At 73.8% G+C, this 57,671-nt stretch carries 47 protein-coding genes (1 of these 47 running past the window's edge); 23 read left to right on the top strand and 24 right to left on the bottom strand.

The window, feature by feature from the left end; genetic code table 11:
* The 4 genes in view from POF43_RS23180 to POF43_RS23165 are tightly spaced (each overlapping or abutting the next) and all read left to right on the top strand, a layout consistent with a single transcriptional unit that may run on beyond the window.
* Nucleotides 1–1,567 carry the 3' portion of an NAD(P)-binding domain-containing protein gene (locus POF43_RS23180; protein ID WP_271325325.1) on the top strand. Its footprint begins 5 nt before the window's first position, so only the last 1,567 of its 1,572 coding nucleotides appear in the window; its start codon lies beyond the left edge, outside the window; its stop codon occupies nt 1,565–1,567.
* Nucleotides 1,564–2,697, top strand: a complete 1,134-nt coding sequence (locus POF43_RS23175; protein WP_282704730.1) for an alpha-hydroxy acid oxidase — start codon at nt 1,564–1,566, stop codon at nt 2,695–2,697. Before POF43_RS23180 ends, POF43_RS23175 begins: the two co-directional genes overlap by 4 nt.
* The gene (locus tag POF43_RS23170) at nt 2,694–4,064 is read left to right on the top strand and encodes a cytochrome P450 (protein WP_271324940.1); all 1,371 of its coding nucleotides are present in this window, start codon (nt 2,694–2,696) and stop codon (nt 4,062–4,064) included. The genes POF43_RS23175 and POF43_RS23170 overlap by 4 nt, the downstream gene beginning before the upstream one ends.
* Nucleotides 4,061–5,338, top strand: coding sequence for a cation:proton antiporter (locus POF43_RS23165; protein ID WP_271324939.1), 1,278 nt, complete (start codon nt 4,061–4,063; stop codon nt 5,336–5,338). Before POF43_RS23170 ends, POF43_RS23165 begins: the two co-directional genes overlap by 4 nt.
* 56 nt (nt 5,339–5,394) lie before the next feature.
* Here the strand turns inward: POF43_RS23165 and POF43_RS23160 are convergent, their stop codons facing one another.
* From POF43_RS23160 to POF43_RS23125, 9 genes are all read right to left on the bottom strand, one after another.
* The gene (locus tag POF43_RS23160) at nt 5,395–6,261 is read right to left on the bottom strand and encodes a lipase family alpha/beta hydrolase (protein WP_271315600.1); all 867 of its coding nucleotides are present in this window, start codon (nt 6,259–6,261) and stop codon (nt 5,395–5,397) included.
* A gap of 208 nt (nt 6,262–6,469) precedes the next feature.
* Complete coding sequence (locus tag POF43_RS23155) at nt 6,470–8,419, bottom strand: dipeptide ABC transporter ATP-binding protein (protein WP_308217759.1); 1,950 nt, start codon at nt 8,417–8,419, stop codon at nt 6,470–6,472.
* Nucleotides 8,416–9,405, bottom strand: coding sequence for an ABC transporter permease (locus tag POF43_RS23150; protein WP_271325090.1), 990 nt, complete (start codon nt 9,403–9,405; stop codon nt 8,416–8,418). The genes POF43_RS23155 and POF43_RS23150 overlap by 4 nt, the downstream gene beginning before the upstream one ends.
* Nucleotides 9,402–10,400, bottom strand: coding sequence for an ABC transporter permease (locus POF43_RS23145; RefSeq protein ID WP_271317356.1), 999 nt, complete (start codon nt 10,398–10,400; stop codon nt 9,402–9,404). Before POF43_RS23145 ends, POF43_RS23150 begins: the two co-directional genes overlap by 4 nt.
* 30 nt (nt 10,401–10,430) lie before the next feature.
* Nucleotides 10,431–12,140 (bottom strand): ABC transporter substrate-binding protein, encoded by a 1,710-nt coding sequence (locus POF43_RS23140; protein WP_271317355.1) that lies wholly within the window; start codon nt 12,138–12,140, stop codon nt 10,431–10,433.
* 150 nt (nt 12,141–12,290) lie between these two features.
* Nucleotides 12,291–12,383 carry an Ms4533A family Cys-rich leader peptide gene (locus POF43_RS35185; RefSeq protein WP_336621908.1) on the bottom strand — a complete coding sequence of 31 codons (93 nt, stop codon included), beginning with the start codon at nt 12,381–12,383 and terminating at the stop codon, nt 12,291–12,293.
* A gap of 239 nt (nt 12,384–12,622) precedes the next feature.
* On the bottom strand, nt 12,623–13,669 hold the full coding sequence (locus POF43_RS23135) for an ABC transporter substrate-binding protein (RefSeq protein ID WP_271317946.1): 1,047 nt from the start codon (nt 13,667–13,669) through the stop codon (nt 12,623–12,625).
* A gap of 70 nt (nt 13,670–13,739) precedes the next feature.
* Nucleotides 13,740–14,618, bottom strand: a complete 879-nt coding sequence (locus tag POF43_RS23130; RefSeq protein ID WP_271325423.1) for an ABC transporter permease — start codon at nt 14,616–14,618, stop codon at nt 13,740–13,742.
* Nucleotides 14,618–15,523: an ABC transporter ATP-binding protein gene (locus POF43_RS23125; protein ID WP_271317947.1), complete on the bottom strand. Its 906-nt coding sequence runs from the start codon at nt 15,521–15,523 to the stop codon at nt 14,618–14,620. The genes POF43_RS23130 and POF43_RS23125 overlap by 1 nt, the downstream gene beginning before the upstream one ends.
* A gap of 286 nt (nt 15,524–15,809) precedes the next feature.
* Between POF43_RS23125 and POF43_RS23120 the strand changes: the two genes are divergently transcribed.
* The 4 genes from POF43_RS23120 (at nt 15,810) to POF43_RS23105 (ending at nt 19,995) form a co-directional block, all read left to right on the top strand.
* Nucleotides 15,810–17,465, top strand: a complete 1,656-nt coding sequence (locus tag POF43_RS23120; protein ID WP_271324321.1) for an ATP-binding protein — start codon at nt 15,810–15,812, stop codon at nt 17,463–17,465.
* Nucleotides 17,462–18,151, top strand: coding sequence for a response regulator (locus POF43_RS23115; RefSeq protein ID WP_271316061.1), 690 nt, complete (start codon nt 17,462–17,464; stop codon nt 18,149–18,151). The genes POF43_RS23120 and POF43_RS23115 overlap by 4 nt, the downstream gene beginning before the upstream one ends.
* 438 nt (nt 18,152–18,589) lie before the next feature.
* Entirely contained in the window at nt 18,590–19,405 is an 816-nt protein-coding gene (locus POF43_RS23110) for a trans-aconitate 2-methyltransferase (protein ID WP_271316060.1), read from the top strand.
* Nucleotides 19,405–19,995, top strand: a complete 591-nt coding sequence (locus tag POF43_RS23105) for a class I SAM-dependent methyltransferase (RefSeq protein ID WP_271316059.1) — start codon at nt 19,405–19,407, stop codon at nt 19,993–19,995. The genes POF43_RS23110 and POF43_RS23105 overlap by 1 nt, the downstream gene beginning before the upstream one ends.
* A 177-nt stretch (nt 19,996–20,172) precedes the next feature.
* Here the strand turns inward: POF43_RS23105 and POF43_RS23100 are convergent, their stop codons facing one another.
* Together POF43_RS23100 and POF43_RS23095 are read right to left on the bottom strand one after the other, a co-directional pair.
* Nucleotides 20,173–21,060, bottom strand: a complete 888-nt coding sequence (locus tag POF43_RS23100) for an ABC transporter substrate-binding protein (RefSeq protein ID WP_271324322.1) — start codon at nt 21,058–21,060, stop codon at nt 20,173–20,175.
* Between the two features lie 174 nt (nt 21,061–21,234).
* Nucleotides 21,235–21,597, bottom strand: coding sequence for a winged helix-turn-helix transcriptional regulator (locus POF43_RS23095; RefSeq protein WP_271316057.1), 363 nt, complete (start codon nt 21,595–21,597; stop codon nt 21,235–21,237).
* Between the two features lie 77 nt (nt 21,598–21,674).
* Here POF43_RS23095 and POF43_RS23090 point away from each other — a divergent pair, with 77 nt between their 5' ends.
* Together POF43_RS23090 and POF43_RS23085 are read left to right on the top strand one after the other, a co-directional pair.
* Complete coding sequence (locus POF43_RS23090; RefSeq protein ID WP_271316056.1) at nt 21,675–22,298, top strand: malonic semialdehyde reductase; 624 nt, start codon at nt 21,675–21,677, stop codon at nt 22,296–22,298.
* Nucleotides 22,299–22,511: 213 nt separating this feature from the next.
* On the top strand, nt 22,512–23,381 hold the full coding sequence (locus POF43_RS23085; RefSeq protein WP_271316055.1) for a class II glutamine amidotransferase: 870 nt from the start codon (nt 22,512–22,514) through the stop codon (nt 23,379–23,381).
* Nucleotides 23,382–23,398: 17 nt separating this feature from the next.
* Here the strand turns inward: POF43_RS23085 and POF43_RS23080 are convergent, their stop codons facing one another.
* Nucleotides 23,399–23,824: a hypothetical protein gene (locus POF43_RS23080; RefSeq protein ID WP_271324323.1), complete on the bottom strand. Its 426-nt coding sequence runs from the start codon at nt 23,822–23,824 to the stop codon at nt 23,399–23,401.
* A gap of 780 nt (nt 23,825–24,604) precedes the next feature.
* Between POF43_RS23080 and POF43_RS23075 the strand changes: the two genes are divergently transcribed.
* Entirely contained in the window at nt 24,605–27,037 is a 2,433-nt protein-coding gene (locus POF43_RS23075; protein WP_271324097.1) for an RICIN domain-containing protein, read from the top strand.
* Nucleotides 27,038–27,107: 70 nt separating this feature from the next.
* On the opposite strand, the gene POF43_RS23070 is transcribed toward POF43_RS23075, so the two are convergent.
* On the bottom strand, nt 27,108–27,791 hold the full coding sequence (locus POF43_RS23070) for a G1 family glutamic endopeptidase (RefSeq protein WP_271324098.1): 684 nt from the start codon (nt 27,789–27,791) through the stop codon (nt 27,108–27,110).
* A gap of 141 nt (nt 27,792–27,932) precedes the next feature.
* Nucleotides 27,933–29,780 (bottom strand): glycoside hydrolase family 76 protein, encoded by a 1,848-nt coding sequence (locus POF43_RS23065; protein WP_308217758.1) that lies wholly within the window; start codon nt 29,778–29,780, stop codon nt 27,933–27,935.
* A 518-nt stretch (nt 29,781–30,298) separates the two neighbouring features.
* On the opposite strand from POF43_RS23065, the gene POF43_RS23060 reads away from it, so the two are divergent.
* The 3 genes from POF43_RS23060 (at nt 30,299) to POF43_RS23050 (ending at nt 36,125) form a co-directional block, all read left to right on the top strand.
* Complete coding sequence (locus POF43_RS23060; RefSeq protein WP_271324099.1) at nt 30,299–31,966, top strand: glycoside hydrolase family 27 protein; 1,668 nt, start codon at nt 30,299–30,301, stop codon at nt 31,964–31,966.
* Nucleotides 31,967–32,517: 551 nt separating this feature from the next.
* Nucleotides 32,518–34,524 carry an ATP-binding protein gene (locus POF43_RS23055; RefSeq protein WP_282704729.1) on the top strand — a complete coding sequence of 669 codons (2,007 nt, stop codon included), beginning with the start codon at nt 32,518–32,520 and terminating at the stop codon, nt 34,522–34,524.
* A 2-nt stretch (nt 34,525–34,526) separates the two neighbouring features.
* Complete coding sequence (locus POF43_RS23050; RefSeq protein ID WP_271323988.1) at nt 34,527–36,125, top strand: ABC transporter substrate-binding protein; 1,599 nt, start codon at nt 34,527–34,529, stop codon at nt 36,123–36,125.
* 29 nt (nt 36,126–36,154) lie between these two features.
* Here POF43_RS23050 and POF43_RS23045 read toward each other — a convergent pair whose 3' ends face one another.
* On the bottom strand, nt 36,155–37,012 hold the full coding sequence (locus POF43_RS23045) for an SGNH/GDSL hydrolase family protein (RefSeq protein ID WP_271323987.1): 858 nt from the start codon (nt 37,010–37,012) through the stop codon (nt 36,155–36,157).
* A gap of 142 nt (nt 37,013–37,154) precedes the next feature.
* Nucleotides 37,155–37,898 carry an SDR family oxidoreductase gene (locus POF43_RS23040; protein WP_271323986.1) on the bottom strand — a complete coding sequence of 248 codons (744 nt, stop codon included), beginning with the start codon at nt 37,896–37,898 and terminating at the stop codon, nt 37,155–37,157.
* A 227-nt stretch (nt 37,899–38,125) separates the two neighbouring features.
* Here POF43_RS23040 and POF43_RS23035 point away from each other — a divergent pair, with 227 nt between their 5' ends.
* Nucleotides 38,126–38,965 (top strand): helix-turn-helix transcriptional regulator, encoded by an 840-nt coding sequence (locus POF43_RS23035; protein WP_271323985.1) that lies wholly within the window; start codon nt 38,126–38,128, stop codon nt 38,963–38,965.
* 94 nt (nt 38,966–39,059) lie between these two features.
* Here POF43_RS23035 and POF43_RS23030 read toward each other — a convergent pair whose 3' ends face one another.
* Nucleotides 39,060–39,710, bottom strand: coding sequence for a TetR/AcrR family transcriptional regulator (locus POF43_RS23030; RefSeq protein ID WP_271323984.1), 651 nt, complete (start codon nt 39,708–39,710; stop codon nt 39,060–39,062).
* 163 nt (nt 39,711–39,873) lie between these two features.
* On the opposite strand from POF43_RS23030, the gene POF43_RS23025 reads away from it, so the two are divergent.
* Nucleotides 39,874–40,698, top strand: a complete 825-nt coding sequence (locus tag POF43_RS23025; RefSeq protein ID WP_271323983.1) for an NAD(P)H-binding protein — start codon at nt 39,874–39,876, stop codon at nt 40,696–40,698.
* A gap of 602 nt (nt 40,699–41,300) precedes the next feature.
* On the opposite strand, the gene POF43_RS23020 is transcribed toward POF43_RS23025, so the two are convergent.
* The 6 genes from POF43_RS23020 to POF43_RS22995 form a co-directional block, all read right to left on the bottom strand.
* Nucleotides 41,301–41,750: a roadblock/LC7 domain-containing protein gene (locus POF43_RS23020; protein ID WP_303658599.1), complete on the bottom strand. Its 450-nt coding sequence runs from the start codon at nt 41,748–41,750 to the stop codon at nt 41,301–41,303.
* Between the two features lie 13 nt (nt 41,751–41,763).
* Entirely contained in the window at nt 41,764–42,543 is a 780-nt protein-coding gene (locus POF43_RS23015) for a transcriptional regulator (RefSeq protein WP_271317978.1), read from the bottom strand.
* Nucleotides 42,540–42,896 (bottom strand): hypothetical protein, encoded by a 357-nt coding sequence (locus POF43_RS23010; protein WP_303658604.1) that lies wholly within the window; start codon nt 42,894–42,896, stop codon nt 42,540–42,542. Before POF43_RS23010 ends, POF43_RS23015 begins: the two co-directional genes overlap by 4 nt.
* A 759-nt stretch (nt 42,897–43,655) precedes the next feature.
* On the bottom strand, nt 43,656–45,803 hold the full coding sequence (locus tag POF43_RS23005; protein WP_271323943.1) for a xanthine dehydrogenase family protein molybdopterin-binding subunit: 2,148 nt from the start codon (nt 45,801–45,803) through the stop codon (nt 43,656–43,658).
* Nucleotides 45,800–46,792 (bottom strand): FAD binding domain-containing protein, encoded by a 993-nt coding sequence (locus POF43_RS23000; protein WP_271323942.1) that lies wholly within the window; start codon nt 46,790–46,792, stop codon nt 45,800–45,802. Before POF43_RS23000 ends, POF43_RS23005 begins: the two co-directional genes overlap by 4 nt.
* Nucleotides 46,789–47,346: a (2Fe-2S)-binding protein gene (locus POF43_RS22995; protein WP_271323941.1), complete on the bottom strand. Its 558-nt coding sequence runs from the start codon at nt 47,344–47,346 to the stop codon at nt 46,789–46,791. The genes POF43_RS23000 and POF43_RS22995 overlap by 4 nt, the downstream gene beginning before the upstream one ends.
* Nucleotides 47,347–47,733: 387 nt before the next feature.
* On the opposite strand from POF43_RS22995, the gene POF43_RS34955 reads away from it, so the two are divergent.
* The 3 genes from POF43_RS34955 to POF43_RS22980 all read left to right on the top strand — a co-directional run bounded on the left by POF43_RS34955 (nt 47,734) and on the right by POF43_RS22980 (nt 50,769).
* A complete protein-coding gene (locus tag POF43_RS34955) occupies nt 47,734–48,207 on the top strand; it encodes a CGNR zinc finger domain-containing protein (protein WP_271323940.1) in 474 nt (157 codons plus the stop codon).
* A 167-nt stretch (nt 48,208–48,374) separates the two neighbouring features.
* A complete protein-coding gene (locus POF43_RS22985) occupies nt 48,375–48,962 on the top strand; it encodes a PadR family transcriptional regulator (RefSeq protein WP_271315481.1) in 588 nt (195 codons plus the stop codon).
* A gap of 250 nt (nt 48,963–49,212) precedes the next feature.
* Nucleotides 49,213–50,769, top strand: a complete 1,557-nt coding sequence (locus tag POF43_RS22980; RefSeq protein ID WP_271323939.1) for an FAD-dependent monooxygenase — start codon at nt 49,213–49,215, stop codon at nt 50,767–50,769.
* A gap of 247 nt (nt 50,770–51,016) precedes the next feature.
* On the opposite strand, the gene POF43_RS22975 is transcribed toward POF43_RS22980, so the two are convergent.
* On the bottom strand, nt 51,017–51,694 hold the full coding sequence (locus tag POF43_RS22975) for a TetR/AcrR family transcriptional regulator (RefSeq protein WP_271323938.1): 678 nt from the start codon (nt 51,692–51,694) through the stop codon (nt 51,017–51,019).
* Nucleotides 51,695–52,109: 415 nt separating this feature from the next.
* Between POF43_RS22975 and POF43_RS22970 the strand changes: the two genes are divergently transcribed.
* The 4 genes from POF43_RS22970 to POF43_RS22955 all read left to right on the top strand — a co-directional run bounded on the left by POF43_RS22970 (nt 52,110) and on the right by POF43_RS22955 (nt 57,604).
* A complete protein-coding gene (locus tag POF43_RS22970; RefSeq protein ID WP_282704728.1) occupies nt 52,110–53,708 on the top strand; it encodes an acyl-CoA carboxylase subunit beta in 1,599 nt (532 codons plus the stop codon).
* Nucleotides 53,705–53,962: an acyl-CoA carboxylase subunit epsilon gene (locus tag POF43_RS22965; RefSeq protein ID WP_271326135.1), complete on the top strand. Its 258-nt coding sequence runs from the start codon at nt 53,705–53,707 to the stop codon at nt 53,960–53,962. The genes POF43_RS22970 and POF43_RS22965 overlap by 4 nt, the downstream gene beginning before the upstream one ends.
* A 110-nt stretch (nt 53,963–54,072) precedes the next feature.
* Nucleotides 54,073–55,842, top strand: coding sequence for an acetyl/propionyl/methylcrotonyl-CoA carboxylase subunit alpha (locus tag POF43_RS22960; RefSeq protein WP_282704732.1), 1,770 nt, complete (start codon nt 54,073–54,075; stop codon nt 55,840–55,842).
* A 262-nt stretch (nt 55,843–56,104) separates the two neighbouring features.
* Nucleotides 56,105–57,604 (top strand): carbohydrate binding domain-containing protein, encoded by a 1,500-nt coding sequence (locus POF43_RS22955; RefSeq protein WP_271324771.1) that lies wholly within the window; start codon nt 56,105–56,107, stop codon nt 57,602–57,604.
* Nucleotides 57,605–57,671 lie beyond the last annotated feature (67 nt).

Genomic DNA, 57,671 nt, shown 5'->3' with positions numbered 1-57,671 from the left:
GCACCCCGTCCACGACCACCTGATCGTGGGAGCCGGCCCCGCCGGCCTCCAGCTCGCCGCCGAACTCCAGCGCGACGGCCGCGACTACCTGGTCCTGGAAGGCGGTGAGCGGCCCGGCGGCTTCTTCGAGGTCTTCCCCCGGCACCGCAAGCTGATCTCCATCAACAAGCCGCACACCGGCAGCACCGACCCCGAGTTCAACCTGCGCATGGACTGGAACTCGCTGCTGAGCGACGACCCCTCGCTGCTGTTCACCCGCTACAGCGAACGCTACTTCCCGTCCGCCGACGACCTGGTGCGCTACCTCGCCGACTTCGCCGAGACCCTCGGCCTGAACATCCGCTACGGCGCCCGCGTCGAACGCGTCGAGCGCGACGGCGCCCTCTTCCAGGTCACCGACGGCACCGGAGCCGTGCACCGCGGCCGCCGCCTGATCATGGCCACCGGCGTCAGCAAGCCGTACGTCCCCGACGTGCCCGGCATCGAGACCGCCGAGTACTACACCGACGTCAGCGTCGACCCGGCGGACTTCACCGACCAGCGGGTGCTGATCCTCGGCAAGGCCAACTCCGCGCTGGAGACGGCCGACAACCTCATCGAGACCGCCACCGTCATCCACCTCGCCGGCCCCGGATCGCTGCGGCTGGCCTGGCAGAGCCACTTCGTCGGCCACGTGCGCGCCGTCAACAACAACTTCCTCGACACCTACCAGCTCAAGTCGCAGAACGCGATCCTCGACGGCGAGGCGGCCTCCGTCGAGCGCCGCGACGACGGCTACGCGGTCCGCTTCCGCTTCAGCCGCGCCGACGACTTCATCAAGGAGATCCACTACGACCGCGTCATCGTCGCCACCGGATTCCGCTTCGACGCCTCGGTGTTCGCCGACGACTGCCGCCCGCGGCTGGTCATCAAGGACCGCTTCCCCGAGATGACCTCCGCCTACGAGTCGGTCAACGTCCCCGGCCTGTACTTCGCCGGCACCCTCATGCAGCAGCGGGACTTCAAGAAGTCCACCGGCGGCTTCATCCACGGATTCCGTTACGCCGTACGGGCGTTGGGCCGCATCCTCGGCGAACGCCACCACGACACGGCCTGGCCGGGCCGCGAGGTGCCCGCCGAACCGGCCGCCCTCGCCGCCGAACTGCTGGCCCGGCTCAACCGCACCTCCGCGCTGTGGCAGCAGTTCGGCCAGCTGGCCGACCTGGTGGCCACCGCCGGCGCCGGCCTGCGGCACTACGAGGAGGTCCCGGTCGACTACGCGCACGACACCGGGTTCGCCGACGCGGAGAACCTCTTCGTCATCACCCTCGAATACGGCCCCGACCACGACAAGATCGACCCGTTCGACGTCACGGTCCGCCGGGTGCGCCAGGACGACGCCGAGGACGCGCACGACGCCGCCTACCTCCACCCCGTCGTCCGGCACTACCGGCGCGGGCAGTTCACCGCGGCCCACCACGTCGCGGAGAACCTGGAGAACGAGTGGGACCGCCCGGCCGCCCACCACGAACCGCTGACCGCCTTCCTGGCCAAGGCCCTCGCCGACGCTCCCGAGGCCGTGCGATGACCGCCCCCGCCCTGCCCCGGCTGCCCGAGGCGCCCGCCGCCCACACCGTGCTGAACCTGCGCGAGTACGAGACGATCGCCCGCGGCCTGCTCGACCCGATCTTCTACGACTACGTGGCCGGCGGCGCCCGCGACGAGGTCACCGTCCGCGCCAACGAGCACGGCTTCGCCCGCCTCGGCCTGCTGCCGCGCATGCTGCGCGGCAGCGACACCCGCGACCTGGGCGTCACCTTGTTCGGCACCCCCAGCAGCCTGCCGGTCTTCCTGTCGCCCACCGCCTTCCACCGGCTCGCCCACCCCGACGGCGAACTGGCCACCGCCCGGGCCGCCGCCAAGGCCGGCGTCATCATGACCGTCGGCATGGCCAGCACCACCTCGGTCGCCGACGTCGCCGCCGCCGCCCGGCAGGCCGTCCCCGACCGGGCGCCCGCCCTGTGGTTCCAGCTCTACCTGCAACCCGACATGGCGGTCACCCGGGCCCTGGTCCGCCGCGCCGAGGCGGCCGGCTGCACCGCCCTGCTGGTCACCGTCGACTCGCCCGTGCTGGGCATCCACGAACGCAACAAGCGCAACGGCTTCAACGACCTGCCGCCCGGCGTGGTCTGCGAGAACCTGCGCGACCTCACCGGCTCCGAACCCGGCCACATCCGGCAGATCGCCATGTCCGCCGACCTCGGCTGGGACCACCTCGACCGGCTCCGCGAGATGACCTCGCTGCCCGTGGTGCTCAAGGGCGTCCTGCACCCCGAGGACGGCCGGATCGCCGTCGCCCACGGCGTCGACGGCCTGCTGCTGTCCAACCACGGCGGCCGCCAGCTCGACACCGCCCCCGCCACCGTCGACCTGCTGCCCGACATGCTCGCCGCGGTCGCCGGCCGCGTCCCGGTCCTGCTCGACGGCGGCGTGCGGCGCGGCACCGACGTGGTCAAGGCCCTCGCCCTCGGCGCCACCGCCGTCGGCATCGGCCGCCCGGTCGTCTACGGCCTGGCCGCCGGCGGCGAGGACGGCGTGCGGCACGTGGTGGACCTGCTGCGCGAGGAGATCGACCACACCCTCGCCCTGTGCGGCGCCACCGCGCCGCGCGACCTCACCCCGGATCTGGTCCGGACCGTCCCGGCGGTCCCGCGATGACGCCCGCGCTCTGGGCGGTCGCCGTGGCCGCCCTCGCGGTCGCCGCCACCCTGCCGTACTGGCTGCCGACCGCCGTCGTCGCGCTGCGGGTGCGCATCTTCGACCTCGTCAACGGCGAGGAGGGCATCGCGGTGCCCGGCCGGCTGGTCGGCACCGAGTCGTTCACCCGCCTGTACGGCCACCCGGCCGCCAACGGCCGCAGCAAGGGCGCCGCGCTGTCGGACCTGTTCTGGTACTGGCTGGCCCCCGGACCCGAGGTCCACCAGGAACACCTCGAACCCGGACCGCGCTACGACCAGGTCGCCCGGGTCACCCGGCGGCTGCTCACCGGCGCCCGCAAGGACGAGTGGAGCGAACTGGTCGCCCGCTGCACCGGCCACGTCCTGGACGAACGGCCCGCCACCGCCACCGGCGCGGTCCGGCTGCGCGACCTGATGATGCCGGTCTGGGCCGAGGTCTACTACGAACTCGTCTTCGGCGAACCGTGCCCGCGCGCCGCCCGCGACCTCATCGTCGGCAACGCCGACGACGTGGTCAGCGCCCTGAAGTGCACCGGCCTGCGGCACATGGACCGCCGCGACCGGCTCACCGAGTACCTGCTGGACCGCATCCGCCGCGGCGACGCCCCGGCCGGGCTGCCCGACACCCTCACCGAGCGCGAACAGGCCTACTACCTCCAGGGCACCTTCTTCAACACCGCCGTCGTGCAGATGTCCGAGGCCATGGCCCACCTGCTGCTGGTCATCGCCGAACACCCCGGCGTACGCCACCGGTTGACCCAGGACCCGCCCGGCACCGGCTACCTCGACCGGGTCGTGGAGGAGACGCTGCGGGTCTGGCCGCTGTTCGGCATCGCCCACCGCGTCACCTCCGCGGACATCGTGCTGGACGGCGCGGCAGCCATCCCGGCCGGCTCCGTGCTGCTGTTCAACTACGCCGACTACCAGCACGACGTGCCGGACGGCGACCGCTTCGACCCGGACCGCTGGCTGCGCGCCACCGCCCGCGACATCCCGCACATCCCGTTCGGGGTCAGCGCCAACCGGCCCTGCCCGGCGCGCGGCATCGCCCCGCTGACCATGCGGGTCGCCGCCGAGGAGGTGCTGCGCCGCTTCGAGCCCATGTCGTCGGCCGGACACGCCCGTTCGCTGCCCAACCGCGCCCCCTGCCTGCTGGTGCCCCGCCCGGCCGCCGGTGCCCGCGGCGGCCGGCCGGTGCTGCGGCTGGCGCTGATGCGCGTCCGGGACCGCTGGGAGGACGTCTGGCGCAGCCTGGTGCAACTCGCCCTCGGCAGCTACATGGTGTGGGACGCCCGCCGGCAGGCCCTGTGCCGCCGCTACTTCGAGACGGCGGAGGCCGCCCGATGACCGCCACCCAACTGGCCCCCGCCTTCTTCGCCGCCGCCGTGGTCATCCTCGTGGTGTGCCGGCTGGTCGCCCGGCTGCTGTCGTTCGCCGCGCAGCCGCCGGTGGTCGGCGAGATGGTGGCCGGCGTCCTGCTCGGCCCGTCGCTGCTCGGCCTGGTCGCCCCCGGCGCCGAACACGCGCTGTTCCCCGACAGCCTGCGCCCGGTGCTCTACGTCGTCGGGCAGATCGGCCTGGTCGCCTTCATGTTCCAGGCCGGCCACGAGTTCCGCTCCTACGTCAACGGCAAACTGGCCGGCACCGCCGCCGCGCTGTCGGCGGCCGGCATCGTGGTCCCGCTGGTCCTGGGCGCGGGGCTGACGGTGCTGGCCCACGGCCACGTCGGGGTGTTCGCCCCCGGTGTCCCGCTGGGGGTGTCGGCCGGCTTCGTCGGGGTGGCGCTGGCCATCACCGCCTTCCCGATGCTGGCCCGCATCATCACCGAACGCGGCCTGTCCGGCAGCCGCTACGGCTCACTGGCGCTGGCCGGCGGCGCGCTGGACGACGTGGTGGCCTGGTGCCTGCTGGCGGCGGTGCTGAGCGTCGCCGCCGGCCGGCTGCGCCCGCTGCTCGAAGCGGTCGGCGGTGCCGCGGTGTTCGCGCTGGTCACCTACTACGTCCTGCGGCCGCTGCTGGCCCGGGTCATGGACCACCCGCGCCTCAACGACGAGGTCCGGCTGCTGGTCGCCGCCGCCGCGCTGTTCGGCGCCGCGTGGTTCACCGACACCATCGGGCTGTTCGCGGTCTTCGGCGCGTTCTGCGTCGGCATGGTGATGCCGCGCGGTCCGGCCGCCGAACGCGTGGTGGCCACCGCCTCCACCAGCGCCCGGGTGCTGTTCCTGCCGATGTTCTTCGTCTACTCCGGCCTCAACACCCGCTTCGCGCTGCTCGGCGACCCCGCCCTGCTGGTCTTCTCGCTGCTCGCGGTGATCGCCGCCGTGGCCGGCAAGTTCGGCGGCTGCTGGGCGGCGGCCCGGCTGCGCGGTGAACCGCAGGCGGTCGCGGTGCGGCTCGGCGCGCTGATGAACGCCCGCGGCCTGATGCAGCTGATCGCCCTCAACGTCGGACTCCAGGCCGGCATCGTCAACCACGCATTGTTCACCGCGCTGGTGCTGGTCGCGCTGGTCACCACCATCATGACCACCCCGGTCCTGGCCTGGCTCGACCGGCGCTTCCCGGCGCCCCCCGACCCGGACCCGCTGCCCCGGGCGGTCGCCGTGGCGGTACCGGAGCACTGAAGGCCCCCGCCGCCCCCGGCGCGCCGCGGACGCGGGCACGCCGGGGGCGGGGCGGGTCAGAACGCGTCGGCGCAGGTGGTCTGCGTGGCGTGCGCCGGGTCGAGGGCGTTGGCGACCTCGTGGAAGGCGATGAGGTCGGTGGTGCCGATCAGCACGTGCTCCGACAGGTCGACCGAACACAGGTTCTGCAACAGGACGTTGTGCACGTCGGGGCCGGTGAGGAACTCCGACTGGTACGGCGTGACGACCTCGTCGTACTTGGTGGCGATCACCGTGTAGTGCACGCCGGGGACCGTGTCGCCGCCCGCGTTGAGCTTGGTCAGGAACGCCGAGCCGGCCAGCTGGTCGGTCAGCCCCGGGGTCACCGCGCCGATGAAGTCCTCCGCGCCGGGGAAGTACGGGATGATCGACTCCAGGCCGTCCAGCGTGGTGCCGTGGTTGTCGGGGGCGATGCCCACCATGGCGTTGGTCTTGGCGGCGCCGCCGAGGAACTTCAGGTAGTAGCGCGGCATCATGCCGCCCTGCGAGTGGCCGACGATGTCCACCTTGGCCGCGCCGGTGGCCGCCAGCACCTTGTCGACCTCGGTCGACAACTGCTGGGCGGAGTCCGCGATCGGGCCGAGCCCGTCGATCAGGCCGACCGGCGTCAACTGCCCGTAGTCGAAGGAGAAGACGCAGTAGCCGCGCGACTCCAGGTAGGGCGCCAGGACCAGCCAGTTGTCGGTCCCGTTGGCGAACGTGCCGTGCACCAGCACCACCGGGTTCGGGTGCGCGGCCGACGGCTTGCAGGAGTAGTCGTTCCAGCCGGACGTGGGAGTGGCGGCACTGGCCGACGCGGGCGTGGCCAGCAGGGCCCCCGCGGCGAGGGCGAGTGCGGGAAGCAGCGCCAGCGCGCGGCGTCGTCGTCCGGAAGGCAGCTTCATCTGATCTCCTCGCAGGCCAAAGAGGGCACGCACGACGGCTACCGTGGTGACGCGGGTCACAACTCCGTCGGCACCTGTGAAGTTACGGGCCAGTAGCAAACGTTCGCCAGAGCCGCGTCGGTAAAATCTCGCGCCCCGGCCCACCGCCGGTGAGGCGGTGGACCGGGGCGGGCGGACGCGTACGCGCCGGGGCGCCGGCCCCGCACGGCTACCGGGCCGCCGCGGTCGCCGCCGCCTCGCGCCGGGCGGCGCGCCGGTCGGCCGCCCCCGCCGGGTCCAGCACCGGCACGGCGTCCAGGAGCTGGCGGGTGTACGGGTGCTGGGGGGAGCGGTAGACGCGTTCGGCCGGTCCCTCCTCCACGATCCGCCCGGCCCGCATGACGGCCACCCGGTCGCTGACCTGGCGCACCACGGCCAGGTCGTGCGCGATGAAGACCAGCGACAGGCCCAGATCGCGGCGCAACTCGTCCAGCAGCTCCACCACATGGGCCTGCGTGGTGACGTCGAGCGCGGAGACCGGCTCGTCGCACACCACCAGCCGCGGCTTCGGCGCCAACGCCCGCGCGATGCCGACCCGTTGGCGCTGCCCACCGCTGAACTCGTGCGGATAGCGGTGGTACCACTGCGGGTCGAGCCCGACCCGGTCCAGCAACGACTCCACCCGGGACCGCACCTGACGGTCCGTCATCGAACGGTTCAGCGCCCGCAGCGGATCGGCGATCGACTCCCCGATGCTGCGGCGCGGGTTGAGCGAGGAGACCGGGTCCTGGAAGACCATCTGCAACGCGCCCCGCAGCGGCCGAAGTTCACGCTCGCGCAGCCCGCCGATGTCGCGGCCCTCGAACCGCAGCACGCCCGAGGTCGGCTCCAGCAGCCGCACCAGCATCCGCCCGAGCGTGGTCTTGCCGCTGCCGGACTCCCCGACCACCCCCAGCGTCTCCCCGCGGCCGACGGTCAGCGACACCCCGTCCACCGCGTGCACCACAGCCCCGCGCCGCCCGAACTCCCGCCGCAGGTCGACGACTTCGAGCAACGGCTCACCGCCCCCGCCCGGTCCCGTCCCCCCGTCCCGCGCCGCCGGCACCCGTTCCGCGCCGGAGCCGGAGACCGCACCGCCGGAGCCGGAGCCGGAGCCGGAGACCGCACCGCCCGGTGCGATCGCACCGTCCTGCTCGACCGCACCGCCTGGTGCCACCGCACCGCCGGCCACCTGAGCGCCCGGCGCGACCGCACCGCCCGGCGCGACCTCCCCGTCCGGCTCGACCGCGCCGCCTGGCGCCACCGCACCGTCCGGCGCCACCGCACCGCCGGCCACCTGAGCGCCCGGCGCGACCGCACCGCCCGGCGCGACCTCTCCGTCCAGCCGCGGTACCGCCGACAGCAGAGCCTTCGCGTAGTCGCCGCGCGGTGCGGTCAGCACCTGGGTGACCGGGCCGCGTTCGACCGCACGGCCGTCCTTCATCACCAGGACGTGGTCCACGCTGCCGGCCACCACGCCGAGGTCGTGGGTGACCAGCAGCAGGCCGGCGCCGGTGTCGGCGCGCACCTCGTGCAGCAGGTCGAGGATCTGCGCCTGCACGGTGACGTCGAGGGCCGTCGTCGGCTCGTCGGCCACGATCAGCCGCGGCTCGCAGGCCAGCGCCATCGCGATGAGGGCGCGCTGCCGCATGCCGCCGGAGAACTCGTGCGGCCGCGACCGGGAGCGCCGGGCGGCGTCCGGGATGCGCACCCGGTCCAGCACCTCGACCGCGCGGGCCCGCGCCGCCCGCCGCGACACGCGCCGGTGCGCCCGCACGACCTCCGCGATCTGGTCGCCGATGGCGAAGTACGGGTCCAGCGCGGACAGCGGGTCCTGGAAGACCATTGCCGCCAGTTCCCCGCGCAGCCGCCGCAGGTCGTCGCCGCCGGCCCGCAGCGCGTCGACGCCGGCCACGGTGGCCGTACCGCCGGTACGCGCCCCGGTGCCGCTGTGCAGGCCCAGCAGCGCGTACGCCACCGTGCTCTTGCCTGAGCCGGACTCGCCGACGATGCCGAGTGCCTCGCCGGCGCCCAGCGTGAAGTCCAGTCCGTCGACGGCCCGGACGACGCCGTCGCCCACCGGGAAGTCGACGGTCAGGCCCTCGACGCGGACCAGCGGACCGTTGCCGGTCGTGCTCACGACAGGACCACCCTTCGGTCGGCCACCGCGTACAGCACGTCGGCGGCGGCATTGGCGAGGACGACGCAGAAACCGGTGACCATCACGACGCCGACCACCACCGGCAGGTCCACCACGGCCACCGAGGAGACCAGCATCTTGCCCAGTCCCGGCAGGCCGAACAGCGACTCGGTGAGCACCGCGGAGCCGAACATGGTGCCCAGGTCCAGCGCGCTGAGCGCGATCACCGGCGTCAGCGCGGCGCGCAGCGCGTGCCGGGTCACCAGCCGCCGTTCGCTCACCCCGTAGGCGCGGAAGGTGCGGATGTGGTCCTCGGCCAGCGTCTCCAGCATCGACGAGCGGGTCAGCCGGGCGTACTTGGCCGACTCCACCACCGCCAGCGACACCCACGGCAGCAGCAGCCCCCAGAACCACGCCTGCGGATCGCTGGTGAGCGGCACGTAGCTGGGGAACGGCAGCCACTGGAGCGTGGAGCAGAAGACGATGAGCAGCATCAGGCCGATGACGAAGACCGGGACCGCGTTGCCGGCCATCGTCAGGCCGGTCAGCGCCCGTTCGGTTGGCCGGCCGCGGCGCAGCGCGGACAGCAGGCCGGTGCCCACCCCCAGCAGCAGCCACAGCACCATGCCGCCGAGCGCCAGCGAGCCGGTGACCGGCAGCCGCTGGAGGATCATCGAGGTGACCTGCTCGCCGCTGCGGTAGGAGATGCCCAGGCACGGCGCGTGGCAGTGCATGACCGCGGTGCCGGTGCTGAAGTCGCGGCCGGCGACGATGCCGCCCAGGAAATGGGCGTACTGCACGTACACCGGGTCGGCCAGGCCCAGTTGCTCGCGCACCTGCGCGACCTGCGCGGGGCTGCACTTGAGGCCGCAGGCGATCTGCGCCGGGTCGCCGGGCGCGATGTAGAACGCCGCGTAGATCACCACCGACAGCACCAGCAGCACCGCGACCATGCCGGCCAGCCGCCGCAGTACGTACCCGCTCACGCGGTCTCCTCCTTCGTGCGGCGCCGCCGGACGCCCACCCGCAGCCGGGAGGCGGCCCGCGGGTCCAGCGCGGTGCGCAGCGCGTCGCCGAAGACGGTGAACGCCAGCGTGGTGACGAACAGCAGCGCGGCCGGCAGCAGGACGTACATCGGGTCGGCCTGGAACCAGGTGGTGGCCGACGACAGCATCTGCCCCCACGACGACGTCGGCGGCCGCACCCCGACGCCCAGGAAGGACAGGCCGGCCTCGGAGACCACGTTGGACGGCAGCAGCAGCGCCGCGTACGTGATGACCGGCGCGGCCAGCGGCGGCAGCAGTTCGCGGCGGGCGATCCGCCAGGGTGAGGAGCCGCCGAGCCGGGCGGCCGCCACGTAGTCCAGTTCCTTCAGCGACAGCGTCTGGGCCCGCACCACGCGGGCGGTGCCGCCCCAGCCGAGCAGGCCGATGACGAGCATCAGCAGCAGCGGGCGCGGGAAGGAGTTGGGCACCACCGCCATCAGGGCGATCGCGAAGACCAGGCCGGGCAGCGCGATCATCACATCGGTGGTGTGGCCGAGGAACTGGTCGAGCAGCCGGCTGCCGAGCCCGGCGGCCAGCCCCACGGCGATGCCGACCGCCACCTGCACCACGGTGGCGCCGACGGCCACCAGCAGCGAGATCTGCGAGCCGTAGACGAGCCGGGCGAACAGGTCGCGGCCGGTGCCGGGCTCCACGCCCAGCCAGTGGACGCCGCTGATCCCGCCCAGCGAGCCGTGCGGCACCCCGCCGGAGGCGGAGTTGACCAGCGCGTCGTGGTAGGTGGTGGGGTCCTGGCCCTCGATCGCGCTCAGCACCGGGGCCAGCACGGCGATCAGGATCAGCAGGACGAGGACGGTTGCGGCGGTGACGGCGGCGCGCTGTGAGCGCAGCCGCCGCCAGACCTGCCGGGCCCCGGAGGCCGGGACCACACCGATCGGTGCGGTCCCGGCCTGCGGGGCGGGTGCGGCGGTTGCCATGGGGCGGGCTCTCCGGGGGAGTCGGCGGCGTTACTTGACGGCGACCTGCGAGACGTCCAGCACGCCGGTCCAGTCGCTGATCACCACGTTGCGCACGTTCTTGCCGTACAGCCGCTTGTAGACCGGGTGGAACAGCGGCACGGTCAGCGCCTTCGTCCCGATCCGCTGGTCCAGCTTCCCCCACAGCTTCGCGGCGGCCGCGTGGTCGGTGATCTTGTTGATCCGGTCGATCTCGGCGTTCACCGACGGGTCGTTCAGCTGGGCGGAGTTGAAGTTGTAGCCGTCCTTGACGATCTGCCGGCCGTCGAAGATCGGCGCGAGGAAGGGACCGCCGGACGGCCAGTCCGCACCCCAGCCGGACAGGAACATCCCCGGCTCGCTGGCCACCGAGTAGATGTCCTGCTGGTACTTGTCGTCCTCCAGGCCGACCAGCTTGACGGTGATGCCGGCCGCCTTCAGCCCGTCCTGCACGGCCGCCGCGACCGCCGGGCCGTCCTGGTTGGCGTCGGAGGTGGAGGCGGTCAGCGTGACGGTCAGCCCGTGCGGGTAGCCGGCCTGCGCCAGCAGCGCCTTGGCCTTCGCCGCGTTACCGCTCCTGCCGGCCGGGAACGGGTCGTAGGGCGTGTAGCCGAACGTGGCCTGGTTGGGCAGGAAGGTGGTGGCCGGCTCGGCGAGCGAGGAGCCGCCGGCCGCGTTGACCACCGAGGTGCGGTTGATCGCGTAGGCGATCGCCTCGCGCACCTTCTGGTTGTCGAACGGCTTGACCTTCGGGTTGAACGCCAGGTAGTTGGTGAAGCCGAAGTGGCCGGTGCCGACCCGGGAGGCGAGTTCCTTGTCGCCGTTGACCTTGGCCAGCTCCGCCGGGCCGAGGTTGGTGTCGGTGGTGACCGCGTCCGCGTCGGCGCCGCTGCCGGTCGCCAGCCGCTGGTCGATGACGGCCGGGTCCAGACCGGAGTCCACCACGATCCGGTCGGGGTAGGCGTGCCGCTGGGCGTCGGACTTCTGCGACCAGTACGGGTTGCGCTTCAAGGTCAGCGTGGTGCCGTCGTTCTGGTTGCTGACCACCTCGTACGGGCCGGAGGAGACCGGGTGGTCCTGGTACTTCGTGCCGGTGTCCTTCGCCTTGGGCACCGGGGTGAACTGGGTCTGCGTCGCCAGGTAGGGGAAGTCGCCCTCGGGCTTGTTCAGGTGGAACACCACGGTCCGCGCGTCCGGCGTGGTGATCGCCGACAGCCCCTTGGGGTCCTTGTACGGGCCCTGGTAGCCGGACGCGCCGGTCAGCCAGTCGCGCAGGTAGGGCGCGCCGCCGGACAGCTGCGGCGCGAAGGAGCGCTCGACGCCGTACTTGATGTCGGCACTGGTGATCGGCGTGCCGTCCTCGAACTTCAGGCCCGCCTTGAGGTGGTACGTCCACACCGTGGCGCCCTGCGACGGCTCGCCGATGTCGGTGGCCAGGTCCGGTACGACCGCGGTGCCCGCCGCGCCCGCCTTGCGCGCCCGGGTGGTCAGGCTGCGGAAGACCAGCCCGGGGATGTTGCCGCCGCCGGTGGTGTACTCGCGCGCCGGGTCGAACTTGGTCTGCGGGGTCTGGTTGAGGATGGTCAGCGTTCCGCCCTGGTGCGGGGTGGCGTCCGCGCCCGCGTCCTCGCTCTTGGGTCCGCACGCCGCGGCGCCGGCCGCTATCGCCGTCAGGGCGGCCAGCGCGGCCAGCCGGCGTGGGGCGAGGGGGTGTGATGACATCGGGGAACGGCCTTTCACTACCGGGGAACGGGCGGGGTTCGCGCACGGGGTGGCGGGCTGTGACGGCCGGGGCTCCACGCCCGCGCGGGGCGGTTCCGGGGCGGGCGCACGCGGGCGGGGCCGGTGGGCGGGGTCCGGAACGGGTCGGGGTCAGCGACAGTGGATGTCGGCCACGCTGTGTCCGGTCACGCCGATGAGCGCCAGCTCGATGGCGGCGCTGTCGGGGGCGAGAGGTCCGGGCACGCCCAGAAGACTGAACTATTACTTGTGGGAAGTCAAAGGGGTGCCTATGGCCGGGGCGGATGCCGCGCCACCCCCGGCGAACCGCCAACGGCCTTGCCGCACAAGCGCGTTGACCGTCACCGGCGGCCGGGACCGCCGGCCGCGGGGAGATGCGGATCACGTGGCGGCGGCCCCTCCCGGAGTCCGGAAGGGGCCGCGTCATCACCGTGGGGGGAGTTTTACCGTGGGGGGAGCCTTTTTCAGTACGCCTTCTGGACGTACTGGTTGGTGAAGGTCTTCGACAGGTCGACCTTGTGGCCCTTGACGGTCGGGTCGAAGGCGGACAGCACCTTCAGCACGGTCGAGGGGCCGTCGGAGGGCATCAGGCCGTCGGGGGAGAACATCGCCTTCTCGTTGGCCAGCGCCGTGGTGTAGACGCCCTTGCCGACACCCGCGTAGTACGACGCCGGCATCTTGGCGGTGATCTGCGCCGCGCTGTGGGTGCCGATCCAGTGCAGCGTCTGCACGAAGGCGTTGACCATCTTCTGCACGACCTGCGGGTTCTTCTGGATGTAGGCGGTCGTCATGTACAGGCAGGAGGCCGGGTAGGTGCCGCCGAGCGCGGCCTTGGTGCCGGCCACCGTGCGCATGTCGATCATCGGCTTGGCCAGGTGCTGGGCCTGGAGCACCGAGATGGTCGGCTCGGTGGTCATGCCCGCGTCGATCTGCTTGTTCTTGATCGCCGCCACGAACGTCGAACCGGCGCCGACCGACACCGAGGTGGCGTCGGAGTTCTTCAGCCCGCCGCGCGACTCCAGGTACTCGGTCAGGAAGTTGGTCGACGAGCCCAGGCCCGTCACACCGAGCTTCTTGCCCTTGAACGCGGCCGGCGAGGTGATCGACGACGCCTCGTCGGAGCGCACCATCTCCACCTCACCGGGCGCCTGGAGCAGCTGCACCACGGACTCGGTCGACTTGCCCTTGGACTGCAGGTCGATGTTGTGGTCGTAGAAGCCGACGACCGCGTCCTGCTGCCCGGCGAGCATGTCGGTCTCGGCGTCCACCCCGGCCGGCTCGTCGGAGATGACCGCGTTGATGCCCTGCGCCTTGAAGTAGCCGAGGTTCTTGGCCAGCATCACCGGCAGGTAGATCTGCTTGTCCAGCCCGCCGACCATCAGGCGCACGGTCGAGTCGCCGGCCGCGTTCTTCGGCGCGGTCTTCGCCGAGCCGCCGGAGCAGGAACTGAGCGACAGTGCCAGCGCGGTACAGGCGGCGACGGCGAGCAACGACTTCTTGACCTGCTTCATCGCGGGTCTCCTTAACGGTGGTGTCACAGGGAGGGTATTGCTGGGCAGTACGGGGGGATCGCCCGGGTGGTCACAGCCCGGCGGCGTCGCCGGACAGCTCGCTGGGCCGCCAGCGCAGCACCCGCATCTCGAACCGGGTGATCAGGAACTCCGCGATCAGCGCCAGGGCGGCGATGATGATGATGCCCGCGTACACACCGTTGGCGTTGAAGTTCTCCTGGGCCTGTTCGATCAGCTGGCCCAGGCCGGCCTGGGCACCCAGCACCTCGCCGACGATCGCGCCGATCAGCGCGAAGCCGAACGCGGCGTGCAGCGAGGCGACGATCCAGGTCATCGCGGACGGCAGCACCACCTGGGTGGTCACCCGCCACTCGGAGGCGCCGAGGATGCGGGCATTGGCGATGAAGTTGCGATCGACCTCGCGGGTGCCCTGGAAGGCGTTGAAGAAGACGGAGAAGAACACCAGCACCACGGCCAGCGCGACCTTGCCGGACGGGCCCAGGCCGAACCACATGATGAAGATCGAGCCCAGCACCACGCGCGGGATGGAGTTGCCCGCCTTGATGAACGGCGCCGCCACGTCCGCCAGCGCCCGGAACCGGCCGAGCAGGATGCCCAGCACCACGCCGGCCACGGTGCCGATCAGGAAGCCCAGCACGGTCTCCTGCATGGTGACCGCGATGTTGTGCCAGATCGAGCCGGTGGCGGTGCCCTGGGAGAACCAGGTCTTCAGCTGCGAGACCACTCCGGAGGGCGAGCCGTAGGTGAACTTGTCCAGCCAGCCCCGCTCCGCGCCGAGCTGCCAGCCGCCGATGACGACGACCACGATCAGCACCTGCGCGCCCAGGATGAGCAGCCGCCGGTTGCGGCGGCGCGAGCGGGCGGCGCGGGCCGCCGTGGCCTCGTCGGTGTCGGCGGGCCCGGGCCGGGTGAGGGTCTCGGCGGCCATCAGTGCTGTCCTTCCCCGGCCGGCCCGGAGGCCGAGCCAGCCTTCTCCAGTGCCACGCCGCCGTCGGCGGGGGCCGTGCCCGCGCTGCGGGCGTAGGCGAGTTCCACCTCGTCGCGCAGACACGTCCAGATCCGCTCGTACAGCTGCACGAACCGCGGCTGCATGCGGATCTCCTGCACCCGGCGCGGCCGGGGCAGGTCGACCGTGAAGGTGTCCTTGACGGTCCCGGGGCCGACGGTCAGTACGACGACCTTGTCGGCCAGCGCGATGGCCTCCTCCAGGTCGTGCGTGACGAACACGACCGCCGGACGCGTCATCTCCCACAGGCCCAGCAGCTCGTTCTGCACGATCTGCCGGGTCTGCACGTCCAGCGCGGAGAACGGCTCGTCCATCATCAGGATCTCGGGCTCGTTGATCAGCGTCTGCGCCAGCGCCACCCGCTTGCGCATACCGCCCGACAGCTGGTGCGGCAGCCGGTCCTCGAACCCCGACAGGCCCACCCGGCGCAGCCAGTCGCGCGCCTTGTCGATCGCCTCGCGCTTGCCCATGCCGCGAAAGCGCGGACCGGCCGCGACGTTGTCCAGCACCGAGCGCCACGGGAAGACCGCGTCCGTCTGGAACATGAACCCGACCCGCGGGTCGATGCCGGTCACCGGCTTGCCGTGGATCAGCGCCTGGCCGGCGGTGGGGGCCTCCAGGCCGGACACCAGGGACAAGGTGGTCGACTTGCCGCAGCCGGTCGGGCCGACGACGGCGCAGAACTCGCCCGGCTCCACCCGCAGGTCCAGGTCGCGCAGGGCGGTGTACACCCCGCCCGACGGCGTACGGAACCGCTTGGTCGCCGCGGCCAGTTCGATCGCCGGGACGCCGTCCGGCGGGGGAGTCCCGCCGCCCGCGTCGCGCACGGTGTCGTTCACTTCGGTCAGCACCACCTTCGGCCGGACGGGCCCGGCCGGTGCGTGTCCGCACCGGCCGCGGGCCCGGTCCGCCTTGTCGCGTGTGTCGGCCGCCGGTGCCGCGGATGTCGCCGGCACCTGACGCATGACGAATGACGGTGACCGTAGAAGCGGGCGGCGGCGCTGACGAGTCTTGCGCGCGTTTTCTGGCTTTTCCGCGTTGAAACAGCTTCAGCGCATTCTGCTCACGGTGCGGGGGTGGGCAGGGCGGGGCGACACCGTGCAGAATCGGCCAATGCGCACCTTGAGCCGTCTCACCGGCCGGCGAGGCCGGAACCGGCGGTTGTCGGCCCGCATCCTCACCAGCCAGCTGGCCATCCTCGCCCTGACCGGCATCGTCGGATTCGTCCTGCTGGCCTTCTCGCAGCGCGCGCAACTGGACCGCCAGTACGAGCAGGAGGCGGTCGCCATCGCCTCCACCACGGCCGCCGAACCGCAGATCCGCGACAGCATGGAGTACGGCGGCGGCGGGGACGTGGTGCAGGACATCGCCGAACGCATCCGGCACACCTCCGGCGCCTCCTACGTCGTCGTCACCGACCTGCGCGGCATCCGCTACTCCCACCCCAACCCGGCGCTCATCGGCAAGTCCGTCGGCCTGCCGCTGGTCATCACCGACGGCCGCGCGCACGCTGGCATCGACCACGGCACGCTGGGCCGCGCCGCCAACGGCAAGGTCCCGCTGTACGGCCCCACCGGGGAACTCGTCGGCGAGGTCTCCGTCGGCATCGAGGAGACCCAGGTCCTCACCCGGCTGTGGCAGCAACTGCCGTCCTTCGCCTTCTACGTCGGCATCGCGCTGACCGTCGGCGTCGTCACCTCCTACCTGCTGGCCCGGCGGCTGAAGCGCTCGACGTTCGGCCTGGAGCTGGAGGAGATCACCGGCCTGCTCCAGGACCGCGAGGCGATGCTGCACGGCATCCGCGAGGGCGTCATCGCCTTCGGCCCGGACGGCAGGATCACCGTCGCCAACGACGAGGCCCGCCGGCTGCTCGCCCTGGGCACCGCGCTGGGCGCCCGGCTGGAGGACCTGATGCCCGACGGGCGGCTGCGGCGCGCCCTGACCGGCGTGCTGGAGGGCCAGGACCTGACCGTGCTGACCGACAGCCACTTCCTGCTGATCAACCGCAGGCCGGTCGCGCTGCGCGGCCGCGAACTCGGCGCCGTCGTCACCGTCCGCGACCGCACCGAACTCGTCGGGCTGCTGCGCGAACTCGACTCCGTCCGCGGCCTGACCGACGCGTTGCGCTCCCAGCAGCACGAGTTCTCCAACCGCATGCACGTGCTGGCCGGGCTGCTCGAACTCGGCGAACACGAGGCCGCGTTGGAGTACGCCATGGAACTGGGCTGCGCCGAGGCGTCCCTCGCCGACCACGTGCGCGAACGCATCGGGTCCCCGCTGCTGGTCGGACTGGTCATGGCCAAGACCACGGTGGCCGCCGAACGCGGCGTGCGGCTGACGCTGAGCGACGACTCGGTCCTGGGCGAGCAGCCCGCCCACCTCGACCGGCTGCTGACCATCGTCGGCAACCTGCTGGACAACGCCGTGGACGCCGCGGCCTCCGGCGGCAGCGCACCGCCGCTGGTGCGGCTGACGCTGATCGAGTGCGCCGAACGGATCACCGTGCGCGTCGCCGACTCCGGCCCCGGGGTGCCGGAGGCCGTCCGGGCCCGGATCTTCGAGGACGGCTGGTCCACCCGCCCGGACCGCGGCACCGCCCGGCGGGGCCTGGGGCTCGCCCTGGTCCACCGGCTGGCCCAGCGGCACGGCGGCTCGGTGCACGTCAGCACCGGGCCCGGCGCGGTCTTCACCGTGACGCTGCCCACCGCCGACCCCCGCCCGGCCGGCAGCACCTCGGCCGTCCTGATCGGAAAGGGGACCGGCGCGTGATACGCACCCTCGTGGTGGAGGACGACTTCCGCGTCGGCCAGATCCACGCCGTCTGCATCGAACGCCTCGACGGCTTCGAGGTCGTCGGCCAGAGCCCCACCGTCGCCGACGCGCTGACCGCGGTCGGCGAGACCCGGGCGGACCTGCTGCTGCTGGACATCTACCTGCCCGACGGCACCGGCCTGGACGTGCTGCGCCGGCTGACCCGGGATCGCGCCGAGGCCCGGCCCGACGCCATCATGACCACCGCCGCCCGCGACGTCGCCTCGATCCGCGCGGCGATGAAACTCGGCGCCGTCGGCTACCTGGTCAAGCCCTTCACCCTGGCCGCACTCGGTGAACGCCTCACCGCCTACCGGGAGTTGAGGCAGCGGATGACCGCGATGGACGGCAGCGGCCAGCCCGACCAGTCCGACGTCGACGCGCTGTTCAGCGCCGCCCGCCCGGCGGCCCTGCCCCCGGTGCTGGCCAAGGGGCACTCCGCACCCACCCTCGCCCTGGTCCGCGACACCGTGCGCTCCGCACGCCGCGACCTGTCCGCCGCCGAGGTCGCCGAGAGCACCGGCGTCTCCCGGGCCACCGCCCAGCGCTACCTGTCGTACCTGGTCCGCGAGGGCCTGGCCAGCCTGGAACTGCGCTACGGCTCCACCGGCCGCCCGGAACACCGCTACCGCGCGGTGACGTGACGCCGCGCTGAGCTGCGCCGGGCCGGGCCGGCCGGGCTGAGCCGATCCGGGGGTGATTCCGGGGCGTTCGGAGCCGACCCGGGCCGGGCCGGGCCGATCCGGGCCGTCGGGGAGCTGACCCGATCCGGGCGGTTCGCGGTGATCCGGGCCGTCGGGGAGCTGACCCGATCCTGGCGGTCCGGGGTTGATCCGCGTCGTTCGGGGCCGACCGCCGACCGCCGACCGCCGGCCGCCGACCGCCGACCGCCGGCCCACTGACCTACCGACCGCCGACCGTCGATCCACTGACCCCGCCGGACCGCCGACCGCCGACCCGCCGGAGGCTGTATCTCGGCGTGGAGAAACTTGACGTCAAGAGATGCTGGGGTGGAGGGTGAGGGCGGCGGTACGCCGTGTCGTCGTCGGCCGCCGCGGACACCACCCGGCGAAGGGACTCTCATGACGCAGGCCAGTTGGGACCCCGGTCAGTACCTCCGCCACGAGGGCCATCGCAGCCGTCCGTTCCAGGACCTCCTGCACCGCGTCCCGCGGCTGCCGGGCCCCGCCCCGCGCATCGCCGACCTCGGCTGCGGCGCCGGCAACGTCACCGCGCTGCTCGCCGAACGCTGGCCCGCCGCCCGGATCACCGGGTTCGACACCTCCGCCGACATGCTGCACGCCGCCCGGCGGTACGCCGGCCCCACCGCCGGCGGCGGCGCCATCGACTTCCGCGAGGGCGACGCCGCCCGCTGGCTCCCGGACGAGCCGTACGACCTCGTCGTCTCCAACGCCGCCCTCCAGTGGGTGCCCAACCACCGCGAGATGATCCCGCGCTGGATCGACGGCCTCGCCCCCGGCGGCGTCCTCGCCTTCCAGGTCCCCGGCCAGGCCGGTGCCCGCAGCCACGTCCTGCTCGGCGAACTGTGCGACGGCGCCGAGTGGGCGGACCGGCTCGGCGGCCTCGGCCTGCGGCGGTCCGGCGTCAGCGACCCGGCCGGCTACCTCGACCTGCTCGCCGGCCCCGGCCGCCGCGTCGATGCCTGGGAGACCACCTACGCCCAGCTGCTCACCGGTGACAACCCGGTCCTGGACTGGGTCAAGGGCAGCGCGCTGCGCCCGGTGCTCACCGCGCTCGCCGCCGACCCGGCCGCCGCCGACCGGTTCCTCGCCCGGTACGCCGCCGCGCTCCGCGAGGCCTACCCGCCCGGCCCGCACGGCACCGTCTACCCCTTCCGGCGGGTCTTCGCCGTCGTCGCCACCGACCAGGAGAAGTGATGGACCCCGCCACCCTCGGCGCCTACGACCGCGACGCCGCCGCCTTCGCCGACGACTGGCACGGCCAGCCCGCCCCCGCTGACCTCCAGGCCGCGGTGCGCCGGTTCTTCCGCCCGGGTCCCACCGCCGACATCGGCTGCGGCGCCGGCCGCGACACCGCCTGGCTGCACGCGAACGGCTACGACCCCACCGGTTACGACGCCTCGGCCGGACTGCTCGCCGAGGCCCGCCGCCGCCACCCCGGCGTCCGGTTCGCCCCGGCCGCGCTGCCCGCGCTCGACGGCCTGCCGACCGCCGCGTTCGCCAACGTGCTGTGCGAGACGGTCATCATGCACCTGCCGCAGCCGGACCTGGCCCCCGCCCTGCTGCGCGTCATGTCGCTGCTGGTGCCCGGCGGCACCCTCTACCTGACCTGGCGCGTCACCGAAGGCGCCGACCGCCGCGACGAGCACGGCCGGCTGTACGCCGCCGTCGACGAACGCGCCGTCCGCCAGGCCCTCACCCCGGGCGTGCCGCTGCTTGACGAGGAGGTCGTCAGCGCCTCCTCCGGCAGGACCGTGCGGCGCGTGGTGGTCCGCAAGGACGGCTGACGGTCGCTCCGCCGCTCCGCCGTCGTCGCGCCGGCGCCGGGCCGCTGTCGCCCCGCCGCCCCTCCGGCACCGGGCCGACGTCACTCCGCCGCGCTGCCGCCGTCCCGCCGCCGCGCCGGTACGTACCGGGCCCCGTCACTCCGCCACCGCCGTCCGTGCCGCCCGGTCCAACGCCGCCTAGTCCAGGGCCACTTCGGGCTGCGGCACCCCGGGTGCCGGCGGCGGCAGCGCGCCGGAGCGGCGCAGGATCGCGGCGGTGCCGTGCAGTGCGGCCGGCGACATGCGCAGGTCGCGCGAGACCAGGCCGCGGTCCGCCATCGCCCGCAGCGCGGAGCGCGCGTACTCCTGCGGGACGCCCATCATCCCGGCCGCGAGCGCGGTCCAGCGTTCCGGATCACGGTGGAAGGCCGCCGCGCCGCGCAGCAGCGCCCGCAGGAAGCCGGCCGACACCTCCGGTTCCCGGCCCAGGAAGCCGGCGTGGCCGCAGACCGCGACGAACGCGAAGTCCGGCACGTGGCGGTCGACCGGTCCGAGGTCGCTGAACCCGGCGTCGCGGGCCATCTGCGGGAACGGGATCGGCTGCAACGCCGCCGTCAGCTCCCCCGAGCGCAGCATCCGCCAGCGTTCGGTGTGGTTGCCGGTGAGCACGAAACGGTAGTCCGCGGGCTGCGCGAGGCCGTGCGCCGCCAGCATCGCCTCCGCCAGATGCCGGGTGCCCTCGGCCAGTGACGTGGTGCCGACGGTGCCGCCGCGCAGGTCCGCGACCGCGCGCACCGACGGCTGCGCGACCAGGTTCAGCGGCGGCCGGTCGCACACCCCGGCCACCACCCGCAGCGGCCCGCCCGCCACCGCGTCGGCGATCGCACCCTCCGGGGTGGTCAGCGCGAACGCCACCTCACCGTCGCGCAGCGCCGCGGTGACCCGGTCGGTGACCTGGAGAACCCGGTGCTCCGTCGCGATCGCCTCGGCCGCGAGATACCCCTCGCTCTCCGCGATCCACAACGGCACGCACATGGCGGCCTGCGAGACCAGTCCGATCACCAGCCGGTACGCCGTGCCGCTCATCCGCGAGATGTCCCTTCGTCCGCCGTCCGGATCCGCGGCCAGCCTTCAGCCCCGGCGCGGCGGCGTCAAGCGGGCCCGGCACGCCGTGATCCCGAGCGCCATCCGTGGTTCCGAGCGCCGTCAGGGGCGGGAACGCGGGCGGCGCGGGTGTCGGGCCGGGGAGCTGCCGGGCCGTCAGACCTTGCCCGCGCAGGGGCCGTCGTCCATCAGGTTGCGTTCCGCCCAGCTGGTGAGCGCCTCCAGGGCCGGGAACAGCTCCTGGCCGACGGGCGTGAGCGCGTAGCTGACCGCGACCGGCGGGCCCTCGATGACCGAACGCACCAGCAGGCCGGCCGCGGCCAGCTCGCTCAGCCGTTCCGACAGCACCGAGTCGTTGATCCCGGCCAGCGCCCGCTTGATCTCGGAGAAGCTGGCCGGCCCGGCCATCAAGGTGCCCAGCAGCACCCCGTTCCACCGCTTGCCGAGGAACCGGAACGCGCGCGAGAGCGCCGCGTCGCACTTGCGGGGCTCGTGGGCTGTACCTCGTCCGGTCGGCATGGCCTCCACTCTAGCAAGGTGCTACGTTCTCTGCTGTAGCTTGTTTTTTCCAAGCAACACGGAATTAGGGAGCAGTAATGACTGTGGAAGCCACCGACGTGCCCGTGACGCGCGCACCGCTGGACGAAAAGGGCCGCTCGATCCTCTTCTACGAGGCCCGCACCGCCAACAGCTTCGCCGACACCCCGGTCACCGACGCCGAGCTGTCGCAGATCTGGGACCTGGCCAAGTGGCCGCCGACCGCCGCCAACACCCAGCCGCTGCGCGTGCTCTACGTGCGCACCCCGGAGGGCAAGGAACGCCTGGTCAAGCACATGGCCGACGGCAACAAGGCGAAGACGGCCTCCGCGCCGGCGGTCGCGGTGCTCTCCATCGACCCCGACTACCACGAGCACATCCCCACCCTCTTCCCGATGCGTCCGCAGATGAAGGACGTCTTCGCCGCGAACCCGGAGATGCGGGACGCCTCCGGCCGGTTCAGCGGTGCCCTCCAGGCCGGCTACTTCATCCTCGCCGTCCGCGCCGCCGGGCTGGTCGCCGGCCCCATGGCGGGCTACGACGCCGCCGGCATCGAGGGCGAGTTCTTCCCCGAGGGCGACCGCAAGGTCCAGCTCGTGGTCAACATCGGCCACCCGGGCGAGAACCCCTGGTTCGACCGCCTGCCGCGCCTCGACGACGAGGTCGCCCTCGACTGGGCCTGACGACTCGGGGCGGTCCCCGGCGCCCGGGGACCGCAGCCGTACGCCCGGCACCGGCTGCCACCGCGCCGGTGCGCACCGGGTGCCGCCGGGCGGGCGACCCGGACCCCGGCGGGGTGTGACGAACCGCCCGCGGTGGGCAGGCGTGAGCCGGACGGCGCCGCCGCGCGGCGCGGTCCGGCAAGGCTGTTCCGCCCGCCAGGAAGGACCCCCGCGATGTGCCGTCTGTTCGGACTGACCAGCGCCCCCGAGCGAACGCGTGCCACGTTCTGGCTGCTCGACGCGCCGGACAGCCTCAGCACGCAGAGCCACCGCGAGCCGGACGGCACCGGCCTGGGCTTCTTCGCCGCCGACGGCACCCCGCAACTGCACAAGGCGCCGATCGCCGCCTACCGGGACCGCTCCTTCGCCCAGGAGGCGCGCGACGTCACCTCCTCGACCTTCGTCGCCCACGTGCGCTTCGCCTCCACCGGCGCGCTGGAGCAGCGCAACACCCACCCTTTCTGCCAGGACGGCCGGCTCTTCGCCCACAACGGCGTCATCGAGGGCCTGGACGACCTCGACGCCGAACTCGGCGAGGACCGCGCCCGCGTCAGCGGCGACACCGACTCCGAGCGCTTCTTCGCCCTCATCAGCCGCGAGACCGCCCGGCACGGCGGCGACGTCACGGCCGGCCTCACCGCCGCCGCCCGCTGGGTCGCCCGCCACCTGCCCGTCTTCGCGCTCAACCTGGTCCTGACCACCCCGGACGGCCTGTGGGCCCTGCGCTACCCCGACACCCACGGGCTGTACGTGCTGCGCCGCGACGCCGGCGGCCACCACGGCGACCGGCACCTGGAGCACAGCGGCACCGACGGCCACCTGCGCGTGCACTCCGGCGACCTGGCCACCACCCGGTCCGTGGCCGTCGCCAGCGAGCGCATGGACGACGACCCGGGCTGGCGCTCGATGCTCCCCGGGGAACTCCTGCACGTGCCGGCCGGCCAGGACCCCGTCAGCCGGGTCGTTCTCGACGAGGAGCCGGCCCACCGCCTCACCGTGAAGGACCTGCGTCCCGAGGCCGCCGCCTCCCAGGGCGCCGCCTGACCCCGCTGGTCCGGGCGTTACTCCGCGCCGGGGCCGTCCGGGCCGCCCGCCGTGTCCGCCACGTCGGGGTCCGCGGCCGGGGTGACGTCCTCGGCGCGGAAGTCGCCCGCGGCCGGCTCCGCGCCCTCCCGGTGCGTCCCCGCCGCGTCACGGGCCGCGGCGTCCGCCGGCTCCGCCCCGGTCGCATCGGCGTCCGCCGCTTCCGCCTCCGCCGACCGGGCCGCCTTGAGCCGCAGCTCCTCGACCCGCCGGGTCAGCCGGTCCGGCGCGGTGCTGGCCCGTACCGCGATGGCCTCCGGCAGCAGCCGTCCACCGCCCGGCGACGCCGCGCCGCGCTCGTCCAGCGCACGCGTGATCGCCGCCGCCTGCACCTCACGCGCCCGTTCCGCGTCGGCAGCGGCGCGTCGCAGATCCTCGTCGTTGACCAGACGCAGCACACCCACGCCGGAGATCATCTCACGCGCCCCCGGCGGACCGGCGGACGACCGGACGCCGACCCCGGGCGCCGCCCGCGCGGAGCGTGCCGGAGCAGGCCGTCGGGCCCGCCGGCCATGGAGGCGGATCACCCCCGGGCCGCAGCGAGGCCGACAACGCCGCCTCCCCGGGCCACCCCGCCGGTGTCGCAGGCGCGGCACCACCCCACCGCCGCGCCGGGCACCCCGGCCCTGCGCCGCGCCGACGTCCCCCGACTTCCCGCCGGTCCGCCAACTCCCTTGCCCCCGAGCCCGTTCCGCCTCTCACCGCGACGGTGCCCGGTTCGCCCAGGTCGAGCCGGCGGACGAACTCGGTGATCAGCCGCTCGCAGGCCCGTTCCGCCAACAGCCGTGCCAAAGGGGCGAGTTCCTCGTTCTCCTTGGTCGTCATCGGCTCATGGTGGCTGCCGCCGGGCCCGGCCGCCAGGGAAGTCCGCGCCGCGCACCCGCCCTCGGGCCGCCGGACCGCGTCCCGGCCGTCCGCGTGCCGGCCGGCACCGCCGGCCCGGCCGGGTCCGTCGGGCCGTCGGTCGGGCCGCCCGTTCCGGGCGGTGTTTCCAACGATGTAAAGCGGGCCGCCCAACGCCTTGACCCTGTGCGGCTGGCGGTGCCTCAATAGGGGCGTTGCAACGTTGTCACGCGGTGGTCCCGGACGGGCCGGTCCCGGGGACGGACGCCCCGGTCGCGCCGGTCCGGACCGCCGCAGCCGTGCCCCCACCCCACCCCGCCTCGCCGCATGGGAGCTTCACCGTGACGCTGTCCCGCCGCAGGTTCGTCACCTCCTCCGTCCTGAGCGCCGCCGCCGTCGCGGCCGCCGCCCGGTCCGCCACCCCGGCCGCGGCCGCCACCCGCGCGGCCACCGGCGGCCTCTACCTCCAGAACGCCGCACCGCTGGCCCCGGCCGCCTTCCTGCGGCTGCCGCCCGGCGCCGTCACCGCGCAGGGCTGGCTGTCCGGACAGCTCCAGCTCCAGCTGAACGGGCTGTGCGGCCGCTACCAGGACACCTCGCACTTCCTCGACTACGGCACCACCGGCTGGGTCACCCCGGCCAACGTCGGCTGGGAGGAGGTGCCGTACTGGCTGCGCGGCTACGGCGACCTGGCCTACGTCACCGGCGACGCCACCGCGCTCAGTTCGACCGAGCGCTGGGTCACCGGCATCCTGGGCACCGCCCAGTCCGACGGCTTCTTCGGCCCCACCAGCCTGCGCACCTCGCTCAACTCCGGCCCCGACTTCTGGCCGTACCTGCCGCTGATCCAGGCGCTGCGCACCTTCCAGGAGTACAGCGGCGACAGCCGGATCGTGCCCGCGCTGACCAAGTTCTTCCAGTACATGAACGCCCAGGCCGGCTCGGTCTTCGCCTCCAGCTGGGTCTCCTACCGGCTCGCCGACGCGCTCGACAGCGTCTACTGGCTGTTCAACCGCACCGGCGACAGCTACCTGCTCACCCTCGCCGACCGCATGCACGCCAACGGCGCCAACTGGGCCGGCGGCATCCCCACCCCGCACAACGTCAACATCGCCCAGGGCTTCCGGGAGCCGGCGCTGTACGCGGTCCGGTCCGGCGACAGCTCGCTCACCCAGGCGACCTACCACAACTACACCACGGTGATGGGCACTTACGGGCAGTTCCCCGGCGGCGGGTTCGCCGGCGACGAGAACTACCGCGCCGGGTACACCGACCCCCGGCAGGGCTTCGAGACCTGCGGCATCGTGGAGTACATGGCCAGCCACGAACTGCTCACCCGGGTGACCGGCGACCCGCTGTGGGCCGACCGGTGCGAGGAGCTGGCCTTCAACTCCCTGCCGGCCGCGCTCGATCCGCAGGGCCAGGGCTGCCACTACATCACCAGCGCCAACAGCGTCGACCTCAACAACGTGGCCAAGACGCAGGGGCAGTTCGACAACACCTTCGCCATGCAGGCGTACATGGCCGGCGTCGACCAGTACCGCTGCTGCCCGCACAACTACGGCATGGGCTGGCCGTACTTCACCGAGGAGCTGTGGCTCGCCACCCCCGACAACGGTCTGGCCGCCGCGATGTACGCGCCCTGCAAGGTCACCGCCAAGGTCGCCGACGGCACCGCCGTCACCATCACCGAGACCACCAACTACCCGTTCGCCGACACCATCACGCTGAGCATCTCCACCCCGCGCGCCCTGGCCTTCCCGCTGCGGCTGCGCATCCCCGGCTGGTGCTCCGCGCCGGTCCTGCAGGTCAACGGCACCGGCGTCGCCGCCACCGCGGGCCCGGCGTTCACCGTGGTCAACCGCACCTGGAACAACGGCGACACGGTGACGCTGAAGCTGCCGCAGCAGACGTCGATCCGAACCTGGAGCACCCAGCACAACGCGGTGAGCGTCGATCACGGGCCGCTCACCTACTCGTTGAAGATCGGGGAGAACCACGTGGTCACCGGCGGGACCTCGGAGTTCCCGCAGACCGAGGTGCACGCCACCACCGCGTGGAACTACGGCCTGTCGCTGCCCGCGTCCAACCCGGCCGGCGCGCTGGCGTTCACCGCGGCCTCCGGCACGCTGCCGGCCAACCCGTTCACCCCCGACACCGCGCCGGTCTCCATCAGCGCCCCCGCCCGTGAGATCACCGCCTGGGTCGCCGACGGCGAACGCGTGGTGACCACCTTGCAGACCTCGCCCGCCCAGGCCACCGGCGCCGACCAGAAGGTCACCCTGATCCCGATGGGCGCCGCCCGGCTGCGGATCACCGCGTTCCCGACGGTGACCTCCGGCGGCACGCAGTGGACCACCGCCTGGTTCCGGATCCGCAACGTCAACAGCGGCAAGGTCCTCGGCGTCGACCAGATGTCGACGGCCGACAGCGCCAACGTGGTGCAGTTCGACGACAACGGCACCGCCGACCACCTGTGGCAGCTGGTGGACGACGGCGCCGGGCACTTCCGGGTCCGCAACAGCAACAGCGGCAAGGTCCTCGGCGTCGACCAGATGTCCACCGCCGACAGTGCCCGCGTCGTGCAGTTCGACGACAGCGGCACCGCCGACCACCTGTGGACCATGGTCGACAACGGCGACGGCAGCGTCCGCATCCGCAACGTCAACAGCGGCAAGGTGCTGGGCGTCGACCAGATGTCGACGGCGAACAGCGCGCAGGTCGTGCAGTTCGACGACAGCGGCACTGCCGACCACCTGTGGCAGCTGCTCTGACCGCACCGGTGCCCGGTCCCCGTAAGCAGGCGGGGACCGGGCACCGCCGTGTCGCGGGCCGGCCGGGGCGTCAGCCGCGGCTGACGGTGAACGCCTCGCCGCCGGTCAGCGGCGAGACCACGGTGCCGGGCGCCTCGACGGCCGTCGGCGACGAGGCGCCCAGCGGCTGGCCGTCGACCGTCGCACCGGTGAAGGACACCAGCACCGAGCCGCCCGGCGCGGTGCCGCCGCCGGTCCCGGAGGCCGGCACGTCGGTCATCACCTCGGCGCTGGACAGCTGCGCGCCGGGCAGCGATCGGTTCGCCGACTGCGACCAGCCCTTCGTGACGTCGGTGACCTTCAGCGTGAAGGTGCCGGTGCCGCCGGTGGACACCGACGCGCTGAGCCGGTCGCCGGCCGACACCGGGTTCGCGAAGTACACCGGCGCCGCCGGGTACAGCTCGTACCACGCCGACATGGATGCCACCCCGCCGGAGCACTCGGTGGAGGTGCCGGCCTGCTCAGCCGTGGCGTCCGTCATGCCGTCCAGCCCCACCCAGTACGACGCGCCGGTGCCGCCGCCCGCGCAGCTGAACGCCGGCTGGGTCCAGCTCGCGGCGACCGAGGTGTACCGGCCGCCCTGCGCGACGTAGCCGGAGCTGCCCCCGGCGGGGGCCGGCCCGCGAGCGGCGGCGTCGGCGGGCGCCACGGCGGCGGCGGCGAGCAGCGAGCAGCCGAGGACGGCGGCCGCGGTGATGCGGCGTGAACGGGACATGGGTGACTCCTCCTGGGCGGGCGGGTGGTGCCGACGGGAGTGCGCGGCAGGGGCGTTGACCGCTGCCGGTGCCACATCGTCCCGCGCGCGCCGGTACGGCGGAAGGCCCGCGGCCCGCCGCCGTACCGGTCCCGCCGCCGGCTACCCGGCGGCCAGCAGGGCGCTGAGCGCGCTGGCCTGGGTACGCCAGTCGGCGGTGTTCGGGTGGGCGCTGCTGCCCTGCCCGGACCAGCGCACCCCGAGCCGGTTGAGCGAGTCGCGGTCCGCGTTCCAGATGGAGTTCGCCTGGGTGGTGGCGAACGCGGAGTAGGCGTTGCCCGTGACGCTGTCGAGGTCTTGCAGGTAGCGCATGAACACGCCCTTGAACTGCTTGGCGTTGTCGTCGCAGTCGGTCGTCAGGGTGTCGCACGACTCGGTGAGCAGGCCCCCGGTGACCAGCGCGGAGGACGACAGGGCGGCGGAGGCCAGCGTGCGCGCCTCGCTCAGCGCGCCGGCGTCACCGGTGGCCCGGTAGATCTCCACCCCGGCCCCGATCGCCAGGCCCTGGTTGTAACTCCACACCGTCTGGCCGTTGTTGGCGCAGCCGGAGGTCAGGCCGTCGTTGACCAGACCGGAGGAGTTGATCAGGCCGCTGGACTGGAACCAGCTCCAGGCCGTCGTGGCCCGGCCGAGCCACGCGGTGTCGCCGGAGATCCGGTTGTGCAGTTCCGCGGTCATCCGGATGTACAGGGCGTTGGTCACCGCGTTCTTGTACGTCTTGCTCGCGTTCCACCACACGCCGCCGCCGCATGTGCTGCTGTCCCACAGCCCGTTGACGTGGTTGGCGATGGTGACGGCCTCGTTGAGGTATTTCTGATCGTGCGTCAGGTCGTAGGCGTCGATCCAGGCCAGCGCCCACCACTCGGTGTCGTCGGTGGCCTGGCTGATGAAGTCGCCCTGGATCGGGTCGCTGCTGCGGGCGCCGGCCGGGAACGCCACCTTGTTCACCTCGAAGGTGTGGTCGACGATCCATTCGTACTTGGTGTCGCCGGTCTGCCGCATGTAGTCGATCACGGTGGAGAGCGCGACCGCCGAGTTCCACCAACTGGAGTCCCAGTAGGCGGTGTTGGGGTCGTAGTCGTACATCAGCGCGTCGACGGCCGCCGCGTCGTGGGAGGTGGCGGGCCGTGCCCACGCGGTGCAGCTGCCGTTCTCCCCGGTGACCGCCCGGCCGCAGGCGCGCACCGCGCCGCCGTAGAGCCGTCCGAGCGTGTCGTCGGTGTTGATCTTCACCGTGGCGGTGCCGGTCGCGCCGGACGGTACCGAGACCCGGCCCTCGGACGAACCGTCCGGCCAGTCGGTGCCCTCGTCCCACGAGCGGTCCATCCACACCTCGTCGCCGGCGGCGCCGCCGGCGATCGTGGCCCACGCCATGCCGCCGGAGTCGGTGTGCAGCGAGATCGTCCGTCCGCTGAGCGTGGCGGCCGGCACCGGCTGGGTGTCGCCGGTGCCGGTGGAGTCCGCGACGCCGTCGCAGTAGGTGGCGCACACCTTGGCGTACGTCCACTGCGTGCACACGGTGCCGGCCGCGTCACCGCAGGCCCGCAGCACCGAGCGGCGGTGGTCGACGGGGTCGTACAGGTTGTACATCAGCGTCCTGGTGCCGGTCCACGTCGACGGGATGCTCGCCTGCCCCAGCAGCCCGTCCCAGGTGCTGCCACCGTCCCAGGACCGGTCGATCCACACGGAGTCGTTCGGCTGGCCGTCGTCGATGCTGGCCCAGGCCATCCCGTCGGCGTCGGAGACGTGCAGCTCGATCACCCGGCCGTTCTCCGTCACGTTCGGCACCGGGAACGTCTCCTGCTGGGCCAGCGACGGGTCGCGCGTGTCGCAGTACAGTGCGCACACCGTCGTGCTGTCCGCCGGCCGCACCGCCGCCGACGCCACCGGCTGCCCGGCCGCCATCATGGCGGCCACCAGCAGCACCATCCACCACCACGTTCGTCTCACGGGCACCCCTCGGGCTCGACTGCGTCAACGGGTGAGCCGGTACACAACGCGGAACGTCACCGAAGCGGGGACGCGTGAGGACGCGAACTGCCGCCTGCGGTTTTCCAACGTTGCAACTCCCCATTGAGACACCGTTGTCACGGTGCGTCAACACCCGGCGCACGACCGGATTCGGGGAGTCGGACGGCGGCCGCGGCGGCGCCCGCGGTGAGCTGTGGCGGGGCTCGCCGGACCGGGCCGGGGCGCGGTGATCGTGGCCTCGCCGGCGGGCGGTCGGGGGCCTCGCGGACGGCCGGCGTGCCGGGGTCGCTGCGGCCGTCGCCGCGCGGACGGGGCACAGGCGCCGTCAGGTGGCTTGAACGCCCGCGCGGGGTGCGGGGGTTGGTGTCGCCGGGGTTGACGGGGCGGTGGCGCGGTGGGAACGTCGCCAAGAGTTACGTGTGCATGACAGTCAGTCCGGCGCGCGGCACGTCGCCGGAGTCCGGGACCCCACCGACGCGGCCCACCAGGAGAGACTCATGACACCCCCCAACCGCTCCCGGCGGCGACCGGTGGCGGCGGCGCCGGTCGCCGCATCGGCCCTCGGCGCCACCGTGCGGCCGCTGAGCGCCACCGTGACGCTCTCGCTGCTGCTGGTCCTCGCCCCCGTGCTGCTGCTGTTCGCCGGCGCGCCGCAGGCCCGGGCCCTCGACAACGGCCTGGCCCGCACCCCGCCGATGGGCTGGAACGACTGGAACGCCTTCGGCTGCAACGTCACCGAGCAGTTGGTCGAGCAGACGGCCGACTACCTGGTCTCCTCCGGCCTGAAGGACGACGGCTACACCTACGTCAACATCGACGACTGCTGGATGTCCGCCAGTCGCGACGCCAACGGCAACCTGGTGCCCGACCCCGCCAAGTTCCCGGACGGCATCAGCGGTGTCGCGGCGTACGTGCACAGCAAGGGCCTCAAGCTCGGCATCTACGAAAGCGCCGGCACCGCCACCTGCGCCGGCTACCCCGGCAGCCTCAACCACGAGCAGCAGGACGCCGACAGCTTCGCCGCCTGGGGCGTGGACTACCTCAAGTACGACAATTGCAACAACCAGGGCGTGCCCTACCAGCAGCGCTACGACGCCATGCGCGACGCGCTCGCCGCCACCGGCCGGCCCATCGTCTTCAGCATGTGCGAGTGGGGCGACGACAGCGTGTGGACCTGGGGCGCCGCCACCGGCAACCTGTGGCGCACCACCGGCGACATCAACGCCTCCTTCTCCTCGATGCTGTCCAACTTCCACACCAACGTGGGCCTCGCCCAGTACGCCGGCCCCGGCGCGTGGAACGACCCGGACATGCTGGAGGTCGGCAACGGCATGTCGTTCACCGAGGACCGCTCGGAGTTCAGCCTGTGGGCCGAGATGGCCGCGCCGCTGATCTCCGGCACCGACCTGCGCTCGGCCAGTGCGGCCACCCTCTCGCTCTACGGCGACAAGGACGTCATCGCCGTCGACCAGGACTCCCTGGGCAAGCAGGGCACCGAGATCTCCTCCTCCGGCGGCCTCGACGTGCTCACCAAGCCGCTGTCCAACGGTGACGTCGCGGTCACGCTGTTCAACGAGAACTCCTCGGCGGCCACCATCTCCACCACCGCGAGCGCGGCCGGCCTGCCCGCGGCCGCCTCCTACACCCTCGACAACCTGTGGTCGCACACCAAGGCCACCACCTCCGGTGCCGTCTCCGCCACCGTCCCGGCCCACGGCACCGTCATGTACCGGATCTCCGCCGGCTCGGCCACCACCACCGGCACCACGCACCCGCTGATCGGCGCCTCCTCCAACCGGTGCGTGGACGCGTACGACAACCAGACCGCGGCCGGCACCAAGATGGAGATCTGGGACTGCGGAGGCGGCGCCAACCAGGCCGTCACCCCCACCGCGGCCGGTGAACTGCGGCTGTACAACGGCACCCAGTGCCTGGACGCGGACGGCAACGGCACGAGCGCCGGTACCGCGGTCCAGTTGTGGTCGTGCAACGGCGGCGCGAACCAGCAGTGGAAGCTGAACCCCGACGGCACCGTCACCGGTGTCCAGTCCGGCCTGTGCCTCGACGTCACCGGCGGCGACCAGGCGTCCGGCAACGTCAACGGCACCGCGCTGGAGTTGTGGACCTGCAACGGCGGCGCCAACCAGCAGTGGCGCCTGGGCTGACCCGCCCGCGCCGCACGGTGCCCCGCCCCCGGACCGGTCACGTCACGGGGGGGGGGCACCGCCGCGTTCGCACCGGGGCCGGCCCGGGGACACCGTGCGCCACAGGAGCGCCCAGTCCCCTTCCCTTTGACTGATGCCTTGTCATATGGTCGAAAAAACTTTGGCCCGTAGTACCGCACACCGGACGATCCGGTGCGCGAGGGGCCGGTGACAGGGGAGTCGTCCGGTCTCCCGCGGTCGGTGAGCCGGCCGCGGGCAGACGTACCGCGGACGACGGGGGAGCGGCCGGCGGCAACGGTGCCGGGGCCGGACACGCCGCGCGGCCGGACCGGCCGCCCGGCGGCACTCGGGGTGACGCCACCGACCGCACCGGAGCACGGACCCGCCGACGGGTCCGCCGGACGGCACGGGGGCGCGGGGGACAGGAGGACATCCGTGAGGATGAGATCAACGGGCCGTCCGGCCGGCACCGGCGCCGGCCCGGCGGGGCGCAGTCCGGCGAAGGGGCGCCGTTCGACCGTGGAACGCCGTCCGGCGGTGGCGGCCGCCCGATGACCGGCCGGCTCTACGGGCGCGGCCGCGTCGTGGAACTCGTGCGCACCGCGCTGCGCCGCCAGGGCATCCCGGACCGGCCGGCACCGGTGGTGCTGCTGTCCGGCCCGCGCGGCAGCGGCGGCACCGCGCTGCTGGACCGGATCTGGACCGAATGCGGCCAGGACTGCCTGAAGGTCCAGGTCGACCTGGCCGACGCCCAGGGCGTCGAGGACGCCGTCCTGCTGGCCATGGCCGGCCTGCTGGAACGCGTCCCCGGCATCCGGCCCATCCGCTTCCCGCGGCTGTCGCTGGCCGTCAAGGCGCTGACCTACCTCGACGACGGCGGCGGCCGCTCCGGGTTCGACGCCTACATGCGCGGATCGCGCCGGTACGCGGCCGCCCAGTCCCGGCTCGACGACTGGGCGGGCCGGGTCACCCCGCTGCTGAGCGGCCCCGAACAGCAACTGCTCGCGGTCACCGCCGCCAGGACGCTCGGCGGCGTGCTCGACGGCCTCAGCCGCCACCAGGAGAAGGCCGTCCTGGCCTGGTTCGCCCAGCGCCGCCCCGCCGCCGGCTCCGGCTACGACCCGCTGTGGGACCTGCGCACCGCCCGCGCCGACCCGTCCCCCGAGGCGGGCCGCCAGGTCGACAAAACCCTGTGCGCCGCGCTGCTGGCCGACCTGCGGGCCGACTTCAACGACGCCCGCCTGCTGCACGGCCAGCGGATGTCCAACCCGTTGCTGCTGTTCGACAACGCCGACAGCCGGGCCGGGCGCGCCCTGCTGGAGCTGGTCACCGAGACGCGGCGCGAGCACCACCGCGGCGACGGGGCGGCCGACCCCGCGGTCCTCGTCGCCGTCCGCCGCGGCCGGCTCACCGGCGCGGTGGGCCGCCCGCTCGCGGCCACCGACGAACGCCTCAGCCAACCGCCGGCCCGCCCCGCCCCGCCCGGCACCGACCACCCGGTGTGGTGGTCCCCGGTGCGCCTGACCGACCTGCGGCCCGACGACGTCGCCGAGATGTGCCGCAGCAGCGTCCTGGGCAGCGTCCGGCGCGACGCGGACTTCCTGCACGGCCTGACCGGCGGCCACCCCGCGGCGACGGCCGACCTCGTCGTGCTGCTCGAACTCCTGGGGCGCGACCGCTTCGAGGCGCACGACCTGCTCGACACCGCGCTGCCGGACCCCGCCGACCTGCCCCGGGACTGGCCCGAGCAGGACACCGGCGGCATGACCGTCCGCGACCACCTGGTCCGGCGGGTGCTGTCCGGCTTCCTGGCCGACGCGCCGGACACCCCGACCGGCCCCGTGGTGCTGCGCGACCATCCGGTGCTGTCGGCCATGACCGTCTGCGCCGCCACCCCCGGGCTGTCCGAGGGCGCCGGCCGCGCCGCGCTGCAGTACCTGCGGCGTACCGACGACGACGCCGCCTCGGTCCACGAACGCCTCACCTCCGCGCTGTGGCTGGAGCGGGACGCGGACGGCGGCGGCCCGGGTCTGCACCCGCTCGCCGCGCTGCTGCTGCGCCAGCTGGCGGCCCGCGACACCCCCCGGCAGTGGGAACGCCTCCACACCGGCCACATGACGCACTACGCGCACACCGGTGACGAACCGCTGCGCCACCTGCACCAGTTGGCGCTGGTGGAAAACCCCCAGCAGCGCAACCTGACCGCCGTCACCGGCTACCTCGACCGCTGCGCCGACGACCGGCCCACCCGCGCCTGGCTGACGCTGCTGGACCAGGTCACCGCGGCCCCCAACCGGCTGCGCACCACCATGAGCCGCGAGGCCGTCGTCACCCGGCTGGCCGGCGCGACGGCACCCGGCGACCGCCCCCGGGTCGTCGCCCGGCTGACCGTCGCCCGCTGGCTGTTCGCCGACCGCTCCTTCGACCCGGCCCACGGCCTGGCCAAGGTGATCGCCGACGAGTACGACCACCTGGCCGGACTCACCGACGGCGACAGCGAACCGCTGTACCGCGAATCCGGCCGCTACCGCCGCGTCCAACGCGAATGGGAGAACTGACCGTGGCACGTCGACCCGGTTTTCCGCGCGCCTGGTTCGGGCGCCTGACCGTCCGCGCCCGGGTGGCCGTCGCCGTCCTGTGCGCCCTCGCGCTCGCCGCGGCCGGCTTCGCCCTGTCCGGCCCGATCGCACGCCTGGCCGACCCGCCCTGCCTGCGCGGCGCGGCCACCACCGTCCTGCACGAGGGCACCAACCACGAGTGCGTGGGCATCACCGACGGCGCCTTCGTCTTCGAGCCCGGGCTCGCCGCCGTCGAGGCCGAGATCCGCACCGCCGACCAGCGCGTGGTGCGCGACCACCCGCACGACTACGTCAGCGTGGTCATGCTGCTGCCCATCTCCACCGCCCCCTCCAGCATCCTGACCATGACCAACACCGTCGAGCAGGTCCGCGGTGCCTTCGTCGCCCAGAGCCACGCCAACGACGGCAACGTCGACGGCGACGCGCCCTACATCCAGTTGCTCATCGGCAGCGACGGCTACCAGGCCAACCAGTCCGCCGCGGCCGCCGCCATCATCGAGGGCGACACCGGCCGGCACATCGCCGCCGTCGCCGGCCTCGGCCTGAGCCTGCCCGGCACCCAGGACGCCGTCGAACGGCTGACGTCCCGTCAGATACCGGTGTTCGGCGCCACCGTCACCGCCGACACCTACGACGACATCAAGGACTTCGTCCGCGTCGCCCCCGACAACGTCAACGAGGCCGAGGTCGCCCTGGACTACGTCGCGGACCGCTTCCCCCGCGCGGTGCTCGTGGAGGACGAGAACGGCGGCGACGCCTACGACGCCACGCTGGTCAAGGGGTTCCGGAGGTTCTCCGCCCGCTCCGGCCACCGCGTCGTCGACATCGAGACGTACAACACCACCGACCGCGACCGGCCGCGCCAGTCCAGCCAGGCGCTGGCGCAGGCCGAGAGCGACGTCGCCACCCGCATCAGCCAGATGAGCACCAACATCTGCGCCGCCCAGCCCGCCGTCGTGCTGTTCGCCGGCCGCGGCCGGGACCTGGCCGGACTCCTGCACTCCTTCTCCGGCGTCTGCCTGGACAAGGACATCACCATCGTCAGCGGCGACGACGTCACCAACGTGTCGATGACCGCCCAGGTGCGGCACGACCTGGGCGGCCGGGTCACCGTGGAGTACGCCGGCGTCGCCGACCCCGACGAATGGCGGGCGGCGTCCACCGGGCACCCGCCGGCCGCCGACCGCACGGCGATCAGCGACGGCGAGCAGGGCTACGCCACCTTCGCCCGGGCCTACGGCGCGCTGGCCGGCGGCCCCGGCTTCACCGGCGCGTCGCTGACCGACGGCAACACGATGATGGCCTACGACTCCGTGCTCACCGCGGTCTCCGCGATCCGGCTCACCGAGCAGGACCAGCCGCTGCCGGCCGCGGTGGCCAGCGAACTGGGCGCCCTGCAAGGCGCCCGCCGGGTCCTGGGCTCCAGCGGCGCCATCGGGTTCACCGCCGACTACCGCACCAGCGCCGTCGGCAGCAATCCGGTGGGCAAGGCCATCCCCATCCTGCGGCTGACCCCGGGCACCGGCGGCCCGCAGGTCCTCGCCCTGAAGTGGCCCGACGGCCGGCCCTCCGACTTCTGACCGGCCGCCGGACCCCGCGGTGCCCGCCGTCAGCCGATCGCGGCCTCGACCGCCCGTGCGTCGGCGGCCTCACCGGCGGCGTTGGGGTGCGCCGAGACCGCGTCGGTCGACGGCAGCAGCGGCTCGACCCAGCGGGTCGACTCGCCCTGGCAGGAGTCGTGCCCCACGCTCGCGCCGTAGGTGTCGACGTACGTCGCGCCGTTCTGCCCGGCCGCGGTGCGCAGCATCGCGTTCAGATCGAGTTCCACGCCGTTGAGGTAGGCGACGTCCGCGGTGGTGATCGGCATCTGCGAGAAGCAACTGCCGCTCTGCGGAAGGATGTCGGGGTAGCCGACGACGAAGACCCGGGCGGCGGGCGACAGCGTGTGGATGTGCTGGAGCGCGCCCGCCACGTTGGTCTCGTCCGCCGCGATCTGGTCGGCGAACTTGTTGCCGTAGGCCAGCGCGCACAGGTCGCCGCTGCCGGCCCCGGCGATCCCGTCGATCGCGCTGCACCCGGCCAGCGCGGTCAGGAACGTGCTGTTGTCGTTGCCGCCGATCCCGAGGGTGACCACCCGCGTCGACGCGGTGAGCGCGTCGAACTGCGGCGGCTGGTCGGCGAACTGGGCGGTCGTCATGTTGGAGGTGTCGGCGCCCGCGCAGCTGACGTCGCTCAGTGACAGGCCGAGCGCCGCGGCCGTCAGGTGCGGGTAGTTCTCCGCCGACTGCAAGCAGTCCAGCGGCGCGGACGGGGAGATCGGCAGGATCAGCGGCCCGGAGGTGTAGGAGTCGCCGAGGGCCACGTAGGACGCCGGGGTGTCCGCCCGGGCCGTCGCCGGTCCGGCCAGTCCGCCGGCCGCCGCCGCGGCGCACGCCGCCAGTGCGATGGCGATTCTGCGCAGGGTCATCGAATCCCTCCCGGAAACGGTGAAGTCGCTCAACGTGGGGCTGGGGCGGCTTCATCGTTGTCCGGGCGGCGCAAGGGCGCAAGTACGCCTGCGGCAACGTGCGTTGCGTCTGATGGAACGTCAATTCACGATGTGCGGTCGCTCAGTGGCCCGCCAGCAGCTTCAGCACGTCGTCGTAGCGGCCCTCGGCCTCCGCGAAGCGCAGGAAACGCACCTGGTCCACCAGCACCTCGCGGACGTCGGGGTCCTGGCGCAGGATCTCCATGGTCGCGTCGAGGAAGTCCTCCAGCGGCATGGCCTGCTCGCTGTCGGTCTGGCCCATCAGCGAGGTCCGCACGGCGGGCGGGGCCAGCTCGACGACCTGGACCGGGGTGCCGGCCAGCCGCACCCGCAGGCTCTCGCTCCAGGAGTGCACCGCCGCCTTGGTCGCGCTGTACGTCGGCGTGGCCGGCAGCGGGACGAACGCCAGCCCGGAGGAGACGTTGAGCACCGCGGCGTCGTCGCGCTCCAGCAGCATCGGCAGGAACGCCGACAGCATCCGCAGCGGGCCCAGCAGGTTGGTGGCCACCGTCCGCTCGGCGATCTCCAGCGAACCGGGATCGCGCGGGTCCTCCGCCAGCATGATGCCCGCGTTGTTGACCAGCACGTTGACCTCGGGGAACGAGGCCGCGACCGTCTCGCGGGCAGCCGCGACCGAGGCCGGATCGGCCACGTCCAGCACCAGCGTCGCGATCCCCGGGTGCTCGGCGGCGATCGCCCGCAGCCGGTCCTCGCGCCGGCCGGCGACGATCACCGTGTTGCCCGCCGCGTGGAACCGCAGCGCCAGGCCCAGGCCGATGCCCGAAGTGCCGCCCGTCACCAGGATGGTGTTGCCCGTCGTCCTCATCGGCGTTCTCCCTCACGTCCGTCGTCAGCGGTGCGCAGCAGCCCCGCGGCCTCCACCGTGCGGCGGCCGCGGACGCGGCGGCAGAGGAGCACTCATCAGCGGATCGGCGATCCGCGGATCGGCCACCCGCCCCTGACCAGGCGTAACGCCACAAACGCCAGGTCGCGCGCCGATCCAGGGAGTGGCGATCCCTGGATGAACCCGGCGCGGGGAGCCACCATGGGGACATGGACCGAGCAGCACTGGCAGACTTCCTGCGCCGGCGCCGCGAGACGCTGCACCCCGGCGACGTGGGGCTGCCCAGCGGCCCGCGCCGCCGCACCAGCGGGCTGCGCCGCGAGGAGGTCGCCGCCCTCACCGGCATGTCGACCGACTACTACGCCCGCCTCGAACAGCGCCGCGGCCCGCAGCCGTCCGAGCAGATGGTCGCCGCCCTCGCCCGCGGCCTGCGCCTGAGCCTCGACGAACGCGACCACCTCTTCCGCCTCACCGGCCACAACGCGCCCCGGCGCATCCTGCGCACCGACCACGTCGGGCCCGCGCTGCGCCGGGTCTTCGACCGGCTGGAGGACACCCCGGCCATGGTCATGTCCGACCTGGGCGAGACCCTGCTGCAAAACCGGCTGTCCACCGCCTTGTTCGGCGACCAGACGCACTACACCGGCCGGGCCCGCGCGGCGGTCCACCGCTGGTTCACCGACCCCGGCGAACGCCTCGTCTACCCCGAGCAGGACCGCGCCCACCACAGCCGCATCGTCGTCTCCGGGCTGCGCGCCGCGCTCACCTCGGCCGGCACCGACACCCGGGCCGCCGCGATCGCCGCCGAACTGCTCGAACGCAGCCCGGAGTTCGCCGCGATCTGGGAACAGCACGAGGTCGCCGTCCGCTACGACGAGCACAAGACGCTGCTGCACCCGGAGGTCGGCGCCATCCACCTCGACTGCCAGGCGCTGTTCACCGAGAACCAGGCCCAGACCCTGCTGGTCCTCACCGCCGCCGCCGGCACCGACGCCCACGACAAGCTGCGCCTGCTGTCGGTGCTCGGCGAGCAGCGGTTCACCCGCTGACCCGCGCCGCCCGCCGCGCCCCGGCAAGCCGCCGCCGGCCGGCGATCCGCTCGCGGGCCGGGGCCGCGGCCCGTTCCAGTGCCGGCCGCGCCCGCTACGCGCCCGTGCTCCCCGTCGTGAGGTGGCCGACGACGCGTGCCAGCTGATCGGCGTAGAACTCGTGGTCGCCGCCGATGAGTTCGTCGGAGGCCGCCGCCAGCAGCACCGGGGCGCTGACCATGCCCATGATGGCCAGCAGCAGTGCGGCCGGGTCGAGGTCGGCCGGCAGTTCGCCGGCGTCGCGGCGGCGGCGCAGGTCCTCGACGTCGGCGCTGTTGTCCGGCGGGGGCGCGGCGGTGTCGTCCAGCAGGAACCGCGCGGCCAGCCGCACCGCGCGGGGGTCGGCCAGCGCGGCCCGCAGATAGCGGGTGACCAGTTCCGGCAGGGCGGGGTCGTCGTCGCGGAAGCGGCTCTCGCGGCGCAGCCACTGCGCCTGCATCTGCTCGTACAGCCCCCGCTTGCCGCCGAAGTGGTAGCTGATGAGCTGCTTGTTCACCCCGGCGCGCGCCGCGATCGACGCCACCCTGGCGCCGGCGTAACCGTGCTCGGCGAACTCCTCGAACGCCGCCTCCAGCAGCCGCCGCCGCGATCGCAGGCCGGACGCCGTGCGGCCGTCCGCCGCCGTGCCGCTCCCGGCCGGCCCGGGAGCGGCCCCGGGCGGGGGAGCGGGGTCGGGCAGGGGAGCGGGGTCGTCGCTGCCGGTCATGCGGCCAGCCTATCTTCATCCGTTCGGATGATAAGGTATTCATCCGCCTGGTTGAAAACCAGGGTGCGGCGGTCGGCGCGGGACCGGCCACCGCCGCGCGACGCGGTACCCGATGCGAGACCCGAACGACCCGAACGGCTCCACCCGAACGAGGAGAACCCCCATGTCTGTCCTGGTCACCGGAGTACGCGGCGGCGTCGGCCGGCTCGTCGCCGACACGCTGCACGCGCGCGGGGAGGACGTACGCGGCGCCAGCTCGGACCCCGCCGGCCTCGCCGGCGCCGCCTTCCCGGTCCTGCCCGTCGACCTGCGCACCGCGCGCGGGCTCGCCGCCGCCCTCGACGGCGTCGACCGCGTCTTCCTGTACGCCGCCCACGACGGGGCCGACGAGATCGCGCGCCTGCTGCGCGAGGCCGGCGTCGAACGCGTCGTCGTGCTGTCCTCCGCCTCCGTCGAGATCCCCGGCGGCGAGGGCATCGGCGGACAGCACCAGGCCGTCGAGGACGCCGTGCGCGGGTACGGCGGCGCCTGGACCTTCCTGCGGCCGGGCGCCTTCGCCACCAACACGCTGCGCTGGGCGCCGGGCGTCCGCCACGGCCGCGTCGCGCTGCCCTACGCCGACGCCCACGTCGAGCCCATCCACGAGGCCGACATCGCGGACGCCGCGGTGGCCGCCCTCACCGGGGCCGGGCACGAAGGGCGTGCCTACTTCATGACCGGCGGCGAGTCGCTCACCCAGCGCCGGCAGGTCGAGCTCATCGCCGCCGCGGCCGGCCGCCCGGTCGCCGTCGAGGACCTCGACCCCGAGCAGTGGCGCGAGCAGGTCGCCGCCTTCATGCCCGCACCGGTGGCCGACACCCTCCTCGGCATGTGGCGCGGCGCGCTGGACGGCCCCGGCCGCACCGACGGCACCGTCCGCGACATCACCGGCGCCACCCCGCGCACCTTCGCCGACTGGGCCGCCGACCACGCCGACGCCTTCCGGTAACCGGCTCGCTCCGATTGCCTGAGGGTGCGCTCCGGCTCGGGTACGTCTCGCTCCGATCACCTGAGGGTGCGCTCCGGCTCGGGTACGGCCTCGCCCTCGGTTCGGGTACGGGTCCGTCCCCGGTTCGCGTAGGGGCCGGCCCTCAGCTCGCGTACGGTCCTGCTCCGGCTGGGGTACGGCCCGCCCCGGCGCACCCGCCGCCCAACGGCACCCCGCCGCTCCGGCCCAACAACAGCCCGCTTGCTACCCGTTGGCGGATGCACGTCGCGCGGTCGGCGACCCCACCGCGGCCGGGGTTCGGAGGCGGTGGCGAACGGGCCGTCCCCGTAGCGCCGTTGACCGCACCGGACGCCGCCAGCCGCGCGCGTCCCGGGCCCGCCGACCGTTCGGCCGATCACCCGGCGGACGAGACCGGGCCCTGGGGACGCCTCCGCGCGCACTACTGTTTTGACGCTACGTCAGATAGCTGATGCGGCCCCGATCATGGGAGTTGATGACGAGGCACCGCCCGCCGGACGCACCGGCGACGGATCAAGCGCGCGATGGGCGTCCCGCCCGTGACGGCCGCGTCCGGATGGAGCTGCGGGGTGGGACGCGGACGGTCAGACGTCCGGTCGCCCGGAGGCCGGCTGAACCGGTCGCGCGGCCGGCGCCGGCCGCACGGCCCCCCGCGGTGCCGCCAGCGCGGAACCGCAGCGGCGGGCCTCCAGGTGCAGCCGGCCCACGTTGATCCGCGGCTCGGCCAGGACCGCCAGTACCCGGGAGGCCCCGGCCGCGTACACCCCGACGTAGCCGTCCTCGCCGCGGATCAGCAGTTCGCGGAACGCCCGGCGGCCGGTCACGTCGACCAGCCGCAGCGCGACGCCCAGGGCCGCGGCGACCAGCGCGGCGATCCCCTCCGGCTCCACCCCGGGGGCGTCCTCGGCCAGCACCAGGCCGTCCACACCGGCCGCGATCACTCCGGTCACCCCGGGCAGGCGCGACCGCAACCTCCCCAATTCCTCCAGCACTTCGGCCTCGTACGCCACGTCCGTCCTCCGTCGGCTCGCCATCCGGTCCTCCGTCTCACAGCCTGGCCTCCAGCGCGTCGCGCACCCGGCGCAGCGTCGCCACGTCGAGTGGGCCCGCCGCCGCCCCGGGGTCGGGCGGTGCGCTCGGCGCCGGTCGCGCGGGCGGCCGCTCCGGCTCCGCCGACGGCGTGGCGACATGCCCGAGCGCCGCCAGCCGCCGCACGTCGACCAGCGTGTGGAACGCGGGCCTGCCCAGCGCCGCCGCGATCCCGGCCGGGGTCAGCCGGCCGTCCGCCAGGTCCAGCACCGCCGCCCGCCGCACCGGCGGCCGGGGCAGCCGTGCCGACGCCGCCCGGCGCACCACCGGCGCGGTGTCCAGCGCCGGATGCGGCCACACCGCCTCCAGGTACCGCCGGCGCCGGGCCGTCTCGCGTTCCAGCTCCCGCAGCGGCACCGAGCGCAGCGCGCCGAACCAGTGCCGCACGCCGGGCCGGAACCACGACGGGCCGTCCGACGGCCCCAGGACGAAGAACGCGGCGTCGAACAGCGCGCTCAGCCCGGCGATCTCCACCGCGCCGGTCGACAGCCGGCAACTGTCCACCAGGGCACGGGCGATCGCGCACCGCGCCCCGGCCCGCTCCACCGCCTCCTGCCACACCGCCACGGGCAGCCGCCCGCCCGCCGTCAGCAGCCAGCCGATCCCCGGACTGAACGGGCTCTCCGCGTGCACCGCCACACCGTCCACCAGATACAGCGTCCCGGCGTCGCGCAGCAGCGCCCCGGTGGCCCGCTCACCGGCCAGGCGTGCCAGCGTCTGCGACAGCGGTCGCGTCATGCCGGCACGAGCCGTTCGGCCAGCCCCCGCAGCCGCAGCATGGCCATCGCGAGGTTGGCGTGCGCCCGGTCCAGCCACAGGTGCAGGAACAACCCGCCCTCGTACGGCGCCTCGACGAACCGCAGCACGTGGTAGCCGTCCCGGGTCACCACCACGACGTCCTCGACGGGTGTCCCCGCCCCGGAGGCGCCGTCGGCCGTGAGCACCTCGTGTTCCGCCGCGGCCCGGGCGAACTCCGCCATCCCGGCCGCCACCGCCTCGTGGTCCCCGCCCGGCGCCTCGCCGATCCGGCCGAGCGCCAGACCGCTGATCCACTCCACCAGTGCCGCGCCGCGGGCGCCCGGTAACGCCATGGCGTCCAGCAGACACTCATCGATCCCGGACACACGTATCCCCTTCACGCACCTGCTCGGGCCCACCGCGTCGGCGGCGGTGACGACGAAGTTACGGGAGCGCCGGGACGTCCGGACGACTTCCGCCATTTTCCTGCGGCACATGCCAATCACCCGCATAGGATGAACACGGCCGGGCCTGCGCCCGCGATCCGCGCCGCCGCGAGCCCCTACGCCCGCCCGGCGCCGCGCCGCCCGCCACCCCCACCGCGCCTGCGCCACCGGTACGCCCCGCCGAGCGGGCGGCCATGCCGGGCGGGACGGAAACTACGCTTTTTGGGGGAACGCGGTCGTCCCCCACCAGGCCGAGCCGGTCCGGACGCCGCCGGGTCCCCCGTCGGCGGACGCGGCCGGGCGGACACGCGGACGCGCGGCGCGGGCCGGCCGGGGCCGGCGTGCTCAGGACCTGGCGCCGGCGCTGCGTCCCAGCCGGCATCAGGATGTCGACGGCTGCGCGCAGGACGCCGGCCGGGACCCCGTCAGCCGTCCGGAACGACAGCCCGTTGAGGAACGTGTGGTAGTGCGCCGTCGGTGCGTCGGTGCGTCGGTGCGTCGGTGCGTCGGTGCGTCGGTGCGCCAGCGCGTCGGTGGCGGCGCCGGCGGGAGGCTCGCCCTCCTCGACGGCGGCCCGCCACGCGAGAGCCGGAACCGACCCCCGCCACGCGGCACGTGGAACCGGGCCCCGCCGCGGCGGCCGGCGGGCGGGCCCGGCCCCCGCGGTTACCGGGCGGCCGGGAACCCGCTCTCCAGCACCCGGTCGAGCCGTACCGGCAGGGCGCGGTGGCGTACGCCGGTCGCGTGCCAGACGGCGTTGGCGATGGCCGCCGCGGTGCCGGCGATGCCGACCTCACCGACGCCCTTGATGCCGGACGGGTTGCTGTCGTCCACGTCCTCCACCCAGTCCGCCTCGATGTCGGGTACGTCCGCGTGCGCCGAGATGTGGTAGCCGGCGAAGTCGGAGTTGACCAGGGCGCCGAGCGCCTCGTCCCGCGCGCCCTCCTCGTGCAGCGCCATCGACAGTCCCATCGTCATACCGCCGACGAGCTGGCTGCGGGCGGTCAGCGGGTTGACGATGCGCCCGGCGGCGAACATGCCCAGCATCCGCCGCACCCGCACCTCCCCGGTGCCGGTGTCCACCGCGACCTCCGCGAACTGGGCGCCGTAGGACTGCCGTTCCTGCTTGCCCAGCGCGCCGATCGCGTCGGTGGTGTCGCCCCGCCCGGTCACCCCGTCCGGCGGGACGCGGTCCACCGACGCCAACCGCTCGCGCAGATCCGCCGCGGCCGCGGTCACCGCCCACGACCAGGACGCGGTGCCCTTCGAACCGCCCGCGAACCACGCGGCCCCCAGCCGGCTGTCCGCGATCCGCATCCGCACCGACTCCGGCGGCACCCCCAGCGCGTCCGCCGCCACCAGCGCCAGCGCGGTCCTGGCACCGGTGCCGATGTCCGCCGCGCCGACCGAGACGGTGTAACTGCCGTCCGCCCGCGCGGTGATCGCCGCCGTCGACGGCAGCGCGCCCGCTCCGTAGGACCCGCAGGCCACCCCGGTGCCCAGCAGCCAGCGGCCCTCGCGCCGGGTGCCCGGCCGCGGATCGCGGTCCGCCCAGCCGAAGCGCCGCGCGCCCTCGCGCAGACACGCCGCCAGGTTGCGGCTGCTGAACGGCAGCCCCGAGACCGGCCCGGCCGACGGCTCGTTGCGCAGCCGCAGCTCCACCGGGTCGACCCCGACGGCCTGCGCCAGCTCGTCCATCGCCGACTCCAGCGCGAACGACCCCGCCGCCGCGCCCGGCCCGCGCATCCAGCCCGGGGTCGGCAGGTCGAGCGGTACGACCGTGGTGCGGGTGCGGATGGCGTCCGCCGCGTACATCACGTTGCTGGCCTCGGTGTTGCGCTCGACGTACTCCTGGATCGTGGAGGTGAACGCCGCCGTCGCGTGGTCGATCGCCCGCAGCCTGCCGGTGGAGTCCGACGCCAGCCGCAGCCGCTGCTCGGTGGCCGGCCGCAGCCCGGTGGTGGAGAACACCTGGCGCCGGGTCAGCGCCACCCGCACCGGGCGGCGCAACAGCGTGGCCGCCATCACCGCGAGCACCAGCTGCGGCCCGACGCCCTTGGAACCGAAACCGCCGCCCACGTGCTCCGCGCGGACCCGCACGATCTCCTGGTCCAGGCCGAACAGCGTCGCCAGCACCCGCGCGACCATGAACGACCCCTGGTTGGAGTCGACGACCTCCAGCCGGCCGTCCTCCCACCGGGCCATCGACGCGTGCGGCTCCATCGCGCTGTGGTGTTCCTCCGGCGTGGTGTAGCGCTGGTCGACCACCACCGGGGCCGCCGCGATCTCCGCCTCGACGTCGCCGAGGTCCGCGTCCGGCCGGGCCGGTGCCGCCGGGGCGGGCCGGCCGGCCGGATGCCCGGCCCGGAACACCGTGTCGTGCGGCTCCTGCGCGTAGGTGACGGTCAGCGCCGCGGCGCCCGCCCGCGCCTGCTGCGGGGTCCGCGCCACCACCAGCGCCACCGGGCGGCCCACGTGCGGCACCCGGTCGTCCTGGAGCAGCTGCAACTGGCCGTCCGGGCCGAACAGGCCGGCCGGGTGCAGGCGCGGCGCGTTGCCGTGGTGCACCACGCCCAGCACGCCCGGCATGCCCAGCACGGCCGCGGTGTCCATCGACGTGATCCGCCCGCGCGCCACCGTCGACAGCACCAGCCAGCCGTGCGCCAGCCCGTCGAACGGCACGTCGGCGGCGTAGCGCGCGGCGCCGGTGACCTTGTCGCGGCCCTCCAGCCGGGTCCGCGCGGTGCCGACCGCGCCCCCGGCCGGCGCGACGACGCCCCCGTCGGTCCGCGGACGCGCGGTGGTGTCGGTCATCGGGCTGCCTCCTCGGCGAGTTCGGTCAGCACCGACACCATGAGGTTGCGCAGCAGCGGCACCTTGTACCCGTTGTGCGGCAACGGGCGGGCCGCGGCCAGTTCGGCGTCGGCGGCGGCGCCGAACGCCCGCGCGGTCGCCGGGGCGCCGGTCAGCGCCCGCTCGGCGGCGTGCGCCCGCCACGGCCGCGAGGCGACGGCGCCGAACGCCAGCCGCACGTCGTGGACCACGCCGTCGCGCACCTCCAGCGCCGCGGCCACCGAAGCGGTCGCGAACGCGTACGACGCCCGCTCGCGCACCTTGCGGTACCGCGACCGGGCGGCCACCGGCGCCGCCGGCAGGCTCACCGCGGTGATCAGCGCGCCGGGCGGCAGCGACGTCTCGCGGTGCGGTGTGTCGCCGACCGGCGGATACAGGGCGGCGTACGCCAGCTCGCCGGGTCCGGCGCCGGTCTCGTAGGACACCACCGCGTCGAACGCGGCCAGCGCCACGCCCAGGTCGGACGGGTGCACGGCCACGCAGTGCTCGGACCAGCCGAGGACGGCGTGGTTGTGGTGCTCGCCGTCCACCGCGGGGCAGCCGCTGCCCGGCACCCGGCGGTTGCACGGCAGTGTGACGTCGGTGAAGTAGCCGCAGCGGACGCGTTGCAGCAGGTTGCCGCCGACCGTCGCGGCGTTGCGCAGCTGCCCCGACGCGCCGGCCAGCACGGCCTGCGCCAGCGCCGGGTAGCGGCGGCGGACCCCCGGGTGCGCGGCCAGATCGCTGTTGGTGACGGTCGCGCCGATCCGCAGTCCGCCGTCCGCGTCCTCCTCGACGGCGTCGAGCCCCAGGCCGCGCACGTCGATCAGCCGCTCGGGGGACTCCACCCCGCTCTTCATCAGGTCGACCAGGTTGGTGCCGCCGCCCAGGTAACGGGCCCCGGGCGCGGCGGCGAAGGCAGCCACCGCCCCGGCCACGTCACCGGCGCGCTGGTAGGCGAACTCCCTCACGCGGTCACCGCCGCGCTGTCCGTGCCGCGCGCGTCCGCCGCCTGGGCGACCGCCCGCACGATCGCGTTGTACGCCCCGCAGCGGCACAGGTTGCCGCTCATCCGCTCACGGATCTCCGCGGCGTCCAACGCGACCGGGCCGGCCTCGGGCCGTACGTCGGCGGTGGCCGCGCTGGGCCAGCCCGCCGCGTGCTCCTCGATGACCGCGACCGCCGAGCAGATCTGCCCCGGCGTGCAGTAACCGCACTGGTACCCGTCGAGGTCGAGGAACGCCTGCTGCACCGGGTGCAGCGCCTCGCCGTCCGCGATGCCCTCGACGGTGGTGATCCCGCGGCCCTCGGCGGCGACGGCGAACTGCAGGCAGGACAGGGCGCGGCGGCCGTCGACCAGCACGGTGCAGGCGCCGCACTGCCCGTGGTCGCAGCCCTTCTTGGTCCCGGTCAGGTCGAGACCGTCGCGCAGCGCGTCGAGCAGCGTCGTGCGGTTGTCGACCGTCAGGGCGTGCGCCTCGCCGTTGACGCGCAGGGTGATGGCGCTGGTGGTGCTGGGTGGCATGGCTTCTCCGCCGGACTTCGGGGCGTGCGGACCGGACGGACCTGTGGCGGTCCTCGTCGTCCTTCCGGACAGGTGTACGCGAGGAGGGGGCCCGCGCGCCCATGGAACTGGAGGATTCTCCGGTTGATCGATGGTAAGTGGACTGCCCTCCGCTTCGCAACCGTGCCGGAAGGCCGGCGGGCGTTGCCGCACGGCCGGACACGCGGGCCGTCCGCTGCGGGGGAACGCGCGGCGCGACCGGGACGAGATCCTCACCGCCGCCGGGCGGATGTCGGCCGGCCAGGGGCGGGACGCCGTCTTCGACCGCGTCGCCGGGGAGGCCGGCGTTCGGCACCGGCCCCCGCTACCGCGACTTTCCCGGAAAGCTCCCAGGGCTCGGCGGGCCCGGTGGACGTGAACGCCGCGCGGGTCGCCGAGCTCTACGCCGAAGCGCTGTCGCGGTGGCGGCCGACCGCCGCCGACGTCGGTGAGCTGAGGGCGGTGCGGGGCGACCTGCGGCGGGTGTTCGCCGTCATGCGGCAGGACCCGGACGCCGGCTCCCGGATGCTCAACGACGCCCTCGCGCGATACCGGGCCCTGCCCCGGATCAGCACCGGACACGACGCCCCGCACCTGCACTTCGAGGCGGCGGGGGAGGGCCTGGTGCACTGGCTCTCCGTCAGCATGCTGATGGCGGTGGTGCTCTTCGTCTGCGACGGCAACGCCGCACGCCTCGGCCTGTGCGCCTCGCGGAACTGCCGCCGCGCGTTCGTCGACCGCTCGAAGAACGCGCGGAAGATCTACTGCTCGGACGCCTGCGCCCACCGCGAGAGCGTCGCGGCGTACCGCGCGCGCCGCAGACAGGGCGGTCCGGACGCGTAGGGCGGCCCGTGCGGACGGTCGGCGCCGCAATGATTAATCGGGTCCGAGTAATCGAGTACGATCGCTCGTACCCGACTAACCGCGGTGCCGCCATGACGCGTTCCGCGGCGGAAGGTCGGCCACGAGTCCCGTCCGCGCGTTCCGCGCGGCCGACCGCAAGGAGTGAGATGCCGGTCAAACGACCCGCCAACCCGCTGGCCCTGGCGCTGCTGGGGCTGTTGCTGGAGCAGCCCGCCCATCCGCACGCGATGGCGGCGGCGTTGCGGGAACGGGGGCTGGACCAGGTCTTCAAGGTGACGACCGGGTCGCTGTACGACACGGTGCGGGTGCTGGCGCGCGACGGCTGGATCGAGGCGGCCGACACCGAGCAGGTCGGCGGCCGGCCGGCGCGCACCGTCTACCGGCACACCCCGCAGGGGCGGGAGTACTTCACGCAGTGGTTGGACGAGCTGATCCGCGAGCCGTTCCAGGAGTACCCGCGCTTCCTGTCCGCCGTCAGCTACCTGGGCGCCCTGGGACGGCGCCGGGCGGCGGAGGCGCTGCGGGAACGGGCCGCCGCCCTGCACGACCGCCTCGACGAGGGCGAACGGGCCCACCGCCGGGCCCTGGAGGAGCACCGGGCGCCGCGGCTGTTCGTCATCGAGGCGGAGTACGCGCAGGAGATGATCCGCGCGGAGCTGGCCTGGGTACGTCGCGTGGCCGGCGAGATCGAGGACGGCACGCTGGAATGGCCGGAGGCCCCCACCGGTGCCTGACACGACCCCGCGCGTGCCCTGCCCCGCACCGAGCACGCCGCGTCCGGTGCCGATCACGCCTCCGGTGCCGCACGTAATGTCGGACACGCCTCCGGTGCTGAGTACGCCTCCGGCACCGCTCACAACGCCGACCACGCCTCCGGTGCCGCACGTAACGTCGGACACGCCTCCGGTGCCGCACGTAACGTCGGACACGCCGCCTGCGCCGACCACGCCTCCGGTGCCGTTCGCAGCGTCGGACACGCCTCCGGTGCCGACCACACCGACGCCCACGCTCCGGCACGCCGACGTCCTGATCATCGGCGCCGGTCCCGCCGGGCTGACGCTGGCCTGTGAGGTCGCGTCGGCCGGGGTGCGTACCGTGCTGCTCGAACGGGACCCCGAACCGCCCGGCTACTGCCGCGGGTTCAATCTCAACGCCCGCAGCCTGGAGTTGCTGGACCGGCGCGGTCTCGCGGACCGTTTCCTGGCCGAGGGGCCGACCGTGCCGGCCACCGCGTTCGTCGCGGGCGCCGGACTCGACCTGGCCGCCATGCGCACCGGGCACCCCTACGCCCTGGGGATCGCGCAGACCAGGGTGGAGGAACTGCTGGCCGAACGGGCCGTGGAACTGGGTGTGCGCGTCCTGCGCGGGCACCGGCTCACCGCGCTGCGCCAGGACGCCGAGGGGGTGACCGCCGACGTCGACTCCCCGCAGGGGCCCACCCGTTGGCGCTGCGGCTGGCTGGCCGGCTGCGACGGCGGGCGCAGTACCGTGCGCAAGCTGGCCGGCATCGGCTTCCCCGGCACGCCCGCGCGCCGCTTCACCCTGCTCGGGGACGTCGTCCTGGCGGACCCGGAGTCGATCGCGTTCGGGATGACGGCCGGGCCGGGCGGTTCGCTGTTCGCCATCCCGCGGCCCGGCTACGTGCGGCTGATCACCGCGGACCCCCGGCCGCCGCTGGACCGGGACGAACCGGTGACACCGGCCCGGTTCCAGCAGGCACTGGACCGCGTGCTGGGGCACCGCGTGGAGATCGCCGGAACGCGCTGGCTCACCCGGTTCGGCGACGCGGCCCGGCTGGCCGAACGCCTGCGGCAGGCAAGGGTGTTGCTGGCGGGCGACGCGGCGCACATCCATCCGCCCGCCGGCGCCGTCGGCGTCAACGCGGCCATCGACGACGCGATGAACCTCGGCTGGAAACTCGGCCTGGTGGCGGCCGGCCGGGCACCGGAGGAGCTGCTGGAGACCTACCACACCGAACGGCACGCGGCCGGTACCGCGCTGCTGCGCAACACCCGGGCGCAGTCCGTTCTGGCGGGCGGCGGCGAGGAGTTGGCGCCGGTACGCGAACTGCTCGCCGAACTCGCCCGGACCGCGGGGACGGCCGGACCCCTGGCGGAGACCATCACCGCCGTGGGCACGCGCTACCCGGTGGCCCACGGAAGCGGTCACCCGTGGGAGGGGCGGATGGTGCCCAACGTCCTTCTGGAGCACGACGGTTGCGGAGGCCGCGACGAACCGCTGCGTCTGGTCGGGCTGTTGGCCGCCGCACCCCGGGGAGCGCTGCTGCTGGCTGCCGGCGCCGGCACGCACGCCCTGCGGGAGACGGCACTGCCGTGGGCGGACCGGGTGACGGTCGCCTCGGCGCGGGCCGGCGAACTGCCGGACGCCGTCGCGGTGTTGGTCCGCCCCGACGGCCACGCCGCCTGGGTCGCGGCGCCCGGGGCCGACGCGACGCCCCCAACTGCCGCCGGGCGGCTGGGTGACGCGCTGCGCGAGTGGTTCGGCCCACCCCTGGACGTGCCCGCTCCGGCCGGCCGCTGATCCGGGCGCGGCGGCTCTGCCGGGTGCGCTCTACCGGCAACAGCCGCCGCACGCAGGCAAGGTGAGGGCACGTCAGTAGCCGAGGCCGAGACGGTGACGCCCTCGGGCCGGAGCGGTCGCCGCGGCTGAACCCGCATCCCGGGCCGGGGGCTCGATACCGCACGGGGGCGGGGTCGGGCCCTGGTCCAGCGCGGCGCGTGCGGCGGTCCGGCCGGGGTCGGCGGCCGCACCGCCAGGGGGCCTGCGGTCAGCCGTCGCCCTCCAGCAGCCGGCGCAGTTCCGGGAGCAGCGCGTCGAGCCCCTTGCCGGTGGAGAAGGCGACCACGGTGGTGCCCGGGGCGGCGGGGGAGGCCGCCGGGTCCGCGACCGGGAACAGGCCGATGACGTCGCGCATCGCGGCGTCCACCTCGGCGACCGGGTCGGCGGAGTCGCCGCGCAGCCAGCGCCGCAGGACGTGGTTGTGCGCGGCGACGACTGCCGCCGACATCAGTTCGGCACGCAGCGAGGACGCCCCCGAATCGCCCATCCAGCCCGCGATGAACTCCCGGAACAGCCGCTGGTAGCGGGCGACGCTGGCGATCTCGCGGTCCCGCAGCGCCGGGACCTTGCTGGTCAGCGCGTACCGGCGGCGCGCGAGGTCGCCCTCCTCCAGGTAGTGCAGCAGCACCAGGCGGACCGCGTCGGAGACCGCGACCAGCGCGGTGCCGCTGCTCGACGTCGTGAGCCGGCCGTCGATCCGCGCCAGCAGCCGGTCGTGGTCGGGGAAGATCACCTCTTCCTTGGAGCGGTAGTGCCGGAAGAACGTCGTGCGGCCCACCCCGGCCCGGTCGGCGATGTCGTCCACCGTGGTCTGCTCGTAGCCGCGCTCGTCGAACAGCTCGAAGGCGGCGCGCGCGAGCCGTTCCCGTGCGGTCTGCTTGGTCATGGCCGTCCATCCTCGCCGGTGATCCTGGCCGGGCGCCACTTGCCACCCGTCGTGGTACTGCGTACCGTCGTTACGGTATCCAGTGCCATGGGGGAGATCGCGCCATGCCGAACGGTCACCGGGAGTCCGGACCGCGGGTCCGGCCCGTCCACGGTCGCGCCGCCCTCGAACGCGGCGGGCCGGCCGGGGCCGGCGTCGACCGCCGCGCGCCGCGGGCAGCAGCGCTGGGTTCCGCTGCCGGCCGGTACGACGCCGTGCCGCCGACGCGTACAGCCCTCGCACCGCGCTGCGGCGGCGCCGGATTCGCCCGTATACCGCGCGACGTGCGGACAGTCCACGTTCCCCACGAGACGTTCTGAGCGCCCGCGTTCCCCCCTCGCGTTCAGTTCGTCCGTCCCGTTCCAGGAGGCACCGCATGTCCGCTCGACCGGATCCGACCGAGCCGGAGTACGACATCCACACCACCGCGGGGAAGCTGGCGGATCTGCGGGCGCGGGTCGAGCTGGCGACGCATGCCGGGTCGGCGCGGGCGGTGGACAAGCAGCACGCGAAGGGGAAGCTGACGGCGCGTGAGCGGGTGCTGCTGTTGCTGGACGAGGATTCGTTCGTGGAGCTGGACGAGTTCGCGCGGCACCGGTCGACGAATTTCGGTCTGGAGGGGACGCGTCCGTACGGCGATGGTGTGGTGACCGGGTACGGGACGGTGGAGGGACGTCCGGTGGCGGTCTTCTCGCAGGATTTCACGGTGTTCGGCGGTGCCCTGGGTGAGGTGTACGGGGAGAAGATCGTGAAGGTGATGGACTGGGCGTTGCGCAACGGGTGTCCGGTGGTGGGGATCAATGATTCGGGTGGGGCGCGGATTCAGGAGGGTGTGGCGTCGCTGGGGATGTACGGGGAGATCTTCCGGCGCAATACGCATGCGTCGGGGGTGATTCCGCAGATTTCCCTGGTGCTGGGTCCGTGTGCGGGTGGGGCGGTGTATTCGCCGGCGATCACGGATTTCGTGGTGATGGTGGACGGCACGTCGCACATGTTCATCACGGGTCCGGATGTGATCCGGACGGTGACGGGTGAGGAGGTGGGGTTCGAGGAGCTGGGGGGTGCGCGGTCGCACGCGTCGCGGTCGGGGAACGCGCATCACATGGCGGGGGACGAGAGGGAGGCGGTGGAGTACGTGCGGGCGCTGTTGTCGTACCTGCCGGGCAACAATCTGGAGGAGCCGCCGGTGGTGGCGCAGGTGGCGGATGTGGCGGTGGGTGCGGCGGACGCGGAGCTGGACGCGTTGGTGCCGGATTCGGCGAATCAGCCGTACGACATGCACGCGGTGTTCGAGCGGGTGCTGGACGACGGGGAGTTCTTGGAGACGCAGGCGTTGTTCGCGCCGAACATCCTGACGGGGTTCGGGCGGGTGGAGGGCCGGCCGGTGGGGGTGGTGGGCAATCAGCCGATGATGTTCGCGGGGTGTCTGGACATCGACGCGTCGGAGAAGGCGGCGCGGTTCGTGCGTACCTGTGACAGTTTCAATGTGCCGGTGCTGACGTTCGTGGATGTGCCGGGGTTTTTGCCGGGCACGGATCAGGAGTGGAACGGGATCATCCGGCGGGGGGCGAAGCTGATCTACGCGTACGCGGAGGCGACGGTGCCGCTGATCACGGTGATCACCCGTAAGGCGTACGGGGGTGCGTACGACGTGATGGGGTCGAAGCACCTGGGGGCGGATCTGAATCTGGCGTGGCCGACGGCGCAGATCGCGGTGATGGGCGCGCAGGGGGCGGTCAACATCCTGCACCGGCGCGCGCTCGCGGAGGCCGATGATCCCGAGGCGTTGCGGCAGGAGCTGATCGCGCGGTACGAGGACACGCTGCTGAATCCGTACGTGGCGGCCGAACGCGGCTACGTCGACGCGGTCATCGCCCCGTCCGAGACCCGCGTCCACATCGTCAAGGCCCTGCGCACCCTGCGCAACAAGCGCGAGACCCTCCCGCCCAAGAAGCACGGCAACATCCCGCTGTGAACGGCACCGGACTTCCCACCGCTCCCGGCGCGGCGCGCGAACCGGCCGCCCCCGTGCGGTTCGACGTGACCCGGGGCGGCGCCACGCCCGAGGAACTGGCGGCGCTGGTCGCCGTCCTCACCGCGCTGCCGCGCACCCTTGTCCCCGGACCGGTGCCACCGGTCCTCGACGCCTGGAACGACCGCGGCCGCCGCCTGTCGCTGCCGCCCGTCCCCGGCCCCGGTACCTGGCGCGCCTGCGCGCTGCCCCGCTGACCTCGCGACGGGCCCTGCCCGCCGACCACGAACGGAGAGACCGTGAATATCCCGCCACCCTGGGAACGCCCCGGCCCCGGCACCTTCGCACCCACCCGGGAGCGGTCGTGCTGACGAAGGTGCTCATCGCCAACCGCGGCGAAATCGCCGTCCGCGTCGCCCGCGCTTGCCAGGACGCCGGGATCGCCAGCGTAGCCGTGTACGCCGAGCCGGACCGGGACGCGCTGCATGTGCGCGCGGCCGACGAGGCGTACGCGCTGGGCGGCGACACCCCGGCGGGCAGTTACCTCGACATCGGCAAGGTGTTGAAGGCGGCGGCGGACTCCGGTGCGGACGCCGTCCATCCCGGGTACGGGTTCTTGTCGGAGAACGCGGAGTTCGCCCAGGCGGTGCTGGACGCCGGTCTGACGTGGATCGGCCCGCCGCCGCAGGCCATCCGTGACCTGGGCGACAAGGTGGCGGCCCGTCACATCGCCCAGCGTGCCGGTGCGCCGCTGGTGGCCGGCACCCCCGACCCGGTCTCCGGTGCCGATGAGGTGGTGGCCTTCGCCAAGGAGCACGGGCTGCCGATCGCGATCAAGGCGGCCTTCGGTGGTGGCGGGCGGGGTCTGAAGGTGGCCCGCACCCTCGAAGAGGTGCCCGAGCTGTACGAGTCCGCGGTGCGCGAGGCGGTGGCGGCCTTCGGGCGCGGCGAGTGCTTCGTGGAGCGATACCTCGACCGGCCCCGGCACGTGGAGACCCAGTGCCTGGCCGACACCCACGGCAACGTGGTCGTCGTCTCCACCCGGGACTGCTCGCTGCAGCGCCGGCACCAAAAGCTCGTCGAGGAGGCGCCCGCGCCGTTCTTGACCCCGCGGCAGACCGAGCAGCTGTACGCCTCCTCCAAGGCCATCCTGCGCGAGGCCGGCTACGTCGGCGCCGGCACCTGCGAATTCCTCGTCGGGCAGGACGGCACGATCTCCTTCCTGGAGGTCAACACCCGCCTGCAGGTGGAACACCCGGTCACCGAGGAGGTCTCCGGGATCGACCTGGTGCGCGAGATGTTCCGCATCGCCGACGGCGAGGCCCTCGGCTACGACGACCCGCCGCTGCGCGGACACTCCCTGGAGTTCCGCATCAACGGCGAGGACCCCGGCCGCGGGTTCCTGCCCGCCCCCGGCACCGTCACCCGCTTCGACGCCCCCACCGGCCCGGGCGTGCGCCTGGACGCCGGGGTGGAGGCCGGCTCGGTGATCGGCCCGGCGTGGGACTCGCTGCTGGCGAAGCTGATCGTCACCGGCGCCACCCGCGCCCAGGCCCTGCAACGCGCCGCCCGGGCGCTGCGGGAGTTCACCGTGGAGGGCATGGCCACCGCCGTCCCCTTCCACCGCGCGGTCGTCACCGACCCCGCCTTCGCCCCCGAACTGACCGGCAGCGACGCCCCGTTCACCGTTCACACCCGGTGGATCGAAACCGAGTTCGACAACACCATCCCCCCCTTCACCGGCGGCGCCACCGACGAGGAGGAGGGTGAGGGCGCCCGCGAGACGGTCGTCGTCGAGGTCGGCGGCAAACGCCTCGAAGTCACCCTGCCCGCCTCCTTCGGCGGCGGAATCGCCCTGGCCGCGCCCGGCACGAAGAAGACCCCGCGCCGCAAGGCCGCCAAGAAGTCCGGCGCCGCCTCCGGCGACACCCTCGCCTCACCGATGCAGGGCACCATCGTCAAGGTCGCGGTCGAAGAGGGCCAGGAAGTCGCCGAGGGCGACCTCATCGTGGTGCTGGAAGCGATGAAGATGGAACAGCCCATCACCGCCCACCGCACCGGCACTGTCAAGGGCCTGACCGCCGACGTCGGCGCCTCCGTCTCCTCCGGCGCCACCCTCTGCGAGATCAAGGACTGACCCCGACCACGACCACGAACGAGGGGGCCCGGCCGCATGCGGCCGGGCCCCCTCGCACGTGCGCGAAGCACCCCGCCGCCCGGTTGAGGCCGTGACGGCGGTGTGCCGCGATGTCTTGACGGTACATCCGGTCTCGGCCATCTTGGACTAGACCAATCCGCGTCGGAGTCCGGGTTCCCGCCACGCCGCGCGGTTCTCCGCCCTGCCCCCACACCACGGCGGTTCCGGCCGTGTGCCGCCGCCTCGTTCCAGGGAGACCGGTATGACCCTCACCGGAAAACGCCGGCGGCCGGCTCCGCTGGTCGCCGCGCTCGCGGTCACGGCCCTCGCGGTCGGCACGCTCGCCGCGACCGCCGGACCGACCCTCGCCGCCACCGGCACCCACCCGGCGGACACCACCCAGCTGCTCGGCAACGCCTCGTTCGAAAGCGGCCTGTCCGGCTGGAACTGCGCGGCCTCCGACCAGGCCGTCACCAGCCCGGTCGCCGACGGCTCGCACGCGCTGTCCGGCACACCGACCGCCTCCGACACCGCGCAGTGCGCGCAGACCGTGTCGGTGCGGCCCAACTCCTCCTACACCCTGACCGCCCGGGTCCAGGGCTCCTACGTCTACCTCGGCGCCACCGGCACCGGCGGCACCGACCCGAGCACCTGGACCTCCTCGGCCGGCTGGACCACGCTGTCGACCTCGTTCACCACCGGCGCCTCCACCACCTCGGTCAGCGTCTGGGTGCACGGCTGGTACGGCGAGGGCACGTTCGGCGCGGACGACGTCGCCCTGACCGGTCCCGCGGGGGCCGGCGGCACGCCGACCGGCCCGACGTCGCCGACCGGTCCGACGTCCCCGGTCACCCCGGCCGACGGCGGCTTCACCCACCCGGTGTACCTCATGCCGCTGGACAACAGCCCGCAGTCGGTCTCCGACATCGTCAGCGGCTCCGGCGAGAAGCAGTTCCTGCTCTCCTTCGTGCTGGACTCCGGCAACTGCACACCCGCCTGGGACGGCGACAGCACGCAGACCGTCGCCTCCGACACCACCGTGCTCGCCGACATCCAGGCGATCCGGGCGGCCGGTGGCGACGCCGGCGTCTCCTTCGGCGGCTACAACGGCACCGAACTCGGCGCCACCTGCGGCAGTTCGGCCGCCCTGGCCGCCGCCTACCAGCAGGTCGTCACCAAGTACGGCCTCACCCACGTCGACCTGGACTGGGAGGGCGACGACCTCGACGCGAACATGGCGCTGCGCTGGGGAGCGATCAAGATCCTCGAACAGGACAACCCCGGCCTCACCGTCTCCCTCACCATCCCGATGACCACCGTCGGCCTGCCCGACACCGGCAAGGACGAGATCAGCCAGGCCATCGCCGACGGCGCCCGCATCGACGTCGTCAACATCATGGACTTCGACTTCGGCCTCACCAGCGGCACCGAGACCGCCGCCGCCGAGACCGTCGCCGACGACGTCAACACCCAGCTCCAGTCGCTCTACGGCTGGGACTCCGCCACCGCTTGGGCCCACACCTCGATCCAGCTCATGAACGGTCACACCGACCAGCCCAGCGAGCTGTTCACCCAGGACACCTTCAACGCGCTGCTCGCCTACGCCCAGGGCAAGCACGCCGCCGCCCTGTCCTACTGGGACGTCAACCGCGACCGGGCCTGCGACCCCAGCGTCCCGCACAACTGGGCCGACGGCGCGTGCAGCAGCGTCACCCAGGACCCGTGGGACTTCACGAAGATCATCACGCAGTACAACGGCTGACCGCGCACGGCGGTCACCGGTGGTGGGGGGGGCCGGCGGCCGCCCCCCCCCCCCCCCGTGCGGCCCC

This window comes from Streptantibioticus silvisoli (assembly GCF_027947535.2).
GTDB classification, from domain to species: Bacteria; Actinomycetota; Actinomycetes; order Streptomycetales; family Streptomycetaceae; genus Streptantibioticus_C; species Streptantibioticus_C silvisoli.
Note: the sequence above shows the minus strand (reverse complement) of the source record. Positions and strands in the feature narration are given on the sequence as shown.

Coding starts and splice junctions, on each gene's coding strand:
- POF43_RS23025 (WP_271323983.1), top strand. CDS start 39,874: ATGTCTGTCCTGGTCACCGGAGTACGCGGCGGCGTCGGCCGGCTCGTC.
- POF43_RS23160 (WP_271315600.1), bottom strand. CDS start 6,261: ATGAAGCTGCCTTCCGGACGACGACGCCGCGCGCTGGCGCTGCTTCCC.
- POF43_RS23095 (WP_271316057.1), bottom strand. CDS start 21,597: ATGCCGACCGGACGAGGTACAGCCCACGAGCCCCGCAAGTGCGACGCG.
- POF43_RS23035 (WP_271323985.1), top strand. CDS start 38,126: ATGGACCGAGCAGCACTGGCAGACTTCCTGCGCCGGCGCCGCGAGACG.
- POF43_RS23140 (WP_271317355.1), bottom strand. CDS start 12,140: ATGTCATCACACCCCCTCGCCCCACGCCGGCTGGCCGCGCTGGCCGCC.
- POF43_RS23040 (WP_271323986.1), bottom strand. CDS start 37,898: ATGAGGACGACGGGCAACACCATCCTGGTGACGGGCGGCACTTCGGGC.
- POF43_RS23135 (WP_271317946.1), bottom strand. CDS start 13,669: ATGAAGCAGGTCAAGAAGTCGTTGCTCGCCGTCGCCGCCTGTACCGCG.
- POF43_RS22970 (WP_282704728.1), top strand. CDS start 52,110: ATGTCCGCTCGACCGGATCCGACCGAGCCGGAGTACGACATCCACACC.
- POF43_RS23165 (WP_271324939.1), top strand. CDS start 4,061: ATGACCGCCACCCAACTGGCCCCCGCCTTCTTCGCCGCCGCCGTGGTC.
- POF43_RS23060 (WP_271324099.1), top strand. CDS start 30,299: ATGACACCCCCCAACCGCTCCCGGCGGCGACCGGTGGCGGCGGCGCCG.
- POF43_RS23090 (WP_271316056.1), top strand. CDS start 21,675: ATGACTGTGGAAGCCACCGACGTGCCCGTGACGCGCGCACCGCTGGAC.
- POF43_RS22975 (WP_271323938.1), bottom strand. CDS start 51,694: ATGACCAAGCAGACCGCACGGGAACGGCTCGCGCGCGCCGCCTTCGAG.
- POF43_RS23030 (WP_271323984.1), bottom strand. CDS start 39,710: ATGACCGGCAGCGACGACCCCGCTCCCCTGCCCGACCCCGCTCCCCCG.
- POF43_RS23110 (WP_271316060.1), top strand. CDS start 18,590: ATGACGCAGGCCAGTTGGGACCCCGGTCAGTACCTCCGCCACGAGGGC.
- POF43_RS23015 (WP_271317978.1), bottom strand. CDS start 42,543: ATGACGCGACCGCTGTCGCAGACGCTGGCACGCCTGGCCGGTGAGCGG.
- POF43_RS23055 (WP_282704729.1), top strand. CDS start 32,518: ATGACCGGCCGGCTCTACGGGCGCGGCCGCGTCGTGGAACTCGTGCGC.
- POF43_RS23175 (WP_282704730.1), top strand. CDS start 1,564: ATGACCGCCCCCGCCCTGCCCCGGCTGCCCGAGGCGCCCGCCGCCCAC.
- POF43_RS23120 (WP_271324321.1), top strand. CDS start 15,810: ATGCGCACCTTGAGCCGTCTCACCGGCCGGCGAGGCCGGAACCGGCGG.
- POF43_RS23170 (WP_271324940.1), top strand. CDS start 2,694: ATGACGCCCGCGCTCTGGGCGGTCGCCGTGGCCGCCCTCGCGGTCGCC.
- POF43_RS23020 (WP_303658599.1), bottom strand. CDS start 41,750: ATGGCGAGCCGACGGAGGACGGACGTGGCGTACGAGGCCGAAGTGCTG.
- POF43_RS23010 (WP_303658604.1), bottom strand. CDS start 42,896: ATGGCGTTACCGGGCGCCCGCGGCGCGGCACTGGTGGAGTGGATCAGC.
- POF43_RS23100 (WP_271324322.1), bottom strand. CDS start 21,060: ATGAGCGGCACGGCGTACCGGCTGGTGATCGGACTGGTCTCGCAGGCC.
- POF43_RS23070 (WP_271324098.1), bottom strand. CDS start 27,791: ATGTCCCGTTCACGCCGCATCACCGCGGCCGCCGTCCTCGGCTGCTCG.
- POF43_RS22995 (WP_271323941.1), bottom strand. CDS start 47,346: ATGCCACCCAGCACCACCAGCGCCATCACCCTGCGCGTCAACGGCGAG.
- POF43_RS22985 (WP_271315481.1), top strand. CDS start 48,375: ATGCCGGTCAAACGACCCGCCAACCCGCTGGCCCTGGCGCTGCTGGGG.
- POF43_RS23005 (WP_271323943.1), bottom strand. CDS start 45,803: ATGACCGACACCACCGCGCGTCCGCGGACCGACGGGGGCGTCGTCGCG.
- POF43_RS23045 (WP_271323987.1), bottom strand. CDS start 37,012: ATGACCCTGCGCAGAATCGCCATCGCACTGGCGGCGTGCGCCGCGGCG.
- POF43_RS23105 (WP_271316059.1), top strand. CDS start 19,405: ATGGACCCCGCCACCCTCGGCGCCTACGACCGCGACGCCGCCGCCTTC.
- POF43_RS22955 (WP_271324771.1), top strand. CDS start 56,105: ATGACCCTCACCGGAAAACGCCGGCGGCCGGCTCCGCTGGTCGCCGCG.
- POF43_RS23145 (WP_271317356.1), bottom strand. CDS start 10,400: ATGGCAACCGCCGCACCCGCCCCGCAGGCCGGGACCGCACCGATCGGT.
- POF43_RS23085 (WP_271316055.1), top strand. CDS start 22,512: ATGTGCCGTCTGTTCGGACTGACCAGCGCCCCCGAGCGAACGCGTGCC.
- POF43_RS23130 (WP_271325423.1), bottom strand. CDS start 14,618: ATGGCCGCCGAGACCCTCACCCGGCCCGGGCCCGCCGACACCGACGAG.